Here is a 54416-nt window from a genome sequence, read left to right on the forward strand (position 1 = left end):
TCGGCCGGCGTCGCCCCCCACCTTCCCCCCCCCCGGGCCCCCCCTCTCTTGCGTTCGACCCCCGGGCCCCCCCACCCCCCCCCCCACCCCCCCAATTTGGGGGCCGGGCCCCCCCCGCCGCCCGCGCACCTGTGGGGTCGAGGCCAACACCCCTCTGTGGCCTCACCCCCCGGGGGTGGCGCGCGACACCTGACCCCCCGGTCGTCGGGTCACCGGACCCCTGATACCGGCTCCCACACCACCCACAGTGCCCGAGCGACCGCGGCCGACGGCAGGGCCAAAGGTCCCGAACCCGGCACCGGCCCACAGCCGCCGGCTTTCGGTCCGAAAGTCCCGCGTTCTCGGGACCCAACGCCCTTCTGTACAGCGCGTTCGCGAGATCCACTGGTATCAGGCGGAGGAAGCCCGGTACGCAGGTACGGAGAAGCGGACCCCAAGCCGCGCACCGTACAGCTCGTCCCGCTGCATCAGCGGCGGTGGACTTCCTCCGCTCCCCGGCGCCCAGCAGGAGGGCAGATGAAGCAGACCGTGAGGTTCGGCCGGATCTCGGGCGTGGAGGTCGGGGCCAACTGGTCGCTCATCGTGCTCGTCCTGCTGGTCGCCTACGGGTTGGCGACAGCCGTCCTGCCGGAGCTCGCGCCCGGACACCAGGCCGGCGTCTACTGGGCGATCGGCATCCTGGCCGGTCTCTTGATCGCCGGCTCGCTGCTGCTGCACGAACTCGCACATTCGGTGGTTGCCTTGCGGGCTGGGATTCCCGTCCAGCGCATCACCCTATGGATGCTAGGAGGGGTGAGCGTGCTGGGCGGCGAGCCGGCTTCACCGCGGACCGCGTTCTGGGTCTCGGCGTCCGGGCCGCTGATGAGCCTCGGGCTGGGGCTCGGCTCCGGCGTACTCGCGCTGCTGCTGAACATCGCCGGGGCGCCGCAACTGGTGGCCGCCACGCTTGTGTGGCTCGCCGTGATGAACGTGTTCCTCGCCGTGTTCAACCTGCTGCCGGGTCTGCCGCTGGACGGTGGCCGGATCCTTCGTGCCGCCCTCTGGTGGCGCACGGGCGACCCGAACCGGGCCGCGCTCTCGGCGGGTCGGGCCGGTCGCGTGATCGGTGTCGTTATCGCGGGCATCGGGCTCGCCGAGTGGGTCACCGGCCGCTACACCGGCCTGTGGCTGGTGATGATCGGCTATCTCATCGTCACCTCGGTCACCGCCGAGTCACGGACCGCCCGGCTGCGGATCGCGCTCGGGCCGACACCGGTCGCGGCCGCGATGTCGGTCCCGCCAGTGACGGCGTACGCCGCGATGCCGATCGACCGTTTCGTCGCGGATGCGATGACGCGGACCCGCGACGTGGTGTTCGCGGTGGTCGATCTCGACGCCCGCCCGACCGGCACGGTGTCGCTGCGCCGGCTGGCCCGGGTTCCTGTTCACCAGCGAGCCGGTCTGACGATCAGGGCGGCCCAGCGACCGCTGAACGACGTACCTGTTGGGCACGCCGACGATCTGCTCGGCGATCTGGTCATCCAGATGCCATCAGGCCCGGACGAACTCGCGCTCGTCGTCGGGGGCGACGGCCGGTTGGCCGGAGTGGTGCACGGGTACGACGTGACGCGCCTGGTGCAGCTCGCCGCTCTCCGGCCGTCAGATCAGGAAACGACGTCCGCCTGAACTCACGAGGGGCGTCGCAGCTCGGGGGACGGTGTCGGGTCCGGCTTGGCCGCCACATCGTCGTACCCCCAGGTCAGCAGGTTGTCGACGCCGACGACACCATCGACCGCGGCCGTCAGCTTCCCCGCGACCAGGGCGGTACTGCGCTCGTCGACCTCACCGGACAGCGTCACCACACCGTCGTTGACGCGGATCTCGATCGTAGCCGGGTCGGCCCAGAGTCCCCGCTCGACGATGTCGTGCCGGATCTGGTGCAGGATCCGGTCGTCGGCGGCGAGGAACGTCTTCAACAGGTCCGAGCGGGTGACGATGCCGGTGAGGTCGTCGCCGCCGGTCACCACCAGCCGGGTGATCCCGTGCGCCGCCATCGCCCGCGCCGCTTCGGGAACGGTCGCCGTCTCATCGATCGTCACCGCGGGCCGCGACATGAAGTCACCGGCCAACCGGCCGCCGGCGGACGCCGAAGCGCGCCGCTGCCGCCGACGGGCCAGCCAGGACCGCTTCGGTTGTTGCTGGAACTCCTCTTTGCGGAGCAGGTCGGTCTCGGAAACCACCCCGGCGATACCGCCGCGCCGATCCAGCACCGGTACGGCGCTGATGTGCTGCCCGGCGAGCAGCTCGACCACTTCCCTGTACGGCGTGTCCTCGGCCACCGTGACGACGTCACGGGTCATCACATCGGAAACCTGCAACGGACTAGTCATGGCGACCGGCCTCCAGTCTCTCCGGGTCTCACCTCCAGAAAACAGCGCGCCGGCTCGCCCCGGCAGGGCCTCGGGTCCCGGGTCCTGCGGTCCAAAAGTCCTTCCGCACGCGGCTGCCGGTTGAGGACTTTCGGCCCTGGCTCCGGTCCACCGCCACCTCCAAGGTTGAACCGTGGGCGCCCCGGTCCACGGTGCCTGGAGGATGTCCGATGACGATGCCCCAACAGTTCGACCGCTCCCGGCTCGAGATCCTTGGTACGGCGGAGTGCCTCCATCTGCTCCGATCGGTGCCGCTCGGCCGGCTGGTGTACACCTATGCCGGTCTCCCGGCGATCCGGTTGGTCAACTTCGTGGTCGACGACGACACCATCGTGTTCAGCACCGGGCCGGGTGACAAGTTCCGGGCCGCCGAGCGCGGTGACGTGGTCGCGTTCGAGGCCGACAACGTGGATCCCGAGCGGCACACCGGGTGGACCGTGACCGCGATCGGGCACCTGTCGGTCGTGACCCGCGACGAGGCCGACGCACTGCGCCGTACCTTGCCGCTGCACTCCTGGATGCCGATGGACGAACCGCAGTTCGTACGGCTGGGAGTCGAGTCCGTGCAGGGCCGCCGCCTGGTGCCCTGGGGACAACGCCCAAGATTCGGGAGTTCCCACAATGTGTGACGGTACGTAGGCTGGTGGGGTGGTCAATGGCTCACGGGCAGGACGCGGGAGCTGGGACGAGGGGGCGCTGGAGTACGCCGGGTTGTCTCGGGTGCGTCTCGATGCCCTGCTCCAGGAGCTGCTCGGCCGGGTCGACGAGATCATGGAGCACCAGGACCGGCTCCGCGCGCTGCTGGACGCGGTCGTCGGCATCGGGGCGGACCTGGACCTGAACAGCACCCTGGACCGGATCGTCACGGCGGCCTGCGAACTGGCCGGAGCGCGTTACGGAGCCCTCGGCGTGGTCGGACCGGACGGCAAGCGGCTGGTCCGGTTCATCACCTACGGGGTGGACGACGACGAGATCTCCGCGATCGGGGCGTACCCCGAGGGACACGGCATCCTCGGCCTGCTGATCGAGCACCCCGAACCGATCCGGTTGCACGACCTCGCCGAGCACCCGCGGTCCTACGGATTCCCGACCAACCACCCGCCGATGAGGAGCTTCCTCGGGGTCCCGATCCGGACCCGCGAGCACGTCTACGGCAACCTGTACCTGACCGAGAAGACCGGGGGCGCCGACTTCACCGAGGACGACGAACGCGCGGTCACCGCGCTCGCCGCCGCGGCCGGTGTGGTGATCGACAACGCCCGGCTGTACGCCGACACCGAGCAGCGCCGGCGCTGGCACGAGATCACCGCCGAGATCACCCAGCTGATGCTCGGCGAGTTCGACGCCGACCAGGCGCTGCAGCTGATCGCGCAGCGGTCCCGCGAGGTGTCCGGTGCACATGTCGCGGCCGTTCTGCTGGTCGACGCCGACGAGCTGGTCGTCCGCGCCGTCGACGGTCCGGCCGCGTTCACGAAGTACCTCGGCCGCCGGATTCCCGCCGATCTGCCGGTTCTCGGCCGGGCCAGTTCCGGGACCAGCGAACAGGTCGTGATCGAGGACCTCGCGCAGTTGCTGAAGGATTCCGGTGGGCTGACCGAGTTCCCCGAGGGGGCGGCCCTGGCGCGCACGACGCTGGCGCCGTTGCCGTCCGGCAGTACGCGCACCGGTGGTGTGCTCGCAGTCGCGGCCGAACAGGGCGTGAGCACTCGGGTCGCCGAAGGCGCCGACCTGGTGAGAATCTTCGCCGGCCAGGCGACCCTGGCGCTGGAGCGTGCCCAGGCCCAGCGGGATCGCGACATGCTCGCCGTTCTCGAGGACCGCGACCGGATCGCCCGCGACCTGCACGACCTGGTGATCCAGCGGCTGTTCGCTACCGGGCTCCAGCTCCAGGGCATGAATCGACTGGTCCGGCCCGAGCACCGGGACCGGCTCAGCCGCGCGGTCGAGGACATCGACACCACGATCCACGACCTGCGGGCCGCGATCTTCGAGCTCCAGCAGACCTCCGACAGCAGCTCGCTGCGCGGCGACATCCACACCCTGGTGGCGGAGTACGCCGGTCCGCTCGGTTTCCGTCCACAGCTGATCTTCAGCGGCCCGGTCGACACCGTGGTGCCGGCGGCCGTCCGCCCGCATATCCTCGCCGCCGTCCGCGAGTCCCTGTCGAACATCGTTCGGCACGCGGAGGCGTCGGCGGCGACGGTCGAGATCGGTGTCGACGCCGGCCAGGTGCTCGCCCGGGTCTCCGACAACGGGATCGGTATCAACCAACGCAGCCGCAACAGCGGACTGCGCAACCTGGCCGAGCGCGCCGAGGCGCTCGGCGGCACCGTGGACATGACGGACAAGGAGCCGCACGGCACGGTGGTCGAGCTGCGCGCGCCGCTCGGCGACTGACGGCCGAACGGCCTCCCGCGATCGGGACTCTTGCCCCCAGCGCCACGCCCTTGCACCGGCGAACCTGGAGATGGAGAACCAGTGGGAGGAGCATCCCGTGTCCGATCAACTCCCCGCCAAGGACGTCGAGGATCTGCTCGCGGCGGCGGTCGCCGCGCCGAGCATGCACAACACCCAGCCGTGGCGCTTCGAGGTCGAGGGCCACGTGGTCGACATCTACCTGGAAGGCTCCCGTACCCTGCCGGCCGAGGACCCGACCGGACGGGCGATGCGGATCGCCGCCGGCGCCGCCAGCTTCAACCTCCGCTGCGCGGCCGAGAGCCTCGGGTACGGCGCCTGGTTCGGGCTGGCTCCGTACCCGGATGAGCCCGATCTACTGGCCCGCATCGTGCTCGAACCCACGGCGGCCCGTAACGACGAGCTCCGGGACCTCGCCGAGTACATCCCGCACCGCCATACCGACCGGAACCCGTCCGACACCACGCCACTGGCCGAGAACGTCCGGGTGGCGTTGATGCGCGCCGCGTACGCCGAGGGCGCCGAGCTCACGTGGCTCGGCAAGGACGGCGTCCACACGGTGCTCGACATGGTGCTCGACACCGACCTGCGGGAGATCGGCGACTGGCACCGGCGGGCCGAACGGGCACGCTGGGTCGGTGGCGACCGCGCCGCCGACGGCGTACCCAGCTCGGCTCTGGGCCCGCGGTCGGCCAGCTACCCGGCGATCGTCCGCGACCTGGCCACCAGGCCGAACGACCGGAGCCGTGCCGAACGGAAGTTCGAGGAGCATCCGGACATCGCCGTGCTCTCGACGGCCTTCGACGAACCGAGCGACCAGGTGACGGCCGGGGCGGCGCTGGAGCGCGTGCTCCTGACGGCGACCCGGGCGGGGGTGAGCGCCTCGTTCCTCAACCAGCCGCTGGAGTTCGACGATCTGCGGCCACGGGTCCAACTGCTCACCGGACGGCCCGGGCACGCCGACATGATCATCCGCTTCGGCCACAGCCGGCCGCACCGCGGCGCCGCCCGCCGGCCCGTCGCCGAGTTCCAGGCGAAGGAGCAGTCATGACCACCTTGCGCCAGGAGATCGACCGCTGGGAGGCCGATCTCACGAACATCGCCGAGAACAGCCTCGCCGACAACTGGTTTCTCGAGGAGCGCCGGCTGACCGAGGCGCAGCACACGATCGTCGCGTTCCGCGGCCGGATCCTGCCGATGATCACCGCTCAGCAGCCGCACGACACGATCGTCGCCGACGAGATCGAGCATCTGGTGGACGCGCTCGAGGACCTGCGCAACGACCTGTTCCGGACCGTGCACCCGGTCGAATCGCACCGGGAGATCGCCGAGTCGGTCGCTGCCCTGCGCGCGCTCAGCCGAGTGGCGCTCCGGTTCGAGCGAACCTACGCGTCCTGAGCCTCACGCGTCGTCGCGACGGAGATGGCGCGCGAACCAGTCGGTCTCCGGCTCCGCCGAGGCGAGCCGGACCCGGATGTCCACGGCGAAGGCCCCGGACGGGGTGGCGATCAACGGGTTGATATCGAGCTCGGCGAGTTCGGGGACCTGACTCGCCAGCCACGCGATCCGGTGCACGACGTCGAGAACGGCCTCCTGGTCGGCGGCTCGCGCACCGCGGTAGCCGGCGAGCAGCAGCGCGCACCGCAACGAGTGCACCATCTCGCGTGCGTCCAGATCCGTGAGCGGCAGGCCACGCCACTGCCGATCGGCCAGTACGTCGGTCAGCACGCCGCCGCTGCCCGCCATCACGAGCGGCCCGAAGCGCTGGTCCCGCACCACGCCGATCACGAGCTCGGTCCCGTCCGGCGCCATCGCCTGCACAAGTACTTGTGGGTCACCCGTCGCGCGCGTGATCTCGTCGTACGCGACCCCGACCTGCGCGGAGTTCGTCAGCCCGACGCGCACGCCGCCGATGTCGGTCTTGTGCAGTACGCCGGGCGCGCCCGTCTTCACCGCGATCGGATACCCGGCCGCCTCGGCCGCCGCGATCGCCTCTGAACGCGTCAGCGCCGGCACGACCGGGATCATCGGCACACCAGCGCAGTCCAGCAGCAGACCCGCCCGCCGAGGATCCAGCCACCTGCCTCGAGGCATCCGCTGGAAGAAGCGCTGCACGACCGCCCGCGCGCCCACCGAGTCGACTCGCGCCAGTTCCGGTACGGCGCCCTGCGGTCGCGCCCGCCACTCGGCGTACTGCACGGCATGGGCCAGCGCCCGGACCGCACTCTCGGGGAACGGGAACACCGGCAACCGACGGCCGTCCGCCAGTGCGATCTCGGGCGCTGCGTTCGCCGAACCGACACAGTTCACGACGAGCGGGTGCAAGGCCTCGTTGCCGGCCGCGGCGATCGCAGCGTAGATCTCATCGACCTTGCCGGCCCGGGTCGCAGCGTAGTTCACCACGATACTGTCGATCTCAGCACTCGTCTTCAGCACCCGCAGGGTTTCCGTGAGAGACGCCGGCGACGCGGCCGCTCCGAGGTCGACGGGGTTCGCCGTACCCACGGCGCCGGTCGCCGCGAGCTGCTCCTGGACGGACGGGCTCAGCTCTGGCAGCTCCAGCCCGAGCCGGCCGGCCGCGTCAGCCGCGAGGATCCCTGCGCCACCTGCGTTGCCAACCACAGCGACCCGGCGGCCGTGCGGGAGCGGCGGGACGGCGAGCAGACGGGCGGTCTCCACCAGTTCCTCGACCGTGTCCATCCGCAGTACGCCGGACTGCGCGAACAGCGCGTCGACGGCGGTCTCGGGTGTTGCGGCCGCCGCGGTGTGTGAGGCCCCGGCCCGGCGACCACCGGCCGAGCGTCCGCCCTTGACCACCAGGATCGGTTTCGTCCGGCCGATCATCCGGGCCAGCCCACCGAACTTCCGCGGGTTGCCGAACGACTCCAGGTACAGCCCGATCACCGCGGTTCGTGGGTCGCCCCACCAGTGCAGCAACATGTCGTTGCCGCTGACATCGACCTTGTTACCGAGCGAGACGAACTCCGAGATGCCCAGTCCGGTCTGGCCGGCATGCTGCAGCACCGCGATCCCGACCGCGCCGGACTGCGCCGCGATGGCCAGCGCGCCGGGCCTCGGTGCGAGCTCCGCGAACGTCGCGTTCAGACTCACCTCCGGAGCCGTGTTCACCAGGCCGAGGCAGTTCGGGCCGATCAGCCGGAGGCTGTGGCGGCGTGCGACCGACAGCAGTTCGCGCTGCAGCTCGCGTCCGGCTGCGCCGAGCTCGGAGAACCCCGACGTCAGCACGACCGCGCCACCGACACCACGGTCACCGCACTCGGCGACGACGGCCGGTACCTGGTCCGCCGGAACCGCGATCACCGCCAGGTCGACCGTCCGTGGCACGTCCGCGATCGAGCGGTACGCGGGCACGTCCGCGATCCGGGCCGCGTGCGGATTCACGGCGTACACCGAACCGGTGAAACCGCCCGCGACGATGTTGCGCAGGAGCTCGTGGCCGATGCCGCCGGGCTCACGGCCGGCGCCGATCACCGCGACGGTCCGCGGCGAGAACAGCCGATGCAGGGAGCGGTTCTCCGCCGCCCGCTCGCGATCGGCCATCCGCTCCAGCGTCACCGGGTGGTACGCCGTGTCGAGGACCAGCTCGACGACTCCGCTCTCCAACCGGCGGACCTGTTCGAATCCCGAGCCGGCGAGCAGTCGCAGCATCTTCGCGTTCTCGCCGAGCGTGTCCGCGCGCAGTCGCTGAATGCCGTGCTCGCGGCCGGTCGCGGCGAGCTGCTCGAGGAGCAGCGTCCCGATCCCCCGCCCATGCACCGAGTCCTGCAGCAGGAACGCCATCTCGGCCTCGCCCGGGCGCAACAGCTCGTAGCTCGCGATCCCGACCAGGTCACCGCCGTACTCCGCGACCAGCGCGACGTGACCGTCCTGATCGGCGGCCAGGTGCCGCGTGTACTCGTCGGCCGACCGCCGGTTGATGCCGAAGAAGCGCAGGTACATCGACTCGTCCGAGACGCGGCCGTTCATCGCCTGCAGGGCCGGCTCGTCGTCGCCGCGGACCGGCCGGATGCGGACCACCGATCCGTCCGACGCCAGTACGTCCCAGCCCGCGTCCGGCCGGGTGCCCGGCTGGTCGATCGCCGTCATGACCGCTCCCCCTCCGACACCCCACCGCACCACTTTTAGAGCACCGCGGCCGGGCGGTGCCCGGCCAGTGCCGTCCGGTCCCGTCGCCCGGGACCTTCGCCTCTGGGTGGCGAGCGGCGTGGATCGCGACGCTGAGCTGAATGAGGGGAAGCGCATGACGGGGAAGTACGTCGTGGTCGGTATCGACGGCCGTCCCGACTGCGAGAACGCGATCCGCTGGGGTGCCGCCGAAGCCGCCGTGCGGGGTGTCGGTTTGCGGCTGGTGCACGCGTTCGTCTGGTCGGAGTTCCACGTGCCGCTCGGCCCGACCGATCTCGCACCCGGCCTGCGCGCCCAGGCCGAGGGGATCGTCGCGGACGCCGTCGACCTGGCCCGTAAGTTCGAACCCGGCGTCTCGGTGACGGGCAGCAGCGTCGACGGTTTCCCGGCCGCGGTGCTGCTCGGCGAATCGCGGACCGCCGCCCTGATCGTGATCGGCAGCCGGGTCACCGGACGGCTCTTGGGGATGGTCGTGAGCTCCGCGGGTGTCGAACTCTCCGCGCACGCCCACTGCCCGGTGGTCGTCGTACGGCCGGCCGACGACTCGCTGGCCGGCAGCCGGATCGTCATCGGGTACGACGGTTCCGCGCTGGCTCGCGCCGCGATCGAGTTCGGGCTCGAGTACGCGAACCGCCACGAGCTTCCGGCCCGGATCGTCGCGGTCACGGACAAGAGCGGTGACCACGACCTGCTCGCCGGGATCCGGCAGTACGCCGGCGATGCCGACCTCGTACGCGTCAGCGGTCACGAGTCGGAGCTGCTGCTCGAGTACTCCAGCGACGCGCATCTGCTCGTCGTCGGCTCCCGCGGGCGCGGCGGTCTCGCCGGTCTGCTCCGCGGATCCGTCAGCCAGACCATGCTCCGGCAGGCACCCTGCCCGGTCGCCGTCCTTCCGCCGGCGGCGATCGAAGGTCCCGGATAGGCCGGGCCGTTAGGCACTCCCGGCGTCGCAGGACCGACTGCTGTGCTGGACGTGACCGCGAAGGAGGTCCCTGATGCCCAAGAAGGTTCTGGTCGCGTACGCCAGCAAGGCCGGCTCGACCGCCGGCATCGCCGAGGCCATCGGCGCGGAGCTTCGGATCCATCATCACGAGGCCGATGTCGTCGACGTCGCCGCGGTCAAAGACGTCGAGGCGTACGACGCGGTCGTCCTCGGCAGCGCGATCTACGTCCGCCGCTGGCGCCGGGACGCCGTACGGTTCCTGAAGCACAACGCCGACGCGCTCCGCACGCGCCAGGTCTGGCTGTTCCACAGCGGTCCGGTCGGGCCGGACAGGGACCAGGACCAGGCGATGCCGCCCACCGTACGGCGCCTCGCGCACGAGATCGGGGCGACGCCGGCGATCACGTTCGCCGGCCGTCTCGACCCAGCCAGCGCGCACGGCTTCCTGGCCCGGCGGCTGGCCACCGGGAACCTCGCCGGCGACTTCCGTGACTGGAACCGGATCCGCATCTGGGCCGCCGACATCAGCGCCGCCCTCCACGCTGCCGAACGCAGCACCTGGCACCGGACACCCGTCCAGGACGAGACCACACGTCCGGCCGGCTACACGCCCTAGGGCGTGTCTCCCAATCCCCCGCCTACTGCGCGGCACTCGGCACGGCACCTCGCCGCACGGGATCAAAGGCCACGATGCTCCGCATCGAGACCTTCGCTCCCGCGCACCGATGCACCGCACCGAGCACCTGCTCGCTACGGCGCGGGATTGGGAGACACACCCTAGCGCTGCTGCTTCTTCGCGTGCTCGATGGCGAACACAGCGGCCTCGGTACGACGCTCCAGGCTCAGCTTGCGGAGCAGTGACGATACGTAGTTCTTCACCGTCTTCTCCGCGAGGTAGAGCGACTGGGCGATCTGACGGTTCGTCTTGCCCTCGGCGATCTCGGCGAGGATGCGGCGCTCCTGCTCGGTCAGGGCGGCGTACCGGGGATCTTCGGACTCCGTAGGATGCCGCAGTCGGTCCAGCACCTTCGCGGTCATGCTCGGGTCGAGCAGCGATTCGCCGGCAGCGAGCCGCCGTACGGCGTCGATCAGGGCCTGGCCGTGGATCTGTTTGAGCAGATATCCGGCGGCACCGGCCATGATCGCGGTGAACAGCGCCTCGTCGTCGGAGAACGACGTCAGCATCAGACAGGCCGGCGGTTCGTCCATCTGCGAGCGAACCTCGCGGCAGACCGTGATCCCGTCGCCGTCGGGCAACCGGACGTCGAGGACCGCGACGTCGGGGCGCACGGCGGGGATCCGGGCGATCGCCTCCGCAGCGGTCGACGCGTCGCCGACGACCTCGATGTCCGGCTCACCGTCGAGCAGCTGGTGCAGCCCGAGCCGCACCACCTCGTGGTCGTCGAGCAGGAACACCTTGATCGTCATCACCGTCTCCTTCGGCAGCACGTCGTACCCCCGCCCCAGCATCGCCTCCCGGTCGCGCAGGCCGCCAGGGACCACGGTCCCGGCCGGGCGGGACCTTCGGCGTCCCGGTGGCTTCCGGCCCAGGCCCCCGGTGACCTCGGACCCTGACCACGCCGCCATCCCGATGATGGTCTGGAACCGGACGATCAACCGAGAGGCAGACTCCGATGGACCCACAGCTCGCGGACCGCCCGGACGACCTGGGCAGCCGGATCCGGTACCGCCGGCAGGCGCTCGGCCTGACCAGGGCAGAGGTCGCCGACCGGGCCGGTCTGAGCGTGGCCCGCGTCGACCACATCGAGACCCGCCCGTTCACCCTGACCGGCGCCGAACTCGTCCGGCTGGCGCAGGCCCTGGACGTCAGCGTCGAGGGCCTCACCCACGCCGACCGGCCACGGACTCCCGTGCGACCGCCCGTCGCGCCGCACCTCGAGCCGATGCGAGCCGAAGAATGCCTCCGGCTGATCGAGAGCCGCTCGATCGGCCGGATCGCGTACGCCGGAGTCGGCGAACTGATCGTGATCCCGGTGAACTACTGCACTCTCGATCGGCTGATCGTGTTCCGGACCGCGTCCGACAGCGCCGTCGCGCAGTACGACCTGGAGCCGATCGCGTTCGAGCTCGACTTCGTCGACGAGGGGATGCGCGACGGCTGGAGCGTACTCGTCAACGGCACCGTCCGCCCCGCGGTCGACCTGGAGATCGAAGCCGTCCGCGACCGCGTCGAACCCTGGGCCGGCGCCCCCCGCGACACGTACCTGGTCATCGACCCCCACCACATCACCGGCCGCCGCATCCGCTCCTGGTAACAGCACTTTGAGCCCGTACCAACCAGGCGGCCCGAAAGTGGTTGGTGGGGGCCCAAAGTGCTGGTCAGAGGTCGATTTCGTGTTCGCGGAGGCGGGCGCGGGCCTCGTCGAAGTCCTCGTGGGTGATCTCGCCGGCGGCGTACCGGCGCTCGAGGATGTCGAGGGGCGACGGCAGGGTGGGCGGGGGCGGGCGGCGGCGCGGCCGCAGCAGCCGGATCGCGACCCAGGCCGCGGCGCCCGACACCAGGACCCAGATGACGATCAGAGTCACGGACCAGAACGCGGCCCCCGCTGCCGAGTGCATCATCGTCTGTTCACCTCCCGGACGCGACCGGGGCGAACCCGCTCAGCGGCCCGGAACTGCCGGCCGAGCTCCCGGCCCCAGCTCCGCGCGCGCTCGATCTCGGCCTCGCGGATCGGGCCGGTCGAGTCGTTCACGAAGAAACTCCCGGACTCCCCCAGCTGTCGATACCCCATCCGGCGCAGCAGCTTGGCCGCCGACCGCGCCGCCGAACCGGGCAGCCGCCGGACCTTGGCGATCCTGGTGTCGAAGGTCGCCATCCGCGGCGCATCCGTCCCGGATCCGGCGGCCGGCTCGAGCGCCGCCAGCCACTCGCGGATGCCGACCTCGATCGGCATCACCACGTCGGCCTGCTTCCACGCCTCCTGCCGGGTGGACGCCCGGCTCATCGAGAACGTGTGCGTCGGACCGCCGACGACCAGCAGCCGGACGTCGCCCGGTACGGCGCTCGGCGCCCGGTTGACCGCCACCGACTCGGTCGGGACGTACCGTCGCAACCCATCGCGGACCGCCCGCGCGATCCGCTCGGTGTTCCCGAACATCGACTCGTACACGATCAGGGCACGAACGGTCTCGGACATGATGTGCCTCCGTTCAGGACGTCGGGACCACGGCACCCGCAGCGGTCTCCAGCCGAGCGGCGTCGAGGCGATCCTCAGTAGCGGTCGGGTGGTGCGGGACGATCGCCACCGGGCAGGTCATCGCGGCCATCGAGCGCCGGGCCACGGGATCGATCGGCAGCGCGCCGGTGTGCGCGCCGACCACGATCAGGCCGACCTCGCCGCTCTCGTGCACCAGCGCCGCGGCCGGTGGACGGCTACTCAGGAAGCGCGTCACCTTCACCGTCGGGTACCGGCTGGTCCACGGTGCGAGCGTGGCCGACAACAGGTAGTCCGCGCGACTGATCCACGAGCCCTCCGGGTCCGCGTCCGCGAACGGCCGCTCGGCGGGGATCCCGGCGTGCACGACGATCAGGTCGCCCTCTCGGCCGGTCGCGACGCCGAACGCGAACTCCAGTGCCTCGGCAGACAGCGTCGTACCATCGATGCCGACAGCAACCTTCCGGTCGTGCAACGACGGCTTCCAGGACAGCGGGACGACGATCACGGGGCAACCGGCCCGCCCCGCCAGCGTGAGATTGGCCTGGGTGTGGACGAGCCGCTGCGGACCACGGCTGCGGGACCGGCCGACCACCAGCATCCGCGCGTTGCGCGCCGCGTGCGCGAGGACCCGGAGCCGCGAGCCCTCCTCGGTGATCGCGGCCAGCTCGGCCGCGTGCCTCTCCCGGTGCCGCACGTGCGCGACCGCCGCGCGCACCGCGGCGTCGGCCAGCTCGGCCGGTGACTTCGCCGCGAACTCGGACATCATCGGATCATCGAATCCGGCCGGGCCGTCTGGACCGTGCAGCGAGCGCGGCCCGTACGGAGCGAGCAGCACAAGTTCCGCGCCGGTCCGCAACGCCTCGGCGGACGCGTAGTCCACCACCCGCAGGTTCTCCGCGGTCCCGTCCACTTCCACCACGACAGGCCCGGTCCGGTTCCACTCAGTCATCTTTCTCACCTGGCGCTCCAGCAGGTACGACGGCCAACGGACAGGTCACGTGGTGCAGTACTCCTCGGGTCACCGAACCGGCCACGAACGACGCCAACCGGGTGTGGTGGCGGGTACCGACGACCAGGAGCCGGGCATCGGACTGTTCGGCGGCGGTGACCAGACCGTCGACCACGTGGCCGCGGCGGACCTCGACCTGGAACGTCACGTCCGGGTACTTCCGGCGCCATCCGGTGGCCAGGTCCTCGAAGTACCGCTGGGCGGTCTCGGCCCACTCGGCGCTCACGGCGTTCGTCGCGTCCCAACTGTAGACCGGCGGGATGTCCCAGACATGCACGATCCGGACCGGCAGGTGCCGTTCGGCGGCCGCGCTGATCGCGAACTCACGGACCGCTGCCTCCTCGGCGGAGCCCGCGGGCTTGTCGGCCCGCCCGTCGGCTGGGCCGTCCGGAGCGCCGTCCGGAGGGCCGTCCAGGGCGACCAGCACCGGACCGGTGTGGTCGGACGGTTTCCAGTGCTCCGGCACGATCACCACAGGTACGGCGGCGTGCGCGACGACCGCCTCCGACGTGGAGCCGATCAGCAAGCGCTTGAAGGTACCGAGTCCGCGACGGCCGACGACCAGCATCCGGCTGCCCGTGGCCGCGTCTGCCAGGCTGCGGGCGGGTGGGCCGACCGTCAGGTCCATCTCGTGATCGGGGGCGTCCGGCGTCTCGTCGAAGTACTTCTCGATGTCGTTCACCAGATCCATCGCCGCGTCGTCGACCAGTTCCGGGTCCCAGCCCGGCACTCGCCGGAGCTGCTCGTCGATCACGTGCACCACTTGGAGGGGCTCCTGCCGGAGCAACGCCTCCTGCAGGGCCCATTCGAGCGCGCCGGTGTCCCGCCAGGAGCGGTCGACCCCTACGTGGATCACCGGCTTCACGGTCATTGTGCTCACTTCTCGCTCACCCCCCGCTCGCGCATCGTTCGTTCATCGCAGCCACGGGTACCGGCGGACCGGGTTCAGCCCGCTCCACCACCTGCCCAGGCCCCACACGTTGCCAGCGGCAACGAGTGCGAGGACGATCACGGTGATGGCGCCGAGGATGTGGTCGTCGATCACCGGGTTGGTCTGCGGCGGCAGGTTCGCGGACCACATCAGCAGGTACAGCAACGCCCCGGCACCGGCGGCGATCCGCATCCCGATGCCCAGCGTGAGCGCGAGGCCGATGCCCGCCAGCCCGATCATGAACAGCGGGCTGACCCACCAGTCGCCGGCCAGCGAGCGGTAGAAGCTGTCCAACGGGCCGGTGGCGCCCTTGAGGAAGCCGGCAGTCACGTCGCCGCCGTCGACCCAGCCGTGGCCCGACTTCGTCGCGTAGCCGAGGCCGAACAGTTTGTCGAGGAAGGCCCACAGGAACGTGAGGCCGTACGCGATCCGCAGTACGGCGAGTGCGCGGCCGGCCGCGGTGGTGATGATCGGGTGCCGATCGCCTTCAACTTGCACAGTTGTTCGCGTCGTGGGAGCCGGCAGGTGCTGCCGGTGCGATGTGGTGGCCATGATGTCGTCCCTTCACTCGAGTCCCGCACTTCGATCGTGGAATCTGCCGGCGCCGGCGGTCAGAGCCGTTCTCACCTCACTCGCGGGAGCCGAACGGCCCGCCGGTCCCGGGACGTATGCCGCTGTGCATCGCGCGGCGGGCGGGCAGACGCTGAAGCGGGAGGAACATCTGTCGAGGAGGGGCCGATGCTGACCGACCAACTGTCGACCGAGGCCCGCGGCGTCCTGCTGCAGGCCGCCGGTGCAGCGGCCGGGGACCACGTCCGGCGACCGTTGCGGCTCGAGGTCGACCAGGACTGGATCGATGTCCGGCTCGACGGCCTGACCGCCCGGCGGGACTTGGTCGCGCGCCGAGCGGATCGCGACCGGCGCCGCGGCGCTGAACCTCCGCTGCGCCGCCGCGTCGCTGAGCTACGACGCCTGGCCGGCCAGCTACCCGGACCTGCACGACCGCGGCCTGGTCGTCCGGATCATGCTCCAGCCGACCGGCCTGCCCGATCAGGACCCGGACCGGTATGGCGCTGCAGCGCGTCCTGCTCACCGCCCTCGCACACGACGTGCGAACGACTTGCCTGAACCCGACGCTGATCCGCTTCGGCGGATCGGCGGCAGAAACGGACACACCCATGACTACCCGGAACGACCGAGTCACCCGCGCCACCACGGAGACACCATGAATGCCGTACTGACCGAGGACGAGGTCGGCATCCTGCTCGCCGCCGCGGCGCACGCACCGTCCCTGCACAACACCCAGCCGTGGCGGTTCGAGGTGCACGGCCCGGTGCTCGACATCCTGCTCGACGAGGACCGGGCGCTGCCCGCGGCCGATCCGTCCGGACGGGCTGCCCGGATCGCGATCGGCGCCGCCGCGTTCAACGTCCGCGTCGCCGCTGCCGTCCTCGGGCACGAGGCGAACCTGGCCGCGAACCCCGATCCGGCCTTTCCCGAGGTCGTGGCCCGCGTCTTCCTTGCCGACCGCCGGGCGCCGGTCTCGGACCTCGCCCGCTTGTACGGCGAGGTTCCCGCGCGGCACACGTATCGCGGTCCGCTGCTCGACCACCCGGTTCCGCAGCGGGTCCGCGACCAGCTCGACGCGGCCGCCCGCGCCGAAGGAGCGAGGCTGCACTGGCTCGACGCCGCGACGGTGGCAGAACTCGGCGTGCTGCTGCGCCAAGCGGACGCCGCGGATCTGCACGACGAGGACCGGGTGCACGAGCGGATGCGGTGGGTCGGTGGCGACCGCGTCGGCGACGGTGTCCCGGAGAGCGCTCTCGGACCGGTGCCGGTCGGCTCGGCGTACGTGCGTGATCTGTCCGCCGGCGTCAACGTCCGGCAGCGTGATCGGGCGGTCTTCGAGCTGCACCCGGCGATCGCCGTACTCAGTACCCGCGGCGAGGACAGCGACGGTTGGGTCGGTGCCGGCGTCGCGCTCCAACGCGTGCTGCTGGTCGCTACGTCGTACGACCTGACGGCGTCGTTCCTCGATCAGGTGCTCGAGCACCCGGAGCCCCGGTTCCGGGTCCGGGAGCTGATCGGCGGCCGGGCGTGGCCGCAGATGGTGCTGCGGATCGGCTACCCCGCCGGGCCCACCGGGCACGCAGCGCGGGTGCATTGGCGCGACGTCCTCGACGAGCGGTTCTGACTACCTGTTCTGATAGGAGGAGACACTCATGGCGTCAGCGTCCGCGCCGATCGTGATCGGGTACGACGGTTCGCCCGGCAGCACGTCGGCTCTGCAGTGGGCCGCTGCCGCGGCGGATCGTGCGATGGCACCATTGCGAATTCTCGAAGCCTTCGAGATCGTCATCGTCACGCGCCCGACACCGGGCCACGTCGTTCCGCTCGAGGCGGTCCGAACGGCCCGCCAGCAAGCGCTTGACGACGCCGCAGACAGCATCCGGGCCCAGTACTCCGGGCTGCGGGTCGACACCGCCCTTGTCGGCGGGGCCGCGCCGAAAACGCTCGTCGACGCGGCCCAGGACGCCCGGCTGATGGTCATCGGATCCCGCGGTCACGGCGGCTGGAGCGGACTGCTGGTCGGCTCGGTCGCGGTCCAGGTGACCATGCACGCCGAGTGCCCGGTCGTGGTGGTCCCACATGACGCGCCGTCGCACGCGGACGACGAGACACCCGTGGTCGTCGGAGTCGACGGGTCGAAGGCCTCGGCGCGGGCCATCGGCTTCGCCTACGATCAGGCCGATTCGTTGCACACTTCGGTAGTCGCCGTGCACGCCTGGAGCAGCCCGTTCCACCGCTACAACGACAACGTGTCGGAGCTGGAGTTCGACGAGGAGACGATCCGCGAGGAGTCGCGGCTGCTTGTCGCCGAGTCCGTCGCCGGCGCGGCCGCGGATCACCCTGACGTGGCCTGGACGACCGAGCTGGTCCCGGGATCCGCGGCCGAGGGCCTGGTACAGCGATCCGAGTCCGCACGCCTACTCGTCGTTGGATCCCGCGGCCGCGGCGGCTTCACCGGCCTGCTGCTCGGCTCGGTCAGCCAGAGCGTCCTGCACCACACGAACTGCCCGATCGCCGTCGTCCGTTGATCGGGCAGTCCGCTGGACGAACCGCTACTCGACGCCACGCTCGCTGAAGAGGGCGACCTTGAGTGCGCCGGTGGTGGCGGGGTCCGAGAAGACGTCGTACGCGTCCTGCATCTCGTCCAGCCCGAACCGGTGCGTGATCAGCCCGGGGAGCTCGAGCCGTCCCGCGGCCAGCATCGAGAGCAGCTTCGGGGTCGAGGACGTGTCGACCAGACCGGTGGTGATGGTGACGTTCTTGATCCACAGGTCCTCGAGGTGCAGCGTCGCCGGCGCGCCGTGGACGCCGATGTTCGCGACGGTGCCGCCTGGGCGGACCAGACGGGTGCAGAGCTCGAAGGTCGCCGGGACGCCGACCGCCTCGATCGCGACGTCGGCGCCGAGCCCGCCGGTCAGCTCGCGGATCTTCGTCTCCACGTCCTCTTCCGGCCCGAGTGCCAGGTCCGCGCCGCGTTCAAGTGCTGCCTTGCGACGCGAGTCGGCCGCATCGACGACCACGACGCGCGATGGCGTGAAGAGTTTGCTGGTCGCCAGCGCCGCCAGACCGATCGGGCCCGCTCCGACGATCACGACCGTGTCGCCCGGCGAGACCCCGCCGTTCAGGACGCCGACCTCGAACGATGTCGGCAGGATGTCCGCGAGCAGCACGGCCTCCTCGCTGCTGACGTTCTCCGGCAGCTTGTAGACGGAACGGTCCGCGAACGGGACCCGGACCTGCTCGGCCTGCGTACCGTCGATCAGGTGCCCGAGGATCCAGCCGCCACCGCCCAGACACTGCCCGTAATGCCCTTGCCGGCAGTACTCGCAGCGGCCGCACGCGGTGATGCACGAGATCAGCACCCGATCGCCGACCGCCACTCCGCGAACGCCGTCCCCCACGGCCGTGATCGTCCCGACCGCCTCGTGGCCGAGGATCCGGCCGGACGCGACGGTCGGCACATCGCCTTTCAGGATGTGCAGATCGGTGCCACAGATCGTCACCGCGTCGACGCGGACGATCGCGTCCTCGGGGTCCTGGATCACCGGATCGGGCACCTCGTGCCAGCTCCGCTGCCCCGGACCGTTGTAGACCAATGCCTTCATCACGAACCTGCCTTCATCACGAATCTCGCCGGACGAAACTTCCCTCCCTTCGACCCTGGAACCCGCGGCGATCGGTGGCAGCGGCCGAACAGCCCGCCTGGACCGGGACCTTCGGTGCGCCCGTTCGGGACCTTCCGTCCTGCCCGCGCCAGTTGCGCGCGACTTGACTGGAGCCGCAGGAGTCCAGCCCCTGGAGGTGCCCATGTCCCCTCAACTGTCCCCTCAACTGCCCGTGCTGGTGGGAGTCGACGGATCGCGCGACGGCCTGATCGCGCTGACCTGGGCAGCGTCGTACGCCGTCCTTCAGCACTCACCACTGCACGCGGTGTACGTCGTCGACGACGAACGGCAACAGCCCGCCGCCGCGCCGCCCACCGGAGCGGACGACGGCACCGAGGTGCTCGACGACGCCCTGCACGAACTCGACCGGCTGCGGTTCCGGTCCGCTTCGCTCGAGGTCCGCCACGGTCACCCGGCGCAGACCCTACTCGCTCTCGCCGAGCAGTCGACCGCGCTGGTCGTCGGCCGGCGTGGCATGGGCGGCTTCGCCGAACTGGTGCTCGGCTCCACGTCCCAGGTCTGCACGGCGCTCGCGACCAAGGTCCCGCTGATCGTCGTACCGGACACCTGGGACCCGGCCGCGCCCGCGCACCGACGGATCGTGGTCGGTATCGACGGGTCACTCGAGGGCCAGGACGCATTGCGGTTCGCCTTCGAGCTCGCCGACGCGACCGGCGCCGAGGTCCTCGGCGTCCATGCGGTCGACCTCGGCGAGACCTACCCGGACCCGAACGTCTGGATCGATCCCAACCAGCAGCCCTGGATCGAGTCCGCCGACGACCTGTTGGCCCACACGCTCGAGGGCTGGGCCGCGAAGTACGCCGACGTACCCGTGCAGCGTCGTGGCGTGATCGATCATCCGGTCCTCGTGCTGGCGCGCGAGTCGCAGGCCGCCGACCTGGTCGTGGTCGGCGGCCAGGGCCGGACGGCGTTCTCCGAGCTGCGGATGGGGTCCGTGGCCCGCGGCCTGCTCTACCACTCACACTGTCCGGTCGCCGTGGTCCACCGGCCGGAAACCTGATCTGGACCGCGCCGTCGTGCCCGGCCGCCGTGTCGTCACCGCCGCTGTCCCGCTCGGTCTGCTGATCGCGCTCTACTGCGTTTTCCTTGCCGCCGGCAACTTGATCCCGGGGCGCGCGATGACGGCCGGCATCCTGATCTGCGGCGGCGTGCTCACACTGGTCCTCGCCGACCCGCACGATCCGCCCGTGGTCAGCTGGCTCACGCCGATCCTGGCCGTGCCCGCGACCGCATGCGCCGTGCTGGCCATGGCCTTCGCGCCCACGCTGTTCCGTACTCTGGCGATCGCGATGCTGCTGACTTTGTGGACCGTGCAGCTCACCGAGCACGTCTCGTTCGGATCAGGGACGCGCGGCCCAGTCGTTCCAGCTCGCCTTGGCGCCGGAGTCGCCGATCCGTACGACGTCGTACACAGCGGCCCCAGCGACGAGGACAGCGACCACGGTCAGCGCGGCGGTGAGGCTGCCCGAGCTGGGCGCGAGGAACGTGCGCTTGGCCGGCGTACGTCCGGCGGCCTCCCGCTGCCGCCACCAGAGCAGGACCGCCAGCACAGCGACGCCGACGGCGGCGTAGATGGCGGTGTCGCCGAGCTCGGCGTGCCGATGGATCAACGGGTTCGGTGAGAGCCGGCTCTCCAGCCACTCCCCTGCGCTCGTCGTGATCGGCACCAGCACTACGACCAGCAGCGACAGGACTGCGTTCGGCCCAGCGAGCCGGCGCCTGGCCGCGGGCCACAGCGCGGTCAGGGCCAGGAGGACCGCCGACAACGGCAGGAGGACGACGATGGCGTGCACGAGAAGCACGTGGGCCGGGAGACCGTTGACTGTCTGCACTGTCTGGATCACGTTCCTTCGACTCGGACGAGCTGGAATCAGTCAGGCTGGCAGTGCGATCTTGGAGGTTTCTTGGAAGGCGTCATCCCGCCGGCCGGAAATGCGCGGCGTCGAGTGCGGACTGCAGGGAGCGGCGGTAGCCGTCCGAGGTGAACGTTGCCCCGGACACCGTGTCGATGCGGGCGCTCTGCGCGGCAACCGCTTCCTGCTCGAGTTGCGGTAGCGCGAACGAACTGATCTCCCGGTCACGCCCGCCCGACGCCGGATAGACCAAGGCGGTCACCGCGGTCAGCCGGTGCCCGCGGACGCTGATCCGGACCTGCACCGGTCCGTACCGCGTGTCTTCCGATGATCCGTTCGCGGTCAGGTCAGTGGACCCGGACTTCGGACTGACAACGCCTGGTGCGGCCGCCGCCGGCGCCGACGCGGTCGAGACATGGTTCCGGCTGGTCGGGTACAGGAACAGCAGCACCAGCAGTACGCCGGTACTCCCGCCCACCACCAGATTGCGCCGGAGCCGCTCCGAATGCGTCTTCATCGCGCACCGGCCTGGTGCGCCGCATCCAGGGCCGACTGCAGCGACTGGCGGTACCCCTCGGAGGTGAAAGTCGCACCGGAGACAGTGTCGATCTGCGCGCTCTGTGCGGCGAGCGTCTCGTGGTTGAGCTGCGGGACCGCGTTGCTGTTGATCTGATCGGTCTGCCCGTCGCCGCTGGGATGCTGCAGCGTGTGCGCCTTGGTGATCCGCCCGCCGCGCACGGTGATCTCCACCTGAACCGGCCCGTACTGCGTGTCCACCACGCCCCCGGCGACGGTCACCGCTGCCGCGGTGGGTCGAGCGGTCGAGTGCGGCGTCGGTGCAGCGGTCGATCTCGGCGCCGTCGGAGTCGTCGGGATGCGAGGGGTCGGAGCGGTGCTCCGGGGTGGTGGCGAGGTCCGGTGGCCGGTGCGTCCGGGCCGCGGGGAGGGCTGCGTGCCGCCCGCTCGCTTGGAGTGCTCCGTGGGAACGACCACGGCTGCCGTCATCCCGTTGTGCGACGACTGCAGACTCGCCCGGAACGCGACCGCGACCACGGCGGTCGTCGCAACCGTCATCAGCACCTTGACCCCGCGCCTCATACACATGCTCCTCTCACCACGAGAACCGTTCCTGGTGCAGTCGCTCGGCCGGCAGTCCGGCTGCGAGAACTGCCGTACACACCGCATCCATCCAGCGATCCGGTCCGCAGACATAGACGTCGTACCCCGTGATCCCCGGCACCAGATGCCGTACGGCGTCCTCGTCGGACCAGGACCGTGCGCTCTCCGGAAGCCACGACGCGCGGTGCTGCAGCCGCGGGCCGAGCAGGTAGTACAGGGCGATGCCACGGCGCTCGGCCAGCTGCTCGAGCTCGCTGCGGAACACCAGGTCGGCCTCGCTGTGCGCGCGGTAGACCAGGATCGCGTTGCCCGGCCGGTAGTCCAGTTCCTCGAGCAGCGCGCGGAGCGGGGTGATGCCGATGCCACAGCCGAACATCGCCACCCGGTCCGTCTCCCGCCGCTCCGCGGTCAAGCGCCCGTACGGTCCCTCCACCGCGACCCGCGTGCCGGGCCGCAGGCGAGCGAGCCGGCTGCTCCCGTCGCCTGCGGCCTTCGCCGTCACCCGGAGCCGGTCCGGCGCGGGTGATGCCGACAACGAGTACGGGTTGCCCCGTGACCATCCCGGACCGTCGAGGAACCGGAAAACAAAGTACTGCCCGGCGCGAACCGGCAACCGGTGCAGACCGCGACCACCAAGTAGTACGGTCACCACGCCGGGCGCCTCGGGGATCACCTCGCTCACTGTCAGTCCGTGCCGCAGCGTCCGCCACGCCGGCAGTGCCAGCCGGTACAGCAGGATCGCGCCGAGCGCGACTCCGTACGCCGACCACCAGTAGACCCGCGCGAGCCTCGAGGTCGTGAAGTCCGCGCCGGTCCAGATCTCGTGCGGCACGGACAGTCCTACGCCGATGTACGCGTACAGATGCAGGAGGTGCCAGGACTCGTACCGCAGCGCTCGCCGCGCGACCTTGACCGAGGTGACCACCACCAGCGTCAACGCGATGGCCGCCGCGGTCGCCAACAGCATCCCGCCGTACGTCGTGACGACGGTCCACGTCTCACGCAGAAGGTTGACGTGGTCACGCAAGGTGTAGCCACCGAGGATCAGCACGATGTGGACGAGGAGCAGGTTGAACGACCAGAACCCGACCAGCCGGTGTCTGCGCGCCAGCTCGTCCTGACCGTAGCTGCGCTCGATCATCGGCACTCGCGCCATCAGGAACACCTGCACGAGCAACAGATCCGCCGCGACCAGCCCCGAGAGCCGACCCAGCGTGGTGAGCAGGTCGGCCGGGCCGCCGGCCAGGTTCTGCAGGCCACGCCCCGACACCCAGAGCGCGATCACGACCAGCGAACTCGCCCAGCAGGCGAGGCCGATGGCGTCGCGCCACCACGCCGGGGTCGCGCGAACCCGGCGTACGCGCACTCTCCGCGGCCGGGTCGTCACTTGCCCTGGGCCGCGGTTCGTCATGCTCCGACGATCGCCCTGCATTCTTAGTCGTTCCTTGGACGCTTCCCGCGCCGGACGAACCACGTCAGCGTCGGGACCTCCGGTGGTGCACTACCAACGCTACGACGATCGCGATCACGACCAGGCCGAGCAGCACGCCGCTCACGACCCCCAGGCGTTGTTCGAGCGCCCGGTACGATGCACCGGCCAGATAGCCGCCACCGGCCACCAGGACGGCCCAGATAGTCCCGCCGACGACATTCGCGACGGTGAAGTGCGACCGCTGCATCCGGCTCATCCCCGCGATGCCGGGCACCAGTGCACGGAACGCTGCGGTCCACCGCCCGAGGACGACCGCCACGGCGCCACGGCGGCCGATCAGTGCGAGGGTCCGCTCGATCTGTTCCGGTCGCCGGAAACGCCGCGGCAGCCGTTCGAGCACCCCGGACCCGTACCGGCGCCCGACCAGGAACCCCACTTGATCACCCGCGATCGCACCGACCGCTGCCGCGACCATCACTGCCCACAGCGGCAGCCCCCCGGCGTGCGCGACTACGCCGCCGACGATGACCGCGGTCTCCCCAGGCACCACGAGTCCGAGGAACGTCGAGGCCTCGAGCGCCGGCAGCAGACAGACCACCGCGAGCACCAGCCACGCCGGCAGCTGGGCGAGCCAGTCGAGGACGGCGCTCATCGACTGGTCCTCCGCGCTGGTCGCCACAGCTCGTCGGCACCCCAGGGCGACCAAGCCGAAGGGTGGGTGAGCTGCCGCATCAGCTCACCCACCCAGCTGTTACCCGGCCACCGGGTCAGTTCGTCAGCTGCCACAGTCCCGCGCTCCTAGCCGAGGACCTGTCTGGGCGACCGCATCAGGATGTCTCGTGCCGGCGGACGACCGCGACCGGTGAGTCGGCTTGGTGTAGCAGGCTCTGGCTGACGGAGCCGAGCAGCAACCCCTTCACGCCGCCGCGGCCGCGCGAGCCGACCACGACCAATGACGCCTTCCCGGACAGTTCGATCAGCCGCGCTGCGGCCCGGCCGGCGACGACAGCGGCATGCACCCGAACGGTCGGGAACTTGTCCCGGTACGGTTCCAGGCTGTCGGTCAGCCAGCCCTCGAGCAGTTCGTCCGTGCTGTCGACCGACTCGGAAGGATCCGCCTGTGGATGCCAGCAGTACGCCACCTCCAGCGACTCCCCCGAGCGGGCCGCCTCCTCGAACGCGAAGGTCAGCGCGTCCTCGGAGTCCGGCGAGCCGTCCGTGCCCACCACGATCGGCCCGGCCCGGCCCGTACCGCGGACCACGACCACCGGACACGGCGCCTTGGAAGCGACGGCGATCGCGACCGAGCCCAGCACCGCGGCCGACATCTTGCTCCGCGACCGGGTCCCGACCACGACCAGATCGGCCCCGACGGCCTCCTTCAGGAGGGCGTGCGACGGGTCCACCGGGGCCAGCCAGCCGGACGCGGCGTCCTCCCCGAGCCGCTCCCGGGCGTACTGCAGCGCCTCGTCGAGCTCGAACTGGAACTCGTCCACCGGCATCTCCGGCGGCGCGTAACCGGACATGCCGGCGGCCGGCCACGGGCCGAAGTCGCTCTGGTAGGCCCGCACCACCCGCACCGGCAGGTTCCGCTGTTCGGCCGCGCCGACGGCCCACCGCAGCGCGAGGCGGCTCTCGGGCGAGCCGTCGACGCCAACGAGGACGTACTTGGTCATACCGGCGTTCCTCTCAGTCGCTCGGGTGCTGGACGAGAATCTCCTTCAGACCGTCGACGAAGGCCAGCGACTCGTCGTACTCGCGCTGCCAGACGTTCCGCCCGAAGATCAGACCGAGACCGCCGGCGTCCATCGCCTGCTCGGCCTTGCGGTACATCGCGTCGTCGCCGGACCGCTCGCCGCCGGAGACCAGCACCAGCGTCCGGTTCGCCGAGCGCACCACACCGTCGATCGCTTGCTGCGGAGTGAAGATCTCCTCGTACGGCGGTCTGACGTTGTCGCGCTTCGCCGGTTGTGGGAAGTTCACCTTCACCACGTCCGCGCCGAGCTCGCTCGCCACCCGGGCCGCGTAGTCCACGGCGTAGAACGAGTCCTTACCGCCCTTCGCCTCGATCGCCGTACCGCGCGGGTAGGCCCAGACGACCAGTGGCATCCCGAAGCGCTCGGCGTCGGCGCGAACTCGCCGGTACTGTGTGAAATCGGCCTCCTGCGCGGGCGAACCGACGTACAAGCTGTAGCCCACCGCGTCGGCCCCGAGGCGCACAGCGTCCTCCACACCGGCGTGCACCGGCGACAGCGCCGCGGCGTCGGGTGGGATGTCGGTCTTGCCGTTGAGTTTGAGGATCAGCGGGATCTCACCGGCATAGTCCCAGAAGAACTTCTCCGCCAGCCCGATCTGGATCGCGACGCCGTTGAACTCGCCCGCGATCGCGAGCTTCATGATGTACGCCGGGTCCGCGGACCGCGGATTCGCGAAGAAGTCCCGCGGTCCGTGCTCCAGCCCCTGGTCGTAGGGCAGGAACAGCGCCGTACCGTTCCGCAGACCGTGGTCGAACAGGATCCGGCGCAGCCGCGCCTTCTTCCCGGCCGCCAGGCCGAGCTCGTTCAACGATCCGCGCTTCTGCATGGCGATCGCCTCCCCACGACCACTCTGATCCGCGCCGCCGAGGTCAGGGCAGTGCCGTCGGCCCTCGATCTGGCGGGACCTTCGTCGGCTCCGCAGGTCCGGCGGCCGGGTCTCAGCGGACGACCGCGACCGGGCACGCGGCGTGGTGCAGGACCGCGCGACTGACCGAGCCCAGGACGAGTCCCCGGCCCCGGCCGCGGCCGCGGGAGCCGACGATCAGCAGGTCGGCGTTCTGGGACTCCTCGGCCAGGACCCTCGACGCGGTACCGCGGATCTGCTTCTCGGTGACCTTCACGTCCGGATGGGCGACCGCCTGCCCGGCGACGGACTCGGCCAGCACCGCGGCGCCGTCTTCGTCGACCACGGCGGGGTCGTGGGCGGGGAACAGGATGTCCCCGGCACCGGTGCTCTTCGGATCCTTCCACGCCAGGACAGCCGTGACCGACGCACCGATGCGCTGCGCGAACTCGTACGCGAAGCCGATCGCCTGCTCGCTCCGCACCGATCCGTCCACCCCGACCACCACTCGTCCGGGTCGGTCCTGACGCGGTACCCAACCCGCCGGTACGACGACCACCGGGCAGGCGGCGTGGGTCGCGATATGTGCCATCACCGACCCTTCGGCCAAGTCACGCACCTCCCCCAGCCCCCGCGAACCGAGCACCAGCAGCGCCCCGCCGACGGCCTCCCGCAGCAGCACCGGCACCGGATCGCCGATCGGTACCTCGGCCTCGATCTCCACCCCGGGGAACTCGGCCCGGACGTCCCGGCAAGTTTTGTCGAGCAGCTGTTCGGCCTCCCGCCCCAACGCGTCGGTCCCGATCGCCAGCGCGGCACCCCCCGTGCTCCGTAGTACCGGCCACGACATCACGTGGATGATCCGCACACGCTGCCCGAAGTCCTGTGCCGCGCCGGCCGCCCAGCGCGCCGCAGCGTCACTGGCCGGCGACCCGTCGTACCCGACCAGCACCGGCCGGCCGTTCGACCATTCCGCGCCGAACTCGCCCACGGTCCCTCCCCTCGCCGTCACGTACCGACGATCCTCACCCGCGCGGAGTGATCGGCGGCAGGGACCAACGGCCCTGATTCAGGGCCCAACGGACCTGACCGTGCGGTGCCGTAGCTGCGAGCCTGAAATGGTCGTCCGGTCTCGGGCGCCGGTAGGAAACCGTCAGGGGGACGCATGAGGACAGACGGCCAAGTCACTTTGCCGTTCAGGCCAGTCACCACACTGCTCGTCAGCACGGTGGGAATCCTGCCCACCGACGCCGCTGCGGTGATGAACGAGCACCTCGCGCCGATCCTCGGTCCGTGGGCGTCGCAGAGCCGGGTCCGGCTCACGCGCCTGACCGAGCCCGGGCTGCGCCGGCCGCTGGTCGCGCAGGTCGACGTACAACTCGCCGGTGGACGGCGGGTACGGGCGCAGGTGGCGGCCGAGACGATGTCCGACGTGGTCAGTCTGCTCGCGATCCGCACCATCGAGCAGCTGCACCTGTTCCCCGGTGCGCTGGCCGAGTGCCTGCGCGAACGGGTCAGCACCCTGCTCCCGCCGTCGCCGCCGGAGCTGCTGCCGCCGGCGGTCCGCCGGGTCGCGCGGCACAAGATCTGCCGTCCGGAGGCGATGACGGCGGCCGAGGCGGTCCTGGCCCTGGAAGCCATGGATTACCGGTTCCACCTGTTCCGGGAGAAGTACAGCCACCAGGACAGCATCGTCGTCCACAGCGGTGGCGGTTACCGGATCGTCCAGGCACGACCGAACCCGATCGGCCTGCAAGTCCCGACACCGCCGATCGTGCTGAGCACCGCGGAGCACCGCAGCGTCGCGGTGGCCACCGCGCGGCTGGATCTCACCGGCGAACCGGTCGAGATCTTCACCGACAAGGCGACCGGTCGGCTGGCCGCGCTCTATGCCAGGTACGACGGCCACTACGGCCTGCTCGGCGCCCAGGCGGCGATCCGAAACACCCACGGGACCTGGTGATCAGCGGTACTGCGGCTCGAGGACGCCACGGCCGGGAGCCTGGATCTTCACCGCGGGTGCGCGACCGGGACGGATCTCGACCACAGACAGATAGCCGGTCGGACCGTCCTTCGCCCACTCCAGTGTGGTCGGGCGACGGAAGCGCCGGTCCGCCAGGACCGACCACCGGGCAAGCTCCCGGAGTTCGTCGTCGGTGAGCACCAGGCCGGCCCGCTCCGCCGGCGTCGTGGGAACCGTGCGGGTCCCGTGCGGCTCGGCGGCCACGGTCTTGGTCAGCTTGGTCCCGCGGTGTGCGACGATCAGTGACCGTGCTCCGGGGTGCACCGAGTACAGGTCGCCATCGACCACCGGCGGCTCGCCGAGGCCCCAGGCGGCCTGGACCCGCACGAACCTGTTCTCGGCGCGGGCGGTACCCGAACCCCCGAGATCGGACCGCACGAGATGCTGCACGGTCACCGGCATCGCGACCGTCAACTGGTCGGCCCCCTCGGCCTCCCGATTGCCGACGGCAACTGTGTCGTAGAGGGACGCGAAGCATCGCCGGCACGCGGCGATCACGTCCGCGCCGGTCTTCAGGTGCAGGAACACCTGGTGGTCGACGACGTCGGGTGACCGCACCGGGCTGCACCGCACGGCGACCTCGGTCCCCTCGCCGCCGAGCTCCTTGTAGGCGGTCAGAATCTCCTCGGCCACCGGTGCCGGCATCGGCGCGTCGCGGAACGCGGTACGGATGCGGGCCGCGGCCACCTCCAGATCGCGCCCGGTCCGGAACCTCCGGATCTGGTGGCCGATCACCGGGCCCAGCCGGCCCTCGCGGACGAACTCGCCGTACGCCGCGGCGATCACCGCGAAGCCTTCCGGAACCCGAACGCCCTCGAGCGCCAGCTCGGCCAGCCGAGCGGCTTTGACACCGATCTGTTCCGGTTCCAGGGTGCCGTCGAGCCGCAAGACATACGCGTCGTTCATCGCTGCTCCCTTCACACCGAGCCTCTTCACAAGGAGGCCGCGACGAGCTCGGTCAGGTCGACCAGCCGGCTCGTGTAGCCCCACTCGTTGTCGTACCAACCGAAGACCTTGACCAGGTGGCCCTGGACCTGGGTGAGCTGGGCGTCGAAGATGCACGACGCCGGGTCACCGACGATGTCGCGGGACACGATCGGGTCCGTCGTGTAGCGCAGGATGCCCTTCAGCGGCCCGGCCGCGGCGTCGGCGAACGCCTGGTTCACCTGCGCGACCGAGACCGGCGCCGACAGCTCGACCGACAGATCGGTCAGCGAACCGTCCTCCACCGGCACCCGGACCGCGACGCCGTCGATCTTCTCGGCCAGCTCCGGAATCACCAGCCCGACCGCACGGGCGGCGCCGGTGCTCGTCGGAATCAGGTTGGCCGCTCCGGCACGTCCGCGCCGCAGGTCCTTGTGCGGGCCGTCGAGCAGCACCTGGTCGTTGGTGTAGCTGTGGATCGTGGTCATCAGTCCGCGCTCGATGCCGAACGCCTGATGCAGCACCGACACCATCGGCGCGACGCAGTTCGTCGTACACGAAGCGTTCGAGATCACGTGGTGGGCGGCCGGGTCGTAGTCGTCGTCGTTGACGCCGAGGACGACGGTCGCGTCGACATCCTTGCCCGGCACCGACAGGATCACCTTGCGGGCACCGGCGCTCAGGTGCGCGCCGGCGGACTCCCGGGTGCGGAACTTGCCGGTCGACTCGATCACGATGTCGGCCCCCACAGCCGCCCAGTCGAGCTGGGCGGGATCACGCTCGGCGGTCGCGCGCAGGGTGCGGCCGCCGACCGTGATGGTGTCGTCCGAGTGTCCGACCTCTTCCTTCAGAGGCCCGTACGTCGAGTCGTAGCGGAGCAGGTGCGCGAGTGTCGCCGGTGGTGCGACGTCGTTGATCGCAACCACGTCGATCCCGGTCGAAGGCCGCTCGAGTACGCATCGCAGGTAGTCCCGCCCGATGCGCCCGAACCCGTTGATCCCTACCCGCACACTCATTGGTTGCCCCCTCAGACGGTTCTTCCCTCACTTCCATTCGATGGCGGACCCGGTGGCCCCTGCAGGGGCGAAGGTCCCGGCTTCGGTTGCCGGACGACCGCCAGCACCACAAGCGCCACGCCGATCACGAACGCCACGCCCGCGCTCACCAGCACGACGATCCACAACCACTCCAGCACCGGTGCGTTCGATCCCGCGTCGGCCCGGACGCTGACGCCGCGGCTGCCGTCCGCAGCCATCACCACGAGCGTCCAGTCGCCTTGCTCGAACGGCCAGGAGATCGACTGCTGCCCTGGTCCCGAGGCCTGGGAGCGCCAGATCCGCAACGCCGCCGGCGGTACGACGGGCGCCCTGCCGGCGTGCTCGGTGTACGTCGCGTGGTTCGGTCCGATATCCGTCACGGTCGAGTGCGCGACGCCGGACAGATAGCGCTGTACGTCGCTCGTGTTGGCGAGCCCGACGAACACCGGCGTACCGTCCGTGCTCTGCACGCGGATCCGGGCGTCGCCGAACCACCGGTGCGGGATACTCGCGGCGCCGGCGTCGATCGCGAGACTCTCACTGGTCAACGCATAGCCGGCCGTCGTCAGCGTGACCTGGTCCGAGGTGATGTACCCCGCGCTATCGCGCCGCCCTTCGTCGAGCCAGGCCAGCGCTCCCCCGACCGCCAACCCGACCACTGACGCCAGCGTCACGAGGATGCCGATCACCAGAGCGACAATCCGTCCCGCGGACATCCGCGGCCGGCCCCCCGACGGTGGTGGCCCGGGCGGTTGCGGCCCCGGCGGCGGTACTCGCGGCGGTTGGGTGCCCGGAGGCTCGGTCTCTCGCACCGGACCGCCCGCCTGCGGTTCATGCAGCTTCGCCGCGCGCGGATCGTCCGTACTCATGTCCAGTTTCACCGGCCACCACCACCGGTTCAGCCGTTCGCCCAGTGCCCCATAGGCGCGGACCGGATACGTCGTCGTACTCATCACACCCCTCCTGTCGTCAGACGTCCGTTCAGGCCAGGCTCGGACGATTGGACCTTCGGCTGCAGAGCCGAAGGTCCCGAGAGGAAGCTGAGTACGGCTACTTCTGGCCGCGCAGCCACCGAGCGGAGATGGTGCGCCACTCGGTGTCCCAGTCGCGCAGCCGGCGACGATCCAGCGGGATCCGCGCGAGCCGGAACCCACCCCACAGCAGCATCCACGAACCGAGCACGACGAAGGTCCCGACAGTGCCGCCGAGCGCGGCGCTGTCGGCCGGCGAGCGCGGCGTGGTGACGATCAGCCCCGAGGTGTCGAGCCAGACCATCACGTCGGAGTTGGCCTTGGTCCCCATCACGACCGTGGTCAGTCCTTCGTGTTCGGTTCCGCGGGCGTCGACGTACGCGACCGGGACCAGCGACAGTACGCCGCCGGGGATGCCGGACGACACGGGCTCGGTGCCCTCCAAGGTCCGTGCACGGACCTCGTAGAGCCTCGCGCGCTCCTGCGCCGCCGAGGCGTCGAGGGAGTTCCGGACGCTGGTCCCGATCGCCGCTCCGATCGGCACCATCAGCAACGCAGCGATCAGGGCGCACCACAGCAGCAGCGATTCGATCCGATCGGGCCGGCGGCGTAGCGTGGACGGTCCGAAACCGAGCCGGCGCGCCTGCATGAGCACCCACAGCTCCCCCGTGCGCTGCTTCCCGCCGCTCATGTGCCCTCCCCGTAACCTGTCACTCGCCGATCAGGACGTCCCCGATCGCGCGGCGCGGCGTCGCCGGCACGGCCGAGCCGTAGCCGAACCGGATCACCGCCTGCGGCCGCTGCCACGGACCCAGCGGGTCGTTGATCTGCAGCCGCAGTTCCTCGTGCTCGATCGCCTGGTTCAGCAGCGAGGTCGCCACCCTGCGGGCGGTCGCCTCCAACAGCACGTGTTCCAGCGCCTGACCGGCGCGCAGCCACTCGATCGGACCGTCGTACCGGGTGGCGAGCACGGCCAGCTGCGGCTCCCGCTCGAAGGTTGCCACCGGTCGCTCGGCATCCCCCTCGGTCGCCGCCAGTTCGCGCTTCAGCGGGTCGCCGCCGGCGATCCGCGAACCCAGCGCGCTCGACGGCACGCCGTCGGTCTCCCGGTCGCCACCGACCCACTGCCGGCGCTCGGCCGTCCGCGCGGTGTCCTCGTCGTCGGCCGTTATCGCCTCGTTCGTTGCTATCCGCAACCACCAGCGCCGGCTCGGCTTGTCCAGCCACTGCAGGACCGCGCCCTCCACCCGCGCGCACAGGTCGAGCTCCACCCGGATCTGGGCCGGCAGCCGGGTCTCGCTGAACGGCTCGCGGTTCGTCCGGCGCTCCGTCAGGTACGGCGCCAGCCTCGCCATCGACTCCACCGGCGGACCATCGAGCTCCACGACCGCGACCAGGTCCGGCCGCTGCTGGTCCATCAGGTGCCGCACCTCCGAGCCCATCCCCCGCGCCGCGGCCGCGACCCGCAGGTTGAGGATCGCCGCACCCAGGGAAACGAACAGCATCCGGTGCGACGGGTCCTCGGCCGGAAGCTCACGCCGTCGGTCCCGGTACACCTCGACCGTCCGGCCCACGAACCGGAACCGCCACGGCTGCGTGTTGTGCATCGACGGTGCCGCCACCGCCGCCCGCAGCAAGGCGTCCCGTTCGGCCGCGGTCACCTCGTTCATCTCGCTCCTTCGGGCAGGTCGGATGCTGCTCTGCTCCGAGCCAACGCCATGCCGGCCGGTCGTCGTAGGGCCGAAAGGCCCGACCCGGCGTGACTGCTGGGATCCGGGCCGCGGATGCGAGATCGTGCAGCATGACCCACACGAAACGATTGCCGAAGAAGCGGTACGAGAAGGAGCTGCTCCGGCTGCAGGCCGAGCTGGTGAAGCTCCAGGAGTGGGTGCGGGTCGAGCGCGCCCGGGTCGTGGTGGTCTTCGAGGGCCGGGACGCGGCCGGCAAGGGCAGCACGATCAAACGCGTCACGGAGTACCTGAACCCACGGGTCGCGCGGATCGCGGCGCTGCCGGCCCCGACCGAGCGGCAGCGGTCGCAGTGGTATTTCCAGCGGTACGTCGAACACCTGCCGGCCGCTGGGGAGATCGTGCTGTTCGACCGCAGCTGGTACAACCGGGCCGGTGTCGAGCACGTGATGGGGTTCTGCACGAACCAGGAGTACGCGCGGTTCCTGCACCAGTCCCCGATCCTCGAGCGGCTGCTCGTCGAGGACGGCATCCTGCTGCGCAAGTACTGGTTCTCGGTCAGTGACAGCGAGCAGGAGAACCGCTTCCGCAGCCGGCTCGACGACCCGATGCGGCGCTGGAAACTGTCGCCGATGGACCTGGAGTCGATCACCCGCTGGGAGAACTACTCGCGGGCCAAGGACGAGATGTTCGTCCACACGGACATCCCCGAGGCACCGTGGTACGTCGTGGAGAGCGAGGACAAACGCTCCGCGCGGATCAACATGATCGCGCACCTGCTGTCGACGATCCCGTACCACGAGGTCCAGCGACTGCCGCTCGAACTGCCGGCCCGCCCGCCGTCGAAGGGGTACGAGCGCCCGCCCCGCGACATGCAGACCCAGGTCCCCGACCACGCGGCCCGGCTGCGCAGCTGACACCCGGCGGCTCAGACTGGAGCGGTTGAGACTGGAACGGCTGAGACTGGAACGGCTGAGACTGGGGCGGCTGAGACTGGGGCGGCTGAGACTGGGGCGGCTGAGACTGGGGCGGCTGAGAGTCCAAAGTCCCGCGCCCTCGGGACCGATCGACCGGTGCGGGCGGGCCGCGCACCGGCGCATGCTCGGACCAGGGCGGTTCGGGAGGTGGCCTCGTGCAGGACGCGCAGGTACGACGGGCGCCGTGGGTCCGGCAACTGGTGATCGACACCGGGCGCGCCGCTCGTCGCCGGCACGCCATCCACGGGCTGTTCGAGGTCGATGTGACGTCCGCCCGCGGCATGCTTCGCAGCATCGAGGGCAATCGTTTGTTCACGGCGTTCGTCGTGCACTGTGTGGCCGCGGCGGTGGCCGCCGACCCCGCCGTGCAGGCCTATCGCGACCTGCGCGGCCGCGAGATCGTCTTCGGCCAGGTCGACATCGGGTTCCCGGTGGAGGTCGACGTCGACGGCGTCCCGTTCGCGTTCACCCACGTGCTGCGCGACGCGGCCCGGCGTACGGTCGAGGATCTGTCCGACGAGATCCACGCGGTGAAGGCGGATCCACAGCGCAGCGCGTCGGTTCGCAAGGCTCCGTGGGTCCGGGGATATCTGCTGCTGCCCGGCTTTGTCCGGGTCGCACTGCTCGGCGGGCTGCATCGGCTGCCGCACCGTCAGCAGGCCCTGGCCGGGACCGTCGGGGTGACGGCCGTCGGGATGTTCGGCGCGGGCGCGGGCTGGGGCATCGGATTCCAGCTGCACACGCTGAGCGTGGTCGTCGGCGGCATCGCCCGGCGGCCGGTCCTGTTCCAGGGCGTCCTCGTCGAGCGCGAGTTCCTGCAGCTGACCGTCAGTCTCGATCACGACGTGGTCGACGGCGCACCGGCCGCCCGATTCGTCGCACGGCTGCGTGAGCTGATGGTGGCGGGCGACGGAATCCTTCAGTCGGTCCCGTCGAGGAAGCCCGCATGAAGCGCCGCCCCGTAGTCGTGGGGATCGACGGGTCGCCGGCTGCCGACGTCGCGGTCAAGTGGGCGGCCGCCGAAGCCGCGTCGCTGGGCAGCGACCTCCGGCTGCTGCACGTGGTCGCCCCCGGGCGCACGCCCGCCGACGCCGGCGACATCGTGAACCGCGCGGCCGAACTGGCCCGCGATCTGCAACCGGATCTCGTGATCGACGCGCACCTCGATCGTGGCGCACCCTCGACGATCCTCGTCAGGGCATCGGCCGAAGCCTCGACGGTAGTGATCGGCACCCGCGGCTTCGGGACGATGGTCGGTGCGCTGTTCGGTTCGACAGGGCTCGACCTGGTGGCGAATGCCCGGTGCCCCGTGGTCGTCGTACGCCCCGACCTCGGCAGCCTGGCCGGCATCCGGGTCGTGATCGGGTACGACGGTTCGCCGGCCGCCGACACCGCGCTCGACGTCGGCCTCGACTACGCCCACCGGCACGACCTCGACGTCCGCGTCGTCGCGGCGCAACCCGCCGGCACCGGCCTGCACCGCATCAGCGAGGACGAGCTGCGGACAGCGGTTCACAAACGCGACGGTCACGACGCGGAGCTCGTCCAGATCACCGGCCACCCCGCGGAACACCTCCTCAGGCTCGCGTCCGACGCCGCCCTCATCGTCCTCGGCGCCCGCGGCCGCGGCGGCTTCACCGGCATGCTGATCGGCTCCGTCAGCCAGACTGTCCTGCACCACGCAGACTGCCCCGTCGCCGTCATCCCCGCCGCCGCCACCGGCGGCTGAGATGACCGCCCCGGCTACCCACACTGGCCCGGCGACCATCTGGCGGGCGATCCACTGGGGCTTCGTCGCGCTCTTCGCGTCCGGCGCCTGCGTCCACGTGGTCCTGGCGCTCACCACTCCCCGCTCGTACGACGGATTCGCCAACGCCGGCCTGTTCGGCTGGATCGAGAACGACTGGCAGAGCGTCTTCATGGCTCACCCCACCCGGTGGGCCTTGCTCCTCGCGGCCGCCGAACTGACGATCGCGGCCCTGCTCGTCACGGCGCCGCTCGCGGGTTACGTCGCCGTCGTGCTCTTCCACCTGGCGTTGATGCTGTTCGGCTGGGGCTTCTGGCTCTGGTCCGTACCCGCCCTCGCGCTCGCCGTACCTGCAGCAATGCATACCGCCCGGGCCGGCACGGCCCACACCTACGAAGGAGAACGCCATGGGCAGGTTTGACGATCGGGTCGCGCTGGTCACCGGCGCGGCAAGCGGCATCGGCAAGGCGACCGTCTGGCGGCTGGCAGCCGAAGGCGCCGCGGTCTTGCTCACCGACATCGCCGTCGACGCCGGTGAATCCGTGGCCGAAGCGCTGCGGGACTCCGGTGCGCAGGCGGAATTCGCCCAGCACGACGTCGCGAGCGAGTCCGACTGGGAGCGCGTCTGCATGCTCGCGGCCGAACGGCTCGGTGGCATCGACATCCTGGTCAACAACGCCGGCCTGGGAGACCTGGCGACGATCGAGGAGACGACGCTCAAGGACTGGCAGCACACCCTCGACGTCGACCAGACCGGCGTCTTCCTCGGGATGCGAACCGCCGCGCCCTACCTGAAGGCGTCCGCGCACGCATCGATCGTCAACATCAGCTCGATCTTCGGCACCAGTGGCGGTTTCGGCACCTCTCCGGCGTACCACGCGGCGAAAGGAGCGGTGCGGACGCTGACCAAGAACGCGGCCCTGCACTGGGCGGCCGACGGGATCCGGGTCAACTCCATCCATCCCGGTTTCATCGACACCCCGATCCTGGACGCAGCCCGCGGTACGCCGTTCTGGACGACGATGACCGAGCTCACGCCGATGGGACGGCTCGGCCGACCGGACGAGATCGCGGCCGGCGTGGCCTACCTGGCCGGTGACGACGCCTCGTTCGTCACCGGTCTCGAGCTGTACATCGACGGCGGTTACATCGCCCGCTGAGGGCGGGGCCGGTCACGGTTCAGATGAAGATGATCTGGGCTCCGTCGGTCTTCTCGATGAAGTCGGCGGCGCTGATGATGCCCTCGACGGCCTCGTACAGGTCGCTCTCGTCGAGGTGCATCAGGTCAGCGGACATCCGGCAGGCCCACAGGTGACCGCCGGACGCGACGATCTGGTCGAGAAACTCCGGTACGTCGGGGACGCCGATCTCGCGGATCTGCTTCTTCATCTGGCGGGTCGCCATCGCGGTCATGCCAGGCAGACCGCCAAGGCCCTGGGGCTTATGCGTCGCGGTGTTGCCGAGCATCGTGAACTTCAGGTCGTGCATCCGCGACCGGGTGATCATGTCGAACCCCCAGAACGTGAAGAACAGGTGCGTCTCGACACCTTCCCCCAGCGCGGCGTTGGCCAGGATCAGGCCCGGGTAGGCCATGTCCAGGTTGCCCTTGGAACAGATCACGGCCAGCTTGCGGCCGACGGTCGCGACGTCGTCGAAGTCCGGGACGACCTGCGGCAGTGTGGTGGTCATGGCGGTGCCTCCTGTCTCACACGCAACCACGCGGTTTCGGCAGACCGGCGACGTACGCCATCTTCTTGGCCGGTTTGCCGGGGAACAGCACGAACAGCTGCTTCACCGGGATGCCGGCCAGCGTCGACACCCGTCGTAGCGTGGCGGTCTCGCCGTGCGTGGGGTAGTCCTCCCGCAGGAAGCGGATCGCCTTCCAGTGCTCGTCGGTGAGCTCGATCCCGATCCGGGCGGCGAGCTGCACCGCGAGGTCGTCGGTCCATTCGCCGTACTCGGTGAGGAAACCCTCGGCATCGACGTGGACGGTGGTCATGGTGCTACCTCCTCGTGCGGCCGGTGCTTGCCGGCCATCGACATCCGGGCCGGCACCGGCAGCCAGCGGCCCGGGAGCAGCAGGTGCCAATAGACCCAGCGGAACGCGAGCTTCCCCCAGTGGTTCGCTCGCGTCTCCCGGAGCAGGGACAGTGGTCCGAGCCGGCCGAGCGGGAAACGCCCGGGCAGCGGTTCGGTGTCGTAGTTGAAGTCGATCAGCAGCCCTTTGCCGTCGCCGGTCTCGACGAAGCAGTTCGCGTGGCCGTCGAACCGCCCGGTCATCGGCTGCCCGGCGACGTACTCGCAGAAGTTGCCGACGAAGATCTCGCCGGAGAAGTGCGCCACCGAGCCGGCCTTCGACGTCGGTAGATCGTTGGCGTCGCCAATGGCGAAGATGTCCGGGTACACCGCCGACTGCAGCGTGCCCCGGTCGACGGGAACGTAGTTCAGCTCGTCGCCGAGTCCGGACGCGGCGACGAAGTCGGCCCCCATGTTCAGCGGCACGGTGACCAACAGGTCGTACCCGATCTCACGCTCGTCGTAGCTCACCAGAGTCCTGCGCTCGGCGTCGACCCGTTCGACCAGGAAGTCCGTCTCGACCGTGATCTTCCGCTCGTCCAGCAGCCTGCCGAGGTACCGCGACGCGATCGGTTTCGTGAACGCACCGTCCAACGGCGTCACGTAGACGAACTCCACCTGGTCCCGCATTCCGAGCCGGCGGAAGAAGGCCTCCGCGAGGAAGACGAACTCCAGCGGTGCGACCGGGCACTTGACCGGCTGCTCGACGACGTGCACCACCAGCCGTCCACCGGTGAAATGGCTCAGGGCATCACGCAGGGCGAACGCGCCGTCGTACGTGTAGAAATCGTGGATGCTCCGGCGCCACTCGGGGCCGAGCATCCCTGGCGTCTGGTCCGGGCGCGGGCTGGTCCCGGTCGCGATGATCAGGTAGTCGTAGCCGACCACGTCACCGCCGGCCAGCCGGACGTTCTTCCGCTCCGGGTCAACGCGCTCGATCTCGCCGAACAGCAACTGAATGCCCCGACGCAGCACGGTCCGGCGTGGACGGCGCAGATCTCCCCGGCCGCCGAACGGCACGAACAGCAAACCGGGCTGGTACACGTGGTCGTGGTCTCGGTCGATCACCGTGATCTGCCAGTCGGCAGTTGCCAGCCGACGCCGCAGCTTGTTGACCACCAACGTCCCGGCCGTACCACCACCGAGAATCACCAACCGCCTCATCATCGTCCCCTCTCACACCGTCGCCCGGCCGGTTGCGGCCGGCCGGGCATGGCATGTCGTCAGTCGGTGTGCTCGATCGCGATCGTCCGCGCCTCCGCGGCCTTCGCCACGATCGGGACGGTCACCTCGAGGATTCCGGCCGTGTACTTCGCGACGACGTTCTGCTCGTCAGCTCCGTCCGGGAGCAGCACCCGGCGGGTGAGTGTGCCGTAGTGGAACTCGGAGTGGCCGCCGTCGTGCTCCTCCTCGTGACGAGTCGCCGAGATGGTCAGCATCCCGTTCGCGATCTCGACCTTGATGTCCTTACCCGGGTCCAGACCTGGCAGCTCCGCGCGGACGACGTACTTGTCGTCATCGGCGAACTCCTCGATCCGGACGCCACGCATCGTGGCCGGCATGGGGAACAGGCTTGGCAGACCCTCGGCCCAGTCGAACAGGTCCGCGAACTGCCGCCGGCTGTCCCGGTGCTGCAGTGTGCTCGCCATCGTGTCTCCTTCCGCTCGCCCTTCCTGTATTTCCAGCTCAGCTCGCGGGCCAGCTCGGGAGCAGGGGCGTCCGCACCGGAACCGGGCGGACCTTCGGCCCTCCCAGCTCGCCGTTCGGCAGCGCAGACTGCTGGTGGGAGGGAGCGCGGCATGGACAGTGCGACCGGGGCGTCCCGGCCTGCCTGGCACCGTCGGCTCTGGTCGGCGATCTCACTGATCGTCCTCTTCGCGCTCATCGAGTACGTCGTTCTCCCCAAGCTCTCGCTCGCTCGCGAGTCGCTGCACCGCGTCTCGCAGTTGCGCCCGATCTGGGTGCTCACCGCAGCCACCCTCGAAGCAGGCAGCCTGGTCTGCTACTCGCTGTTCAGCCGCGCTCTGCTGGGCACGAGCCGGCCCCGGTTCTCCTGGATCCTCCGCTCGGACCTCACCGGGTACGGCGTGAGTCACGTCGTACCCGGTGGTGCGGCGACCGCCACCGCGATCCGGTTCCGGCTGCTGGTCATGGGTGGCGCGGATCCGGCGGACGTGACGGCAACCGTCACGGCCGAGGCGGTCGGCTCGCCGCTCGCGTTGGTCCTGATCGCCTGGCTGGTGTCGATTCCGGCGCTGTTCCTGCAGACCGCAACACCCGCCTACCTGACGATGTTCCTCGTCGGGCTCGCAGTTATCGCCTGTGGCGCGCTCGCTGTCCGGGAGCGATCGACGCTCGAACGCTTCGCCGCGCGACTGGTCCGGGCAGCCCAACGGCACCTCCCGCAACGGGTCCGCCCGTGGATCGCCTCGACCGCCGTCAGGCTCCGCGACCTGCTCGCCGATCCCGCGGTACGTACTGCGTTCCTGGTCTGGGCGACGCTCAACTGGCTGCTCGACGCCGCGGTGCTCTGGACCTTCCTCGCGGCGTACGGCGAGGTGATCAGCCCGGTTCCGGTGCTTCTCGCGTACTGCGCGGCGAACCTGGCTGCCGTCGTACCGCTCACCCCTGGCGGCATCGCGGTCGTCGAAGGGGTCGCGATCTCGGGACTGATCGGATTCGGCGTCCCCGCCGACACCGCCGTACTCGCGGTCCTGTCCTGGCGGCTGCTCCAGTTCTGGGCACCGGTTCCGCTGGCCGGCCTGTGCTACCTGAGCCTGCGCGCCGAGAGCCGCTTCCTGGCGAGGCGGTAGACCACCAGTGGGCCCGACGCGCTTCGACATGCCGTTCTCGACCCGGCCGGTTAGCGTCGCCGCATTTCGAAGATGCCGGTCCGACGCGCCGCACCGCGCCGTACCGGAGGCCCTTGGAAGGACCCCTCATGCAATTGGGCCGAGAGTTTGCCGTGCGGCTGGCGCGAGGCGCACAGACTGTGATCGGCCATCGCGGCGTGCGCGTCGCCGCGCTGATGGTCGCTGTCGCGGTCTCGTTGTGGCACGTGGACCGCGTTCCGCACACCGCTGTGTTACCAGCCGTGCTGGGGCTGGTGCCGTTCGCGATCGGCAAGTGCATCCTCTGCCCGCTGCGCTGACATGCGATCTCGACGAGTGGCCGCTCGCGTCGCCGGCACCTGCGCGCGTACGCCGAGAGCGAGGTCCTCGGCCTGATCTCGCCGTGGCATGCCAGCGCGGACCAGTGGCGCGTGCACCGCCTCGAGACCACCGGCGTACGGCGGTCCAGTCCACGGTGCGAGCCCACGCGAAGAAGCGCTGGTGGCTGGTCTGGCCGCCATCGGCGTTGCCTGGCGGGAGGCCGTTCGGGGCGGTGGCGCTGACCGCGTTGCTGTACTGGATACCGGCGCTACTGATCGGCGGCACGCTGCTGTTCCTGCGCTGGCGAGGCTGGTTCACCGAACGGCATGCCGAAGCCGGGCCTGCTTCGCGGACGGGATGAATCCGCGGCTGCCGGGTTCAGCCGTGCAGGCGGACGCGCTCGTGGGTGATGGCCTCGATGTCGGAGGCCGCTGTGTGCAGCAGCTTGTGGGCCAGGTCCGACAACGCGCGCGCCACCGCCAGCTCGTCGCCGATCTCGGCGATCTCGGTGTCAGCCGGGTTGCGGTGCGCGGCACCGCGGCCGAGTAGGTGCGTCTTGTCGTTGGTGCGAAGCCGAGCCTCCGCATGCGTGGTTCGCTCGTCCTCATGCTCGTCGAGGTAGATGTCGACGCTCCACCGCCTACTAGTGGTCATGTCCGGTCCTTCCACCTGGGGGACTTCGCGCTGGGCTTCCGTGCTGGGCTTCCGTGCTGGGCTTTCTGCTCTCGCAGCCATCCTCCGCAGTCCATCGGCGACAGAACCAGGGCCGTCCGGTCCTCAGCTGACGGGAACTTCTGCCTTGCCCGGCCGGGGCCGCCGGGCGTGTGCTGGAGGTGGGTGAGAGGAGCGAGCCATGAGCGATCTCGAGAAGAGCCGCGCCGAGCGGGATGCCCGGCGTACCGTCGCCACTCGCCGCTCGGGAGCCGGTTCGGCGAGCCCCGAACAAGCGATCCTTCGCCACCTCGGCATCGAGTTCTACAAGGAACGCCGCGGCGGCGGACCCACACCGGAGCCTTCAGCCGACGAACAACCGGCGAATGGATCGGCCGACCGGTGACCTTCGCCTCTGGGGGGACGTCACCGGCCTAGGTGCACTGAAACCAGGCGAGGGGAGCCGAACGCAGCATGATGTGGCGGAACCCCACCGCGAACCGTGCTGAAGGCGCCGTTGGCTCCTCTCGTCGTCGCACACCCACCCGAGCAGTCCGAGGGCTGCTACGCCGGTCCGCCCTCGACCGGGATGTGGGCGCGGGCGGCTGCTGGGTTGCGGAGTTTGCGGAGGGGGATGCCGATGCCGTAGGTGAGGAACTCGCCTTCGGGAGAGATCTCGACGATTCGGCAGTCCGCGAGACGTTCGGCCGGGACGAGTCTGGCGAGCGCGGGTGACAGGGAGTTGACGTCCGGCGCGCCCTGCGGGTGGACGACCGCCCAGCCGTGGAAGCTGATGGTCGCCGGCGGGATCGGGAACAGCAGCGCGAGCAGGCCGCCGCGCCGGATCGGCACCGTGACCGCGACCTGGCCGATCGCCGGGATGTGCAGCGCCTTCCAGCTGTGCGGCGCGACGGCGACGTACAGCCTGCCGTGACCGGCCGTGTAGACGACCCCGCTCGACCGCGGCCGGCCACTCGGTGTCACATGGCTGAGTACCAGGAACGACGCCCGCTCGAGCTGCCTCCAGATCTCGGCCCGGCTCGGCCGCCGGCGCGCGTGCTTGCTGGTTCTGACCGCCGTGCTCATCGCAGCCTCCCATCAGTTGCTTCGATTGTCGGTTGCAACTGTGAACCGGACCACAGACCTCCGGCCCGACTCGGGGAGACAGAAGTCCCCGCGCGGGGCCCCGTGGGCCCGCTCTTCCCAACCCAGGGCCGCGCATCCCCCCACACACATCACGCCGCGGCCGGCACACCTCGTCGCGCTGACATCCGGCCCCGCCGATCCGGGCCGGATGACCCTGACCGCGTGACGGCAGCGTCGACACGCTGGAGGCATGTCCGAGAAAGTACTTGTCAGCTACGCAACGTCGATGGGCGCGACCGCGAGTATCGCCGCTGCGATCGGGGCCAGGCTCCGGGCGTCCGGCGTCGAGGTCGACGTTCGCGAGGTCGGCGCGGTCCAAGCGGTGACGCCGTACGACGCCGTGCTGCTCGGCAGCGCGATCTACGAGGGGCAATGGCGTCCGGAGGCAGTGCGGTTCCTGCGGCAGCACGAGGTGCAGTTGCGTTCCCGGCCGGTGTGGCTGTTCCAGTCCGGGCCGATCGGCGTCGACCGGCAGGAGGAGCAGCCCGTTCCGCCGGACGTCGCGCACCTCGTGCAGCTCGTCCACGCGCCGCCGGTGAAGACCTTCGCCGGTGATCTCCAGGACGACGCCGTCGCCCGGCACCCGGAGCTCGAGGGTCTGGCCGAGGATGCCCGCGACTGGGAGGAGATCCGTGAGTGGGCCGATCACATCGCCGATGCCCTCCACGACGCCCGGCAGACGACCTGAAGCCCACCGGTCAGCGGGACTTCGTGAGGGTTTGGGCTGCCTCGGCGAGTTCCGCGAGGCGGTGGGCGCGGGCGGACTCTGCCGGGGTGAACGGCTCCCCCGGGCGGCTGAACGCGAACAAGCCGGTCCAGGGTGACGGCACCTTGAGGACCGTGCCGTCGTCGGCGAACTGACCTGCGAGCGTCACCCGATCGGTGACCAGCTGGGCGCCGAGCAACTCGGCGACCGCGTGCGGCAGCTCAGCGGGATCTGCGACGACCCGCGCCGACAGGCTCAATGCCTTCGTCTGACCGTCCACCAACGCCAGTGCGGTCGTCGGCCAGACGTGGGTCTCCCGGCCGCCGGCCGACTCGACAGCGACCTCCAGGTCGGCCGCGGTGATCTCGTCCGGTGTGGACACCACCAACTCGTCCCGTACTCCGTCGTCGATCGGATGGACGTGCAACCCCAGGATGTTGGCGTCCAGCACCGCGAGCCGCCGGGTGAGGCGCTCCAGAGCCCCCGCCCGGTCGTCCAGCGTCACCCGGATGCGCCACAACGTCCCGATCCCCCGCCGCGGGTGAACCGTCGGTGCATGCAACCACGACCGCAGCAGCCGCATCGTCGACGGCTCCACCACCCAGATCACCAACGCCGTCGTCACACTCGCCAGCACCGCCACCGACACCAGGTACGGCGGATGCGCCGCCAGCACCACCGCATGCAACGCAAACTCCACCGGCGCGACCGCCACCAGCTTCGCCAGCGTCAACCGCGCCCGCCGAGGATGCGGGAGCCGTCCACACACCTCACACGCCGTCCCACCGGTCAGCGTCGTTCGCAACGAGTCCATAGACACCAGGGTGACCCCTGAAGATTGCCCCGCTGTTGCCTGGATATGACGTTCGGTCAGGGCTCGATCAGGCCGGCCCGGATGGCAGCCCACCTCTCCAGATCAAGGGAACTCAATTGCCACCAGGCGGCCAAAGATTCCCCGCTACCCGCCCCATCGCGACGGAGCCGGCCGCGCCACCGTCGTAGGCACCGCCGTGCACACCACCATCACCAAGGCGGTCGACTCGTCGAGCGGCGCGGCATCTCGACAGTACGTATACCTGTAGTACCCCGTCGGTTCACGCCGGAGCGACCGGCCGGATCGCGGGCAGTGGACGTATACGTACTGTCGAGCTGCCGCCAATCTCAGGCGCGGTCGGCCGACAGTTCCTCGGCGATGCGCTCGCCGATCACCAGACATGCAGTGGCCGCGGGCGACGGAGCATTCAGGACGTGCAACGCCCGGCCGTCGCGGAGGAACAGGAAGTCGTCGACGAGCTTCCCCTCCCGCGTGACGGCCTGCGCGCGGACCCCGGCACCGGACCGTCGTACATCGGCAACGCGCAGCTCGGGCAGCATCCGCCGCGCCTCGCGGACCAGCGCCCGCCCGGTCAGCGAGCGCGCGATCTCCTTCGCCCCGGTCCGCCCGTACCGGCGGGCGAGCCGCCACGTACCGCGGTACGTCGCCGCCTCCCAGACATCCCGTGGCTTGATCTTCGACCACGAGTAGCCCTCGCGCGCCAACGCAGGTACGGCGTTCGGGCCGACGTGCACAGTCCCGTCGATCCCGCGCGTCAGGTGCACACCGAGGAACGGCAGGTCAGGATCCGGCACCGGATAGACCAGCCCCTTCACCAGGAACTCACGCTCCGGAACGATCTCGCTGAACTCACCCCGGAACGGCAGGATCCGCACCCCCGGCTCGAGCCCAGACGCCCGCGCAAGACGATCACTCTGCAGACCGGCACACACCGCGACCCGCTCGGCCTCGATCACCTCGTCCGTGGTCCTGACCCGGATCAACGCACCGGCGTTCTCCACGGCCGTCACGGACACGCCCGTACGGATCTCCCCGCCCGCGGCCCGCACGTCATCGGCGAGCGCAGCCGCCACGAGACCGAAGTCCACCCGGCCGGTGGAGTCGACCGCGAGAGCGCCCTTCACCCGCAGATGGGGTTCGCGTTCGGCCACCTCGTCGAGCGTCAGGCGCCGGACCGGTACGCCGTTCTCCCGGCCGATGCCGAGCAGCCGATCAAGCTGCGGTAGCTCCGCCTCGGTCGTGGCCACGACCAGCTTGCCCGGGACGTCGTACGGGATGCTCTTCTCGTCGCAGTACTCCCGCAGCGCCGCCCCGCCGGCCACGGCGAACCGGGCCTTGAGGGAACCGGGCCGGTAGTACAGACCGGAGTGGATGACGCCCGAGTTGTGCCCGGTCTGGTGCGCGCCGACCGCCGCTTCCTTCTCGAGTACGACGACCGTCGTGCCGGGGTCGCGACGCTGCAAGGCGCGCGCGACGGCCAGCCCGACGATGCCGCCACCGACCACTACCGCAGATCTCATCACCCCGAAGAGAGACGACAGGCGCCGCAATAAATACATCGTTAGGGTCGTGGGCATGGACAGGTGGCTGTTCGGTGAACTGGTCGACGAGTCCGCGGTCGGGACGTCGTACGACGACAGCGGCTTCGAGCCGGTCACGCTCCCGCACACCGTCGTACCGCTGTCCTGGCGGGACTGGGAGGCGGACGCGTGGGAGCGGCGCTGGTGTTATCGGCGGTGGTTCGAGATCCCGGCGGACGCGCGGCGGGTGTTCGTGGACGTCGACGGGGCGCTGCAGGCGGCGGAGGTCTTCGTCAACGGGATCAGCGCGGGCACGCAACTCGGCGGGTTTCTGCCGTTCACGCACGAGGTGACCGACCTCGTGAAGCCCGGCCGGAATCTGCTGGCGATCGCGCTCGATTCCCGCTGGTTGCCCGTCCCGCCGAATGGTCACCCTGACGGGCACGGCGCGGTCGACTACTTCCAGCCGGGCGGTCTGACCCGTTCCGTCAAGGTCCGCTGCGAGCCGGACGCGTTCATCACCGACCTGCACGCCCGCCCACTGAACGTCCTCGATCCGTCCTCGCGAAGCCTCCACGTCAGCTGCACCGTCGAAGGCGCCGGCCAGCTCACCGTCGAACTCCGAGCGTCGGACAGTCGGCTGATCACCTCGGGCACAACCACCACCGGCGAACTCACCCTGACCGGCCTCGACGACATCCAGCTCTGGGCACCCGACTCCCCCGTCCTGTACGACGTCATCGCGCGCCTCGACCTGGGCAACCAAAGCAGCGAACGGAAGGTGCGGATCGGATTCCGGGAGGCCCGGTTCGAGGTCGACGGGTTCTACCTGAACGGCGACCGGCTCGAACTGTTCGGGCTCAACCGCCACCAGATCTTCCCGTGGACCGGGATGGCGATGCCGGACCGGGTCCAGCGACGCGACGCCGAGATCCTCCGGAACGAGCTGAACTGCACGATGGCCCGCTGCGCCCACTACCCGCAGTCCCCCGCCTTCCTCGACGCCTGCGACGAACTCGGGCTGCTCGTCTTCGAGGAGATCCCCGGCTGGCAGTACGTCGGCGACGCCGCCTGGCAGGACCTGGTCGTCGCGGACGTGGAGCGGATGATCCGCCGCGACCGGAACCGCCCGTCGGTCGTCGTGTGGGGCGTCCGCGTCAACGAGTCCGCCAACCACCCCGAGCTGTACCGCCGCACTCAGGAAGTCGCGCAACGTCTCGATCCCGACCGCGCAACCAGCGGGGCGATGGTCGCCTCGGAGTACTCGACTGTCGACTTCCACCAGGACGTCTTCGCCTACAACGACTACGCCCACGACGAGACCGGCGCGACCCTCCTCGCACCGCTGCCCGACGTCCCGTACCTCGTCACCGAAGCGATCGGTTCCCTCGCCGGACCGCACTTCTACCGCCGTACCGATCCCCAGGATGTGCAGGCACGCCAAGCCTTCCTGCACGCCCAGGTCCACCAGCAAGCCGCGGCCGACGACCGCTACCTCGGCGTACTCGCCTGGCAGGCCTTCGACTACGACTCACAGAACGGCTGGGTCGACCACCGGCTGAAATGCAACGGAGTCGCCGACACCTTCCGCATCCCCAAGCTCGGCGCTGCGATCTATCAAGCCCAGGTCGATCCCGAGCACCGTCCCGTCATCGCGCCGGCCTTCCACTGGGACGCGCCGCTCGACGACGAGCTGATGATCTGCTCGAATCTCCAGCACCTCGAGATCTACCTCGGCACCGACCACGTCGCGACGATCCGCCCGGACACCACCCGCTTCGGCGCTCTGAAGCACCCGCCGTCGTTCATCCACTTGTCGGCGACCGCGGACCTCCGCATCGACGGCTATCTGCACGACCGCCGCGTCCTGATCAGGTCCTTTTCCCTCGACCGCACCAAGGACCGCCTCGACCTCCTTGCCGATGACAACGAGATAGTTGCTGATGGCACCGACCTGACCCGGGTCGTCCTGCGGGCGACCGATCGGTACGGCAATCTCCGGCCGTCCGTGAGCGGTCCGGTGACCCTCGAAGTTGAGGGACCTGGCCGGCTCGTCGGGTGCAATTCGTTCGATCTGGCGTCGAATGGCGGTGCTGCCGCGCTCTGGCTAGGTGCGTCCTCCGCCGGCGAGATCCGGCTCACAGCTCACCACGCGGACCTCGGCGACGCGGCAGTCATCGTGAGAGCCACTCCCGCAGGACAGTCGCCAGCGCCACCGGGGCGTCGTACTGCATGAGGTGGCCGGCGTCCGGAACCTCGACGTACGACGCTCCCGGAATCAGCCCCGCGAGTCGTCGGCCGGTCGCCGTCGGGATCCAGGCGTCGTCGCGGCCCCACACCACCTTGACCGGGATCGCCAGTTTGCCCAGCGCCTTCTCGTTCTCGACCAGGAACGTCTCGTCGTACTGCGCGATCTGCCGGTAGAGCGCCGACTGTCCTTCCTCCGTGCGCCAAGGAGCCACCAGCTCCTCGAGTTCCGGCTCACGCAACCCGCGATGGCTCGCCGCGGTCACGTAAGCCCGCAGGATCGCCTCATGGATGTACGTCGGCAACTCGTCCAAGGTCGTCGGATGCCGCTTCACGAACTGGAAGAACGGCGACCCGCTCGGCGGAATCGCGACCACATCAACGAGCATCAGCGACGAGTACGCCGCTTGCTCGGCCAGCGTCGCGCGCAGCGAGACCGCGCCACCGAAGTCGTGCGCCACCACCTGCGGCCGGTCCAGCTCCCAGTAATCGAGCAAGGCCGCGAACGCTTTCGCCTGTGCGCCGAAGTCCACCGCGTGGGCGGGATCCTTCGAGGACGCGCCGTACCCCGGCATGTCCCACAGGTGCACGGTGAAGTCGGCGCTCAACGCGTCCGCGTACTTCGACCACACGCGCGACGAGAACGGCGTCCCGTGGCAGAACACCACCGGCGGGCCGTCACCCGCCCGGCCCCATGCGATCGATCGGCCTTCCCACTCGAACCGCTCCTCGACCTCCATGGCTCTAGCTAACCATCAAATGGGTTCATAGTGGTTAGTGGGTGTGGGCGATCTGTTCCTGGATCCGGAACTCGAGCCCGTCCGCGACCGCGAGGTACACGTCCTGGTCGACGAGGTTCCCGTCGAGACGGAGCAGGCCGCGCGGACTGTCGTAGAAGTGGCCGGTCGGCAGCGCGGCCGACATCGCGACCGAGCCGCTGATCTCACCGAGGCGGGCGAGGAACCGGATCGCCTCGTAGCAGGATTCGCCGACGGCGTTCAGCGCGGGCGCGAACGTGCCGAAGCGGCCGTAGTACTGGCGGGCGAACTCGCTGCTCTCCACGGTCGTCAAGCCGTCGAAGTACGCCGCCGCCGCGTACACCCCGTGGTTCGCGCCCGGGCCCGCGCCGAGCAGCGTGTTCTCCTCGATCGCCGGACTGAGGCGGAGCAGGCTCTCACTCAGCCCGCCGTCCGCGAACTGGCGGTTGAAATGCACCGCGTCCTGGCCCATCAACAGCATGATCACGCCGTCGGCATCGGTCGCCCGGAGCCCGTCGATCACGGCCCCGAAGTCCGCCGTACCCAGCGGAACGTAGGCCGATCGGACGATCTCGGACCCGGTACCTTGCAGAGCCTCCCGCGCCACCGCGCCGGTGACGCGCGGATAAACGTAGTCGTTGCCGACGACCACCCAGCGCCGGGCGCCGTGGTGCTCGCGCAGCCAGTGTGTTGCCGGGAGCAACTGGTTCACTGGCCGTTCCCCGAGCATGAACACGCCGGGTGTGTCGTCGCCACCCTCGTGCATCGCGGCGAACGCGTACACGACCCGCCCGCCGATCCGCCGGGTCAGCGCGACCCGCACGGCGGAGATGTGCCACCCGGCGACCGCCTCGACCCGCCCCGCGTCGACCAGCCGCCCGACCTCCTCGGCGACGACTTCCGGCGGTCGACCGGCATCGACCTGGACGAGTTCGACCCGTCGCCCGGCGATCCCGTTCCGCGCGTTCAGCTGCTCGACGGCGAGTTGTCCACAGGCCAGACAGGACGGACCGTAGATCCCGGTCGGCCCCTGCAACGGCACCACGAAGGCGATCGGCAGTACGTCGGTACGCCGCACGGTCACCTCCTCCCGCCGTACATCCGGTCAGTGTGACCGAACCGGAGGCGGAAGTTCGACCGAACGGCTATATTTCCCAGCACCTGAACCGAGGAGGGGGGTGCGGATGGCGTCGAACCTGCTCCTGGCGCTCAAGCGGATCGAGCGCGAGATCGAGCTAGGGCTGCAGCCGCTGCTGGACGAGTTCGGGCTGACCGTCGAGCAGTGGCGGATCATGGCGGCGCTGCGCGAGGAACCGGGTCAACCGATGTCGGTGCTCGCGGAGTCCGCCGTACTGCCGGCCGCCAGTCTGACCCGGCACGTGGACAAGCTGGTCGAGCGCGGTCTGGTACTGCGCCGCACCCATCCGGACGACAAGCGCCGGATCGTCACCGCGCTCTCCCCCGTCGGCGGCACGGTCGCCGATCGCCTCGCCGCCACGCAGCGACTGCTCGAGCGCGACCTCACGAAGTACTTCCAGATGGAAATACACGAACGTAGCAACTCGGCAACACGCCGGTAACACGGCGTTCCTAGGTTCCTTCCATTCGGGTGCATCCCCCGCCGGCAACGTCGCCGGTCCGCCGGAGCACCGCTCGCCCGAAGGTGCCGCAGGAGTTCGCCCATGGCTGTTGAACCCTCGCTCGACCACCGCACCACCACCACTCCTTCTCCCACCACCGCCACTCGCGAGACGCTCGAGGACTACACGCTCCGCTTCGCGCCCCGCAGCTACCGGAAGTGGTCGACCGGCGTCGTCGCCGTCTCGGCCCTCGGCGGCATCGCGTACCTCGCCGACTTCGCGATCGGCGCGAACATCGGGATCTCCTACGGCACGACGAACGCGCTGTGGGGGATCGCGATCTTCGCGGTGGTGATCTTCTTGACCGGTCTGCCGCTCGCGTACTACGCCGCGCGGTACAACATCGACCTCGACCTGATCACCCGCGGCAGCGGCTTCGGGTACTACGGCTCGGTCGTCACCAACGTGATCTTCGCGTCGTTCACGTTCATCTTCTTCGCGCTCGAAGGCTCGATCATGGCGCAGGGCCTGCAACTCGGCCTGCACATCCCCCTCTGGCTCGGGTATGCGGTGTCGACGCTGGTGATCTTCCCGCTGGTCATCTACGGGATGAAGGTGCTCTCCACCCTTCAGGTGTGGACGACGCCGCTCTGGCTGATCCTGATGGTGCTGCCGTTCTGCTACCTGCTCGTGTCGCACCCGTCGTCAGTGTCGACGTTCTTCGACTACGGACCCGACGCCGACTTCGGCTCGATGCTGCTGGCCGCCGGCGTCTGCCTGTCGCTGATCGCGCAGATCGCCGAGCAGATCGACTACCTGCGGTTCATGCCGCCGAAGACACCGGAGAACTCGCGCCGCTGGTGGACCGCGATGCTTCTCGCCGGACCCGGCTGGGTGATCTTCGGCGCGCTGAAGCAGGTGATCGGTCTCTTCCTGGCCGTCTACATCATCGCCAACGTCGCCGACTCGTCGTCGATCGCGAACCAGCCGGTGCACCAGTTCCTCGAGATCTACCGCGGGTTCCTGCCCGGGTGGCTGGCGATGACGCTGGCCGTCGTACTGGTCGTGATCAGCCAGGTGAAGATCAACGTGACGAACGCGTACTCCGGTTCGCTGGCCTGGACGAACTCGTACACGCGACTGACCCGGCACTACCCCGGGCGGCTCGTGTTCCTCGGGTTCAACCTGGTGATCGCGCTGGTACTGATGGAGGCGAACATGTTCGACTTCCTCAACACCATCCTCGGGTTCTACGCGAACTGCGGCATGGCGTGGATCGTGGTCGTTGCCTCGGACATCGTGTTCAACAAGTACCTGCTGAAGCTGTCGCCCAAGGCCCCCGAGTTCCGGCGGGGCATGCTGTACGCCGTGAACCCGGTCGGCTTCGTGTCGATGGCGGTCGCGGCCGGTGTGTCGATCCTGGTGTTCTTCGGTGGACTCGGCGACACCATCAAGCCGTACTCACCACTCGTCGCGATCGGACTGGCCGTCGTACTGCCGCCCGTCCTGGCCGTCATCACGCGTGGCAAGTACTACCTTCGCCGGGTGGACGACGGGCTCGACCTGCCGATGTACGACGAACACGGGAACCCCTCCGGCGAGATCCTCACCTGTCACGTGTGCCGCCAGGACTACGAACGCCCCGACATGACCGCCTGCGTCACGCACGACGCGGCCGTGTGCTCACTCTGCCTGAGCACAGACAAGGTGTCCGACCACGTCCTCCCGATGCCGTCGTGAACTTCACCCCCGCCGACGTCGAGAAGCTGCTGCTCTCCGTGGCCGGCATGGTCGCCCGCGACCGGCTGGCCCGGGGAGTCAAGCTCAACCACCCCGAAGCCGTCGCCCTGCTCAGCACCTGGGTCATCGAACGAGCCCGCGACGGCGCCCGCGTCGCCGACCTGATGCAGTCCGGCCGCACCGTCCTCACCCGCGACCAGGTCATGCCCGGCGTCGCCGACCTCCTCACCGACGTCCAGGTCGAAGCAACGTTCCCCGACGGCCGCAAACTCGTCACTATCCACAGCCCGATCATTTGAAGGCAGATTCCATGGCCGACAACGTTAGACTTAGCAAGGAAGAACAGGGCGCGGACAAACCAGCAACCGCAACCCCGACCACGGCAACAGCCAGCCCGACAGCAGCCGACGCCGCAACCCCCACCACGGCAGCAGCCAGCCCGACACCGGCCGACGCCGCAACCGCCGGAGCAACGTCGGCCGACGACGCATCCGTCGAGGTGGCCGTCGGTGCGCCCGCGCGTACAGACGCCCCCGGAGCCGTTCGTGTCCGGCCCGGCACGATCGAACTGAACGCCGACCGCACCGACGACGAACGCCGACGGCTGGTGGTCGTGAACACGGGCGACCGGCCGATCCAGATCGGCTCGCACCTGCACCTGCCCGATGCGAACAGCGCGTTGTCCTTCGACCGCGACGCCGCCCGCGGGTTCCGCCTGGACATCCCGTCCGGTACCTCGCAGCGCTTCGAACCGGGTGCCTCGCGCGAGGTCGCACTCGTCACGCTCCGCGGCAACCGTCGAGTGCCGGGGATCCAGGTGAAGCCCGCGCCACCCGCCGACGCTGTTCGGCCTGGCGTCGCGAACGAGATCCAGTGCGAGGTGAGCCGTGGTTGAGATCTCCCGCTCCGCGTACGCCGCCCTCTACGGCCCGACCGTCGGGGACCAGGTCCGGCTCGCCGACACCGACCTGTGGATCGAGGTCGAGCAGGACCTCACCGTCGGTGGCGAGGAAGTGGTCTTCGGCGGTGGCAAGTCCATCCGCGAGTCGATGGCGCAGGGCACCACGACCCGCGCGGAGGGCGCCCCCGACACCGTCATCACCAACGTGCTCGTCGTCGACTGGTGGGGCATCGTCCGCGCCGACGTCGGGATCCGCGACGGCCGCATCGTCGCACTCGGCCGGGCCGGCAACCCGGACATCGCCGACGGCGTCCACCCCGAGCTGCGGATCGGCCCATCCACCGACGTGATCGCCGGCGAGGGTCGCATCCTCACCGCCGGGGCGATCGACTCCCACGTCCACCTGCTGTCGCCGTCGCAGCTCGACGAAGCGCTCGCGACCGGGATCACCACGATCGTCGGCGGCGGCACCGGCCCGAGTGAGGGCTCCAAAGCGACCACGGTCACTCCCGGGGCATGGCACCTCGAGCAGATGCATCGCGCGCTGGACGCCGTACCGCTGAACATCCTGTTGCTCGGCAAGGGGAACACGGTCAGCGCCGAAGGGCTCGCCGAGCAGGCGCTCGCGGGCGCGGCCGGGTACAAGGTCCACGAGGACTGGGGGTCGACGCCGGCCGCGATCGACGCCGCATTGCGGGCCGCGGACGAGTGGGGGCTGCAGGTCGCGCTGCACGCCGACAGCCTGAACGAGGCCGGGTACGTCGAGTCGACACTCGGGGCGATCGCCGGGCGGTCGATCCACGCGTTCCACGTCGAGGGCGCGGGCGGCGGACACGCCCCCGACATCTTGTCCATCGCGTCGTATCCGCACGTCATCCCCGGCTCGACGAACCCGACGCTGCCGCACACCGTCAACACGGTCGCCGAGCACCTCGACATGCTGATGGTGTGCCATCACCTGAGCCCCGACGTACCCGAGGATCTCGCGTTCGCCGAGTCGCGGATCCGGGCCACCACGATCGCGGCCGAGGACATCCTGCACGACCTCGGCGCGCTCTCGATCACCTCGTCGGACGCCCAGGCGATGGGCCGGATCGGCGAGGTCATCACCCGCACCTGGCAGGTCGCGCACCTGATGAAGCACCGCCGCGGCGCGCTGGGGACAGTCGCCGACAACGAGCGGGTACGCCGGTACGTCGCGAAGTACACCATCAACCCGGCGATTGCCCACGGCATCGATCACCTGGTCGGCTCGGTCGAGACCGGCAAGCTCGCGGACCTGACGCTATGGGATCCGCGGTACTTCGGTGTTCGGCCCAGTCTCGTGATCAAGGGCGGGGCGATCGCGTGGGCGGCGCTCGGCGATCCGAACGCGTCGATCCCGACACCGCAGCCGGTGCTGATGCGGCCCGCGTTCGGCGACGCGATCGGGGCGGATCTGTCGT

Annotated in this window: 62 protein-coding genes (1 of these 62 running past the window's edge); 29 read left to right on the plus strand and 33 right to left on the minus strand. The window is 70.1% G+C overall.

What is annotated here, in order from left to right:
• The first annotated feature begins 516 nt into the window (after window positions 1-516).
• Entirely contained in the window at window positions 517-1665 is a 1149-nt protein-coding gene (locus tag ACWGID_RS12515) for a site-2 protease family protein (protein ID WP_452196545.1), read from the plus strand.
• A 2-nt stretch (window positions 1666-1667) separates the two neighbouring features.
• Here ACWGID_RS12515 and ACWGID_RS12520 read toward each other — a convergent pair whose 3' ends face one another.
• Complete coding sequence (locus ACWGID_RS12520) at window positions 1668-2369, minus strand: CBS domain-containing protein (protein WP_452196546.1); 702 nt, start codon at window positions 2367-2369, stop codon at window positions 1668-1670.
• A 209-nt stretch (window positions 2370-2578) separates the two neighbouring features.
• Between ACWGID_RS12520 and ACWGID_RS12525 the strand changes: the two genes are divergently transcribed.
• The 4 genes from ACWGID_RS12525 (at window position 2579) to ACWGID_RS12540 (ending at window position 6221) form a co-directional block, all read left to right on the plus strand.
• On the plus strand, window positions 2579-3037 hold the full coding sequence (locus ACWGID_RS12525) for a pyridoxamine 5'-phosphate oxidase family protein (protein ID WP_452196547.1): 459 nt from the start codon (window positions 2579-2581) through the stop codon (window positions 3035-3037).
• A gap of 19 nt (window positions 3038-3056) precedes the next feature.
• The gene (locus ACWGID_RS12530) at window positions 3057-4805 is read left to right on the plus strand and encodes a GAF domain-containing protein (protein ID WP_452196548.1); all 1749 of its coding nucleotides are present in this window, start codon (window positions 3057-3059) and stop codon (window positions 4803-4805) included.
• 97 nt (window positions 4806-4902) lie between these two features.
• Window positions 4903-5874: an Acg family FMN-binding oxidoreductase gene (locus tag ACWGID_RS12535; protein WP_452196549.1), complete on the plus strand. Its 972-nt coding sequence runs from the start codon at window positions 4903-4905 to the stop codon at window positions 5872-5874.
• Window positions 5871-6221 carry a hypothetical protein gene (locus ACWGID_RS12540; RefSeq protein ID WP_452196550.1) on the plus strand — a complete coding sequence of 117 codons (351 nt, stop codon included), beginning with the start codon at window positions 5871-5873 and terminating at the stop codon, window positions 6219-6221. The genes ACWGID_RS12535 and ACWGID_RS12540 overlap by 4 nt, the downstream gene beginning before the upstream one ends.
• 3 nt (window positions 6222-6224) lie before the next feature.
• Here ACWGID_RS12540 and ACWGID_RS12545 read toward each other — a convergent pair whose 3' ends face one another.
• Complete coding sequence (locus tag ACWGID_RS12545) at window positions 6225-8930, minus strand: bifunctional acetate--CoA ligase family protein/GNAT family N-acetyltransferase (protein WP_452196551.1); 2706 nt, start codon at window positions 8928-8930, stop codon at window positions 6225-6227.
• Window positions 8931-9084: 154 nt separating this feature from the next.
• On the opposite strand from ACWGID_RS12545, the gene ACWGID_RS12550 reads away from it, so the two are divergent.
• On the plus strand, window positions 9085-9891 hold the full coding sequence (locus ACWGID_RS12550; protein ID WP_452196552.1) for a universal stress protein: 807 nt from the start codon (window positions 9085-9087) through the stop codon (window positions 9889-9891).
• A 73-nt stretch (window positions 9892-9964) separates the two neighbouring features.
• A complete protein-coding gene (locus ACWGID_RS12555; protein WP_452196553.1) occupies window positions 9965-10528 on the plus strand; it encodes a flavodoxin domain-containing protein in 564 nt (187 codons plus the stop codon).
• Between the two features lie 161 nt (window positions 10529-10689).
• Here ACWGID_RS12555 and ACWGID_RS12560 read toward each other — a convergent pair whose 3' ends face one another.
• Window positions 10690-11499: a response regulator gene (locus ACWGID_RS12560; protein ID WP_452196554.1), complete on the minus strand. Its 810-nt coding sequence runs from the start codon at window positions 11497-11499 to the stop codon at window positions 10690-10692.
• A gap of 47 nt (window positions 11500-11546) precedes the next feature.
• On the opposite strand from ACWGID_RS12560, the gene ACWGID_RS12565 reads away from it, so the two are divergent.
• Window positions 11547-12188, plus strand: a complete 642-nt coding sequence (locus ACWGID_RS12565) for a helix-turn-helix domain-containing protein (RefSeq protein WP_452196555.1) — start codon at window positions 11547-11549, stop codon at window positions 12186-12188.
• Between the two features lie 64 nt (window positions 12189-12252).
• On the opposite strand, the gene ACWGID_RS12570 is transcribed toward ACWGID_RS12565, so the two are convergent.
• Genes ACWGID_RS12570 through ACWGID_RS12590 form a run of 5 tightly spaced genes read right to left on the minus strand, consistent with a single transcriptional unit; the run spans window position 12253 to window position 15583 of the window.
• A complete protein-coding gene (locus tag ACWGID_RS12570) occupies window positions 12253-12495 on the minus strand; it encodes an SHOCT domain-containing protein (protein ID WP_452196556.1) in 243 nt (80 codons plus the stop codon).
• Window positions 12492-13070: a flavodoxin family protein gene (locus ACWGID_RS12575; RefSeq protein WP_452196557.1), complete on the minus strand. Its 579-nt coding sequence runs from the start codon at window positions 13068-13070 to the stop codon at window positions 12492-12494. Before ACWGID_RS12575 ends, ACWGID_RS12570 begins: the two co-directional genes overlap by 4 nt.
• A 13-nt stretch (window positions 13071-13083) precedes the next feature.
• Window positions 13084-14040 carry a universal stress protein gene (locus ACWGID_RS12580; RefSeq protein WP_452196558.1) on the minus strand — a complete coding sequence of 319 codons (957 nt, stop codon included), beginning with the start codon at window positions 14038-14040 and terminating at the stop codon, window positions 13084-13086.
• Complete coding sequence (locus ACWGID_RS12585) at window positions 14033-14971, minus strand: universal stress protein (RefSeq protein WP_452196559.1); 939 nt, start codon at window positions 14969-14971, stop codon at window positions 14033-14035. The genes ACWGID_RS12580 and ACWGID_RS12585 overlap by 8 nt, the downstream gene beginning before the upstream one ends.
• Before the next feature lie 42 nt (window positions 14972-15013).
• Window positions 15014-15583: a hypothetical protein gene (locus ACWGID_RS12590; RefSeq protein ID WP_452196560.1), complete on the minus strand. Its 570-nt coding sequence runs from the start codon at window positions 15581-15583 to the stop codon at window positions 15014-15016.
• A 186-nt stretch (window positions 15584-15769) separates the two neighbouring features.
• Here ACWGID_RS12590 and ACWGID_RS12595 point away from each other — a divergent pair, with 186 nt between their 5' ends.
• The 3 genes from ACWGID_RS12595 (at window position 15770) to ACWGID_RS12605 (ending at window position 18129) form a co-directional block, all read left to right on the plus strand.
• A complete protein-coding gene (locus tag ACWGID_RS12595; RefSeq protein ID WP_452196561.1) occupies window positions 15770-16159 on the plus strand; it encodes a hypothetical protein in 390 nt (129 codons plus the stop codon).
• Window positions 16160-16256: 97 nt separating this feature from the next.
• Entirely contained in the window at window positions 16257-17225 is a 969-nt protein-coding gene (locus tag ACWGID_RS12600) for an Acg family FMN-binding oxidoreductase (protein WP_452196562.1), read from the plus strand.
• Window positions 17226-17253: 28 nt separating this feature from the next.
• Window positions 17254-18129 (plus strand): universal stress protein, encoded by an 876-nt coding sequence (locus ACWGID_RS12605; RefSeq protein ID WP_452196563.1) that lies wholly within the window; start codon window positions 17254-17256, stop codon window positions 18127-18129.
• A gap of 24 nt (window positions 18130-18153) precedes the next feature.
• Here the strand turns inward: ACWGID_RS12605 and ACWGID_RS12610 are convergent, their stop codons facing one another.
• Window positions 18154-19206 (minus strand): zinc-dependent alcohol dehydrogenase family protein, encoded by a 1053-nt coding sequence (locus ACWGID_RS12610; RefSeq protein WP_452196564.1) that lies wholly within the window; start codon window positions 19204-19206, stop codon window positions 18154-18156.
• A 202-nt stretch (window positions 19207-19408) separates the two neighbouring features.
• On the opposite strand from ACWGID_RS12610, the gene ACWGID_RS12615 reads away from it, so the two are divergent.
• Window positions 19409-20287 carry a universal stress protein gene (locus tag ACWGID_RS12615; protein WP_452196565.1) on the plus strand — a complete coding sequence of 293 codons (879 nt, stop codon included), beginning with the start codon at window positions 19409-19411 and terminating at the stop codon, window positions 20285-20287.
• A gap of 72 nt (window positions 20288-20359) precedes the next feature.
• On the opposite strand, the gene ACWGID_RS12620 is transcribed toward ACWGID_RS12615, so the two are convergent.
• The 9 genes from ACWGID_RS12620 to ACWGID_RS12660 form a co-directional block, all read right to left on the minus strand.
• Complete coding sequence (locus ACWGID_RS12620) at window positions 20360-20608, minus strand: hypothetical protein (RefSeq protein WP_452196566.1); 249 nt, start codon at window positions 20606-20608, stop codon at window positions 20360-20362.
• 19 nt (window positions 20609-20627) lie between these two features.
• The gene (locus tag ACWGID_RS12625) at window positions 20628-21131 is read right to left on the minus strand and encodes a DUF2231 domain-containing protein (RefSeq protein WP_452196567.1); all 504 of its coding nucleotides are present in this window, start codon (window positions 21129-21131) and stop codon (window positions 20628-20630) included.
• Window positions 21132-21201: 70 nt separating this feature from the next.
• Window positions 21202-21657: an FMN-binding protein gene (locus ACWGID_RS12630; protein ID WP_452196568.1), complete on the minus strand. Its 456-nt coding sequence runs from the start codon at window positions 21655-21657 to the stop codon at window positions 21202-21204.
• The gene (locus tag ACWGID_RS12635; protein WP_452196569.1) at window positions 21654-22238 is read right to left on the minus strand and encodes an FMN-binding protein; all 585 of its coding nucleotides are present in this window, start codon (window positions 22236-22238) and stop codon (window positions 21654-21656) included. Before ACWGID_RS12635 ends, ACWGID_RS12630 begins: the two co-directional genes overlap by 4 nt.
• A gap of 13 nt (window positions 22239-22251) precedes the next feature.
• Window positions 22252-23670, minus strand: a complete 1419-nt coding sequence (locus ACWGID_RS12640) for a ferredoxin reductase family protein (protein ID WP_452196570.1) — start codon at window positions 23668-23670, stop codon at window positions 22252-22254.
• Between the two features lie 64 nt (window positions 23671-23734).
• On the minus strand, window positions 23735-24343 hold the full coding sequence (locus ACWGID_RS12645; RefSeq protein ID WP_452196571.1) for a DedA family protein: 609 nt from the start codon (window positions 24341-24343) through the stop codon (window positions 23735-23737).
• Between the two features lie 175 nt (window positions 24344-24518).
• Window positions 24519-25367 (minus strand): universal stress protein, encoded by an 849-nt coding sequence (locus ACWGID_RS12650; protein ID WP_452196572.1) that lies wholly within the window; start codon window positions 25365-25367, stop codon window positions 24519-24521.
• A 13-nt stretch (window positions 25368-25380) separates the two neighbouring features.
• Window positions 25381-26274, minus strand: a complete 894-nt coding sequence (locus ACWGID_RS12655) for a class I fructose-bisphosphate aldolase (protein WP_452196573.1) — start codon at window positions 26272-26274, stop codon at window positions 25381-25383.
• A gap of 112 nt (window positions 26275-26386) precedes the next feature.
• A complete protein-coding gene (locus ACWGID_RS12660) occupies window positions 26387-27283 on the minus strand; it encodes a universal stress protein (protein ID WP_452196574.1) in 897 nt (298 codons plus the stop codon).
• Between the two features lie 174 nt (window positions 27284-27457).
• Between ACWGID_RS12660 and ACWGID_RS12665 the strand changes: the two genes are divergently transcribed.
• Entirely contained in the window at window positions 27458-28255 is a 798-nt protein-coding gene (locus tag ACWGID_RS12665) for a sigma 54 modulation/S30EA ribosomal C-terminal domain-containing protein (RefSeq protein WP_452196575.1), read from the plus strand.
• Here ACWGID_RS12665 and ACWGID_RS12670 read toward each other — a convergent pair whose 3' ends face one another.
• From ACWGID_RS12670 to ACWGID_RS12690, 5 genes are all read right to left on the minus strand, one after another.
• Window positions 28256-29221: a PEP/pyruvate-binding domain-containing protein gene (locus ACWGID_RS12670; RefSeq protein ID WP_452196576.1), complete on the minus strand. Its 966-nt coding sequence runs from the start codon at window positions 29219-29221 to the stop codon at window positions 28256-28258.
• A gap of 26 nt (window positions 29222-29247) precedes the next feature.
• A complete protein-coding gene (gene gap / locus ACWGID_RS12675) occupies window positions 29248-30255 on the minus strand; it encodes a type I glyceraldehyde-3-phosphate dehydrogenase (protein ID WP_452196577.1) in 1008 nt (335 codons plus the stop codon).
• An 11-nt stretch (window positions 30256-30266) separates the two neighbouring features.
• Entirely contained in the window at window positions 30267-31229 is a 963-nt protein-coding gene (locus tag ACWGID_RS12680) for a hypothetical protein (protein ID WP_452196578.1), read from the minus strand.
• Between the two features lie 97 nt (window positions 31230-31326).
• A complete protein-coding gene (locus ACWGID_RS12685; protein WP_452196579.1) occupies window positions 31327-31938 on the minus strand; it encodes an Rv1733c family protein in 612 nt (203 codons plus the stop codon).
• A gap of 19 nt (window positions 31939-31957) precedes the next feature.
• The gene (locus tag ACWGID_RS12690) at window positions 31958-32917 is read right to left on the minus strand and encodes an Acg family FMN-binding oxidoreductase (protein WP_452196580.1); all 960 of its coding nucleotides are present in this window, start codon (window positions 32915-32917) and stop codon (window positions 31958-31960) included.
• Between the two features lie 131 nt (window positions 32918-33048).
• On the opposite strand from ACWGID_RS12690, the gene ppk2 reads away from it, so the two are divergent.
• The 5 genes from ppk2 to ACWGID_RS12715 all read left to right on the plus strand — a co-directional run bounded on the left by ppk2 (window position 33049) and on the right by ACWGID_RS12715 (window position 36819).
• Window positions 33049-33852, plus strand: coding sequence for a polyphosphate kinase 2 (gene ppk2 / locus ACWGID_RS12695; protein WP_452196581.1), 804 nt, complete (start codon window positions 33049-33051; stop codon window positions 33850-33852).
• Window positions 33853-34067: 215 nt separating this feature from the next.
• Complete coding sequence (locus tag ACWGID_RS12700; protein WP_452196582.1) at window positions 34068-34862, plus strand: 2-oxo acid dehydrogenase subunit E2; 795 nt, start codon at window positions 34068-34070, stop codon at window positions 34860-34862.
• The gene (locus ACWGID_RS12705; RefSeq protein WP_452196583.1) at window positions 34859-35641 is read left to right on the plus strand and encodes a universal stress protein; all 783 of its coding nucleotides are present in this window, start codon (window positions 34859-34861) and stop codon (window positions 35639-35641) included. Before ACWGID_RS12700 ends, ACWGID_RS12705 begins: the two co-directional genes overlap by 4 nt.
• 1 nt (window position 35642) lies before the next feature.
• A complete protein-coding gene (locus ACWGID_RS12710; protein WP_452196584.1) occupies window positions 35643-36080 on the plus strand; it encodes a hypothetical protein in 438 nt (145 codons plus the stop codon).
• A complete protein-coding gene (locus ACWGID_RS12715) occupies window positions 36067-36819 on the plus strand; it encodes an SDR family NAD(P)-dependent oxidoreductase (RefSeq protein ID WP_452196585.1) in 753 nt (250 codons plus the stop codon). The genes ACWGID_RS12710 and ACWGID_RS12715 overlap by 14 nt, the downstream gene beginning before the upstream one ends.
• A 19-nt stretch (window positions 36820-36838) precedes the next feature.
• On the opposite strand, the gene ACWGID_RS12720 is transcribed toward ACWGID_RS12715, so the two are convergent.
• Genes ACWGID_RS12720 through ACWGID_RS12735 form a run of 4 tightly spaced genes read right to left on the minus strand, consistent with a single transcriptional unit; the run spans window position 36839 to window position 39384 of the window.
• A complete protein-coding gene (locus ACWGID_RS12720; protein WP_452196586.1) occupies window positions 36839-37348 on the minus strand; it encodes a DsrE/DsrF/DrsH-like family protein in 510 nt (169 codons plus the stop codon).
• Window positions 37349-37364: 16 nt separating this feature from the next.
• Window positions 37365-37658 (minus strand): TusE/DsrC/DsvC family sulfur relay protein, encoded by a 294-nt coding sequence (locus tag ACWGID_RS12725; RefSeq protein ID WP_452196587.1) that lies wholly within the window; start codon window positions 37656-37658, stop codon window positions 37365-37367.
• Complete coding sequence (sqr, locus tag ACWGID_RS12730) at window positions 37655-38899, minus strand: type III sulfide quinone reductase, selenoprotein subtype (protein ID WP_452196588.1); 1245 nt, start codon at window positions 38897-38899, stop codon at window positions 37655-37657. Before sqr ends, ACWGID_RS12725 begins: the two co-directional genes overlap by 4 nt.
• Before the next feature lie 59 nt (window positions 38900-38958).
• Window positions 38959-39384, minus strand: a complete 426-nt coding sequence (locus ACWGID_RS12735; protein ID WP_452196589.1) for an Hsp20/alpha crystallin family protein — start codon at window positions 39382-39384, stop codon at window positions 38959-38961.
• A 150-nt stretch (window positions 39385-39534) separates the two neighbouring features.
• Here ACWGID_RS12735 and ACWGID_RS12740 point away from each other — a divergent pair, with 150 nt between their 5' ends.
• The 3 genes from ACWGID_RS12740 to ACWGID_RS12750 all read left to right on the plus strand — a co-directional run bounded on the left by ACWGID_RS12740 (window position 39535) and on the right by ACWGID_RS12750 (window position 41248).
• The gene (locus ACWGID_RS12740) at window positions 39535-40548 is read left to right on the plus strand and encodes a lysylphosphatidylglycerol synthase transmembrane domain-containing protein (protein WP_452196590.1); all 1014 of its coding nucleotides are present in this window, start codon (window positions 39535-39537) and stop codon (window positions 40546-40548) included.
• A 128-nt stretch (window positions 40549-40676) separates the two neighbouring features.
• Entirely contained in the window at window positions 40677-40886 is a 210-nt protein-coding gene (locus ACWGID_RS12745; RefSeq protein ID WP_452196591.1) for a hypothetical protein, read from the plus strand.
• Window positions 40887-40990: 104 nt separating this feature from the next.
• Window positions 40991-41248, plus strand: coding sequence for a hypothetical protein (locus ACWGID_RS12750; RefSeq protein ID WP_452196592.1), 258 nt, complete (start codon window positions 40991-40993; stop codon window positions 41246-41248).
• Between the two features lie 17 nt (window positions 41249-41265).
• On the opposite strand, the gene ACWGID_RS12755 is transcribed toward ACWGID_RS12750, so the two are convergent.
• Window positions 41266-41541 carry a DUF1876 domain-containing protein gene (locus ACWGID_RS12755; protein WP_452196593.1) on the minus strand — a complete coding sequence of 92 codons (276 nt, stop codon included), beginning with the start codon at window positions 41539-41541 and terminating at the stop codon, window positions 41266-41268.
• Between the two features lie 199 nt (window positions 41542-41740).
• On the opposite strand from ACWGID_RS12755, the gene ACWGID_RS12760 reads away from it, so the two are divergent.
• Window positions 41741-41944: a hypothetical protein gene (locus ACWGID_RS12760; RefSeq protein WP_452196594.1), complete on the plus strand. Its 204-nt coding sequence runs from the start codon at window positions 41741-41743 to the stop codon at window positions 41942-41944.
• A 158-nt stretch (window positions 41945-42102) separates the two neighbouring features.
• Here the strand turns inward: ACWGID_RS12760 and ACWGID_RS12765 are convergent, their stop codons facing one another.
• Window positions 42103-42624 (minus strand): hypothetical protein, encoded by a 522-nt coding sequence (locus ACWGID_RS12765; RefSeq protein WP_452196595.1) that lies wholly within the window; start codon window positions 42622-42624, stop codon window positions 42103-42105.
• Between the two features lie 250 nt (window positions 42625-42874).
• Between ACWGID_RS12765 and ACWGID_RS12770 the strand changes: the two genes are divergently transcribed.
• Window positions 42875-43372 carry a flavodoxin domain-containing protein gene (locus ACWGID_RS12770; RefSeq protein WP_452196596.1) on the plus strand — a complete coding sequence of 166 codons (498 nt, stop codon included), beginning with the start codon at window positions 42875-42877 and terminating at the stop codon, window positions 43370-43372.
• A 10-nt stretch (window positions 43373-43382) separates the two neighbouring features.
• On the opposite strand, the gene ACWGID_RS12775 is transcribed toward ACWGID_RS12770, so the two are convergent.
• Complete coding sequence (locus ACWGID_RS12775) at window positions 43383-44204, minus strand: amino acid-binding protein (RefSeq protein WP_452196597.1); 822 nt, start codon at window positions 44202-44204, stop codon at window positions 43383-43385.
• Window positions 44205-44551: 347 nt separating this feature from the next.
• A complete protein-coding gene (lhgO, locus tag ACWGID_RS12780; RefSeq protein WP_452196598.1) occupies window positions 44552-45745 on the minus strand; it encodes an L-2-hydroxyglutarate oxidase in 1194 nt (397 codons plus the stop codon).
• Window positions 45746-45800: 55 nt separating this feature from the next.
• On the opposite strand from lhgO, the gene ACWGID_RS12785 reads away from it, so the two are divergent.
• On the plus strand, window positions 45801-47981 hold the full coding sequence (locus ACWGID_RS12785) for a glycoside hydrolase family 2 protein (RefSeq protein WP_452196599.1): 2181 nt from the start codon (window positions 45801-45803) through the stop codon (window positions 47979-47981).
• Here ACWGID_RS12785 and ACWGID_RS12790 read toward each other — a convergent pair.
• A complete protein-coding gene (locus ACWGID_RS12790; protein WP_452196600.1) occupies window positions 47920-48732 on the minus strand; it encodes an alpha/beta fold hydrolase in 813 nt (270 codons plus the stop codon). The two genes, ACWGID_RS12785 and ACWGID_RS12790, sit on opposite strands and share 62 nt — an antisense overlap.
• A gap of 34 nt (window positions 48733-48766) precedes the next feature.
• Window positions 48767-49828 carry a substrate-binding domain-containing protein gene (locus tag ACWGID_RS12795; protein WP_452196601.1) on the minus strand — a complete coding sequence of 354 codons (1062 nt, stop codon included), beginning with the start codon at window positions 49826-49828 and terminating at the stop codon, window positions 48767-48769.
• Window positions 49829-49934: 106 nt separating this feature from the next.
• Between ACWGID_RS12795 and ACWGID_RS12800 the strand changes: the two genes are divergently transcribed.
• From ACWGID_RS12800 to ACWGID_RS12820, 5 genes are all read left to right on the plus strand, one after another.
• Entirely contained in the window at window positions 49935-50330 is a 396-nt protein-coding gene (locus ACWGID_RS12800) for a MarR family winged helix-turn-helix transcriptional regulator (protein WP_452196602.1), read from the plus strand.
• Window positions 50331-50432: 102 nt separating this feature from the next.
• Entirely contained in the window at window positions 50433-52070 is a 1638-nt protein-coding gene (locus ACWGID_RS12805) for a purine-cytosine permease family protein (RefSeq protein ID WP_452196603.1), read from the plus strand.
• Window positions 52067-52369, plus strand: coding sequence for an urease subunit gamma (locus tag ACWGID_RS12810; RefSeq protein ID WP_452196604.1), 303 nt, complete (start codon window positions 52067-52069; stop codon window positions 52367-52369). Before ACWGID_RS12805 ends, ACWGID_RS12810 begins: the two co-directional genes overlap by 4 nt.
• Window positions 52370-52380: 11 nt before the next feature.
• Window positions 52381-52965 (plus strand): urease subunit beta, encoded by a 585-nt coding sequence (ureB, locus tag ACWGID_RS12815; protein ID WP_452196605.1) that lies wholly within the window; start codon window positions 52381-52383, stop codon window positions 52963-52965.
• Window positions 52958-54416, plus strand: partial view of an urease subunit alpha gene (locus tag ACWGID_RS12820; protein WP_452196606.1) — the 5' portion only. It continues 239 nt past the right edge of the window; only the first 1459 of its 1698 coding nucleotides appear in the window; the start codon lies at window positions 52958-52960; its stop codon lies off the right edge, out of view. The genes ureB and ACWGID_RS12820 overlap by 8 nt, the downstream gene beginning before the upstream one ends.

Source organism: Kribbella sp. NPDC054772 (assembly GCF_053611945.1).

Bases quoted from the DNA above. Each gene is read 5' to 3' on its own strand.
- ACWGID_RS12755 (WP_452196593.1), bottom strand. From the start codon at position 41,541: ATGACCACTAGTAGGCGGTGGAGCGTCGACATCTACCTCGACGAGCAT.
- ACWGID_RS12565 (WP_452196555.1), top strand. From the start codon at position 11,547: ATGGACCCACAGCTCGCGGACCGCCCGGACGACCTGGGCAGCCGGATC.
- lhgO (WP_452196598.1), bottom strand. From the start codon at position 45,745: ATGAGATCTGCGGTAGTGGTCGGTGGCGGCATCGTCGGGCTGGCCGTC.
- ACWGID_RS12785 (WP_452196599.1), top strand. From the start codon at position 45,801: ATGGACAGGTGGCTGTTCGGTGAACTGGTCGACGAGTCCGCGGTCGGG.
- ACWGID_RS12575 (WP_452196557.1), bottom strand. From the start codon at position 13,070: ATGTCCGAGACCGTTCGTGCCCTGATCGTGTACGAGTCGATGTTCGGG.
- sqr (WP_452196588.1), bottom strand. From the start codon at position 38,899: ATGAGGCGGTTGGTGATTCTCGGTGGTGGTACGGCCGGGACGTTGGTG.
- ACWGID_RS12790 (WP_452196600.1), bottom strand. From the start codon at position 48,732: ATGGAGGTCGAGGAGCGGTTCGAGTGGGAAGGCCGATCGATCGCATGG.
- ACWGID_RS12525 (WP_452196547.1), top strand. From the start codon at position 2,579: ATGACGATGCCCCAACAGTTCGACCGCTCCCGGCTCGAGATCCTTGGT.
- ACWGID_RS12610 (WP_452196564.1), bottom strand. From the start codon at position 19,206: ATGAAGGCATTGGTCTACAACGGTCCGGGGCAGCGGAGCTGGCACGAG.
- ACWGID_RS12600 (WP_452196562.1), top strand. From the start codon at position 16,257: ATGAATGCCGTACTGACCGAGGACGAGGTCGGCATCCTGCTCGCCGCC.
- ureB (WP_452196605.1), top strand. From the start codon at position 52,381: ATGGCCGACAACGTTAGACTTAGCAAGGAAGAACAGGGCGCGGACAAA.
- ACWGID_RS12715 (WP_452196585.1), top strand. From the start codon at position 36,067: ATGGGCAGGTTTGACGATCGGGTCGCGCTGGTCACCGGCGCGGCAAGC.
- ACWGID_RS12605 (WP_452196563.1), top strand. From the start codon at position 17,254: ATGGCGTCAGCGTCCGCGCCGATCGTGATCGGGTACGACGGTTCGCCC.
- ACWGID_RS12720 (WP_452196586.1), bottom strand. From the start codon at position 37,348: ATGACCACCACACTGCCGCAGGTCGTCCCGGACTTCGACGACGTCGCG.
- ACWGID_RS12805 (WP_452196603.1), top strand. From the start codon at position 50,433: ATGGCTGTTGAACCCTCGCTCGACCACCGCACCACCACCACTCCTTCT.
- ACWGID_RS12685 (WP_452196579.1), bottom strand. From the start codon at position 31,938: ATGAGCGGCGGGAAGCAGCGCACGGGGGAGCTGTGGGTGCTCATGCAG.
- ACWGID_RS12670 (WP_452196576.1), bottom strand. From the start codon at position 29,221: ATGAACGACGCGTATGTCTTGCGGCTCGACGGCACCCTGGAACCGGAA.
- ACWGID_RS12760 (WP_452196594.1), top strand. From the start codon at position 41,741: ATGAGCGATCTCGAGAAGAGCCGCGCCGAGCGGGATGCCCGGCGTACC.
- ACWGID_RS12800 (WP_452196602.1), top strand. From the start codon at position 49,935: ATGGCGTCGAACCTGCTCCTGGCGCTCAAGCGGATCGAGCGCGAGATC.
- ACWGID_RS12650 (WP_452196572.1), bottom strand. From the start codon at position 25,367: ATGACCAAGTACGTCCTCGTTGGCGTCGACGGCTCGCCCGAGAGCCGC.
- ACWGID_RS12550 (WP_452196552.1), top strand. From the start codon at position 9,085: ATGACGGGGAAGTACGTCGTGGTCGGTATCGACGGCCGTCCCGACTGC.
- ACWGID_RS12545 (WP_452196551.1), bottom strand. From the start codon at position 8,930: ATGACGGCGATCGACCAGCCGGGCACCCGGCCGGACGCGGGCTGGGAC.
- ACWGID_RS12735 (WP_452196589.1), bottom strand. From the start codon at position 39,384: ATGGCGAGCACACTGCAGCACCGGGACAGCCGGCGGCAGTTCGCGGAC.
- ACWGID_RS12765 (WP_452196595.1), bottom strand. From the start codon at position 42,624: ATGAGCACGGCGGTCAGAACCAGCAAGCACGCGCGCCGGCGGCCGAGC.
- ACWGID_RS12630 (WP_452196568.1), bottom strand. From the start codon at position 21,657: ATGAAGACGCATTCGGAGCGGCTCCGGCGCAATCTGGTGGTGGGCGGG.
- ACWGID_RS12585 (WP_452196559.1), bottom strand. From the start codon at position 14,971: ATGACCGTGAAGCCGGTGATCCACGTAGGGGTCGACCGCTCCTGGCGG.
- ACWGID_RS12555 (WP_452196553.1), top strand. From the start codon at position 9,965: ATGCCCAAGAAGGTTCTGGTCGCGTACGCCAGCAAGGCCGGCTCGACC.
- ACWGID_RS12680 (WP_452196578.1), bottom strand. From the start codon at position 31,229: ATGAGTACGACGACGTATCCGGTCCGCGCCTATGGGGCACTGGGCGAA.
- ACWGID_RS12770 (WP_452196596.1), top strand. From the start codon at position 42,875: ATGTCCGAGAAAGTACTTGTCAGCTACGCAACGTCGATGGGCGCGACC.
- ACWGID_RS12580 (WP_452196558.1), bottom strand. From the start codon at position 14,040: ATGACTGAGTGGAACCGGACCGGGCCTGTCGTGGTGGAAGTGGACGGG.
- ACWGID_RS12590 (WP_452196560.1), bottom strand. From the start codon at position 15,583: ATGGCCACCACATCGCACCGGCAGCACCTGCCGGCTCCCACGACGCGA.
- ACWGID_RS12710 (WP_452196584.1), top strand. From the start codon at position 35,643: ATGACCGCCCCGGCTACCCACACTGGCCCGGCGACCATCTGGCGGGCG.
- ACWGID_RS12560 (WP_452196554.1), bottom strand. From the start codon at position 11,499: ATGGCGGCGTGGTCAGGGTCCGAGGTCACCGGGGGCCTGGGCCGGAAG.
- ACWGID_RS12705 (WP_452196583.1), top strand. From the start codon at position 34,859: ATGAAGCGCCGCCCCGTAGTCGTGGGGATCGACGGGTCGCCGGCTGCC.
- ACWGID_RS12740 (WP_452196590.1), top strand. From the start codon at position 39,535: ATGGACAGTGCGACCGGGGCGTCCCGGCCTGCCTGGCACCGTCGGCTC.
- ACWGID_RS12645 (WP_452196571.1), bottom strand. From the start codon at position 24,343: ATGAGCGCCGTCCTCGACTGGCTCGCCCAGCTGCCGGCGTGGCTGGTG.
- ACWGID_RS12595 (WP_452196561.1), top strand. From the start codon at position 15,770: ATGCTGACCGACCAACTGTCGACCGAGGCCCGCGGCGTCCTGCTGCAG.
- ACWGID_RS12570 (WP_452196556.1), bottom strand. From the start codon at position 12,495: ATGATGCACTCGGCAGCGGGGGCCGCGTTCTGGTCCGTGACTCTGATC.
- ACWGID_RS12775 (WP_452196597.1), bottom strand. From the start codon at position 44,204: ATGGACTCGTTGCGAACGACGCTGACCGGTGGGACGGCGTGTGAGGTG.
- gap (WP_452196577.1), bottom strand. From the start codon at position 30,255: ATGAGTGTGCGGGTAGGGATCAACGGGTTCGGGCGCATCGGGCGGGAC.
- ACWGID_RS12640 (WP_452196570.1), bottom strand. From the start codon at position 23,670: ATGACGAACCGCGGCCCAGGGCAAGTGACGACCCGGCCGCGGAGAGTG.
- ACWGID_RS12520 (WP_452196546.1), bottom strand. From the start codon at position 2,369: ATGACTAGTCCGTTGCAGGTTTCCGATGTGATGACCCGTGACGTCGTC.
- ppk2 (WP_452196581.1), top strand. From the start codon at position 33,049: ATGACCCACACGAAACGATTGCCGAAGAAGCGGTACGAGAAGGAGCTG.
- ACWGID_RS12635 (WP_452196569.1), bottom strand. From the start codon at position 22,238: ATGAGGCGCGGGGTCAAGGTGCTGATGACGGTTGCGACGACCGCCGTG.
- ACWGID_RS12540 (WP_452196550.1), top strand. From the start codon at position 5,871: ATGACCACCTTGCGCCAGGAGATCGACCGCTGGGAGGCCGATCTCACG.
- ACWGID_RS12665 (WP_452196575.1), top strand. From the start codon at position 27,458: ATGAGGACAGACGGCCAAGTCACTTTGCCGTTCAGGCCAGTCACCACA.
- ACWGID_RS12745 (WP_452196591.1), top strand. From the start codon at position 40,677: ATGCAATTGGGCCGAGAGTTTGCCGTGCGGCTGGCGCGAGGCGCACAG.
- ACWGID_RS12655 (WP_452196573.1), bottom strand. From the start codon at position 26,274: ATGCAGAAGCGCGGATCGTTGAACGAGCTCGGCCTGGCGGCCGGGAAG.
- ACWGID_RS12725 (WP_452196587.1), bottom strand. From the start codon at position 37,658: ATGACCACCGTCCACGTCGATGCCGAGGGTTTCCTCACCGAGTACGGC.
- ACWGID_RS12515 (WP_452196545.1), top strand. From the start codon at position 517: ATGAAGCAGACCGTGAGGTTCGGCCGGATCTCGGGCGTGGAGGTCGGG.
- ACWGID_RS12690 (WP_452196580.1), bottom strand. From the start codon at position 32,917: ATGAACGAGGTGACCGCGGCCGAACGGGACGCCTTGCTGCGGGCGGCG.
- ACWGID_RS12615 (WP_452196565.1), top strand. From the start codon at position 19,409: ATGTCCCCTCAACTGTCCCCTCAACTGCCCGTGCTGGTGGGAGTCGAC.